52 protein-coding genes and 3 pseudogenes (1 of these 55 running past the window's edge) are annotated in these 56,272 nt (G+C 63.4%); 22 read left to right on the forward strand and 33 right to left on the reverse strand.

Annotated features, from left to right (window positions below; translation table 11 throughout):
- Window positions 1–145 precede the first annotated feature (145 nt).
- From SGRAN_RS16050 to SGRAN_RS22650, 3 genes are all read right to left on the reverse strand, one after another.
- Complete coding sequence (locus SGRAN_RS16050; RefSeq protein ID WP_067185346.1) at window positions 146–463, reverse strand: DUF736 domain-containing protein; 318 nt, start codon at window positions 461–463, stop codon at window positions 146–148.
- Window positions 464–780: 317 nt separating this feature from the next.
- Window positions 781–1,227: a hypothetical protein gene (locus SGRAN_RS16055; RefSeq protein ID WP_172709665.1), complete on the reverse strand. Its 447-nt coding sequence runs from the start codon at window positions 1,225–1,227 to the stop codon at window positions 781–783.
- 126 nt (window positions 1,228–1,353) lie between these two features.
- Window positions 1,354–1,518, reverse strand: a complete 165-nt coding sequence (locus SGRAN_RS22650) for a hypothetical protein (RefSeq protein ID WP_172709666.1) — start codon at window positions 1,516–1,518, stop codon at window positions 1,354–1,356.
- Between the two features lie 190 nt (window positions 1,519–1,708).
- On the opposite strand from SGRAN_RS22650, the gene SGRAN_RS16060 reads away from it, so the two are divergent.
- Window positions 1,709–2,401, forward strand: a complete 693-nt coding sequence (locus tag SGRAN_RS16060; RefSeq protein ID WP_148650903.1) for a hypothetical protein — start codon at window positions 1,709–1,711, stop codon at window positions 2,399–2,401.
- Between the two features lie 20 nt (window positions 2,402–2,421).
- On the opposite strand, the gene SGRAN_RS16065 is transcribed toward SGRAN_RS16060, so the two are convergent.
- From SGRAN_RS16065 to SGRAN_RS16075, 3 genes are all read right to left on the reverse strand, one after another.
- Window positions 2,422–2,739, reverse strand: coding sequence for a DUF736 domain-containing protein (locus tag SGRAN_RS16065; protein WP_067185354.1), 318 nt, complete (start codon window positions 2,737–2,739; stop codon window positions 2,422–2,424).
- Between the two features lie 295 nt (window positions 2,740–3,034).
- Complete coding sequence (locus tag SGRAN_RS16070) at window positions 3,035–5,473, reverse strand: hypothetical protein (RefSeq protein ID WP_067185356.1); 2,439 nt, start codon at window positions 5,471–5,473, stop codon at window positions 3,035–3,037.
- Entirely contained in the window at window positions 5,470–6,330 is an 861-nt protein-coding gene (locus SGRAN_RS16075; RefSeq protein WP_148650904.1) for a hypothetical protein, read from the reverse strand. The genes SGRAN_RS16070 and SGRAN_RS16075 overlap by 4 nt, the downstream gene beginning before the upstream one ends.
- Before the next feature lie 395 nt (window positions 6,331–6,725).
- On the opposite strand from SGRAN_RS16075, the gene SGRAN_RS22855 reads away from it, so the two are divergent.
- Window positions 6,726–7,499, forward strand: coding sequence for a hypothetical protein (locus SGRAN_RS22855; RefSeq protein ID WP_210434159.1), 774 nt, complete (start codon window positions 6,726–6,728; stop codon window positions 7,497–7,499).
- 76 nt (window positions 7,500–7,575) lie between these two features.
- Here SGRAN_RS22855 and SGRAN_RS16085 read toward each other — a convergent pair whose 3' ends face one another.
- The 5 genes from SGRAN_RS16085 to SGRAN_RS16105 all read right to left on the reverse strand — a co-directional run bounded on the left by SGRAN_RS16085 (window position 7,576) and on the right by SGRAN_RS16105 (window position 14,405).
- On the reverse strand, window positions 7,576–10,785 hold the full coding sequence (locus SGRAN_RS16085; protein WP_067185360.1) for an error-prone DNA polymerase: 3,210 nt from the start codon (window positions 10,783–10,785) through the stop codon (window positions 7,576–7,578).
- Window positions 10,782–12,575 carry a DUF6504 family protein gene (locus SGRAN_RS16090; RefSeq protein WP_082737305.1) on the reverse strand — a complete coding sequence of 598 codons (1,794 nt, stop codon included), beginning with the start codon at window positions 12,573–12,575 and terminating at the stop codon, window positions 10,782–10,784. Before SGRAN_RS16090 ends, SGRAN_RS16085 begins: the two co-directional genes overlap by 4 nt.
- Entirely contained in the window at window positions 12,493–13,269 is a 777-nt protein-coding gene (locus SGRAN_RS16095; protein ID WP_210434160.1) for an ImuA family protein, read from the reverse strand. The genes SGRAN_RS16090 and SGRAN_RS16095 overlap by 83 nt, the downstream gene beginning before the upstream one ends.
- 90 nt (window positions 13,270–13,359) lie before the next feature.
- Entirely contained in the window at window positions 13,360–13,791 is a 432-nt protein-coding gene (locus SGRAN_RS16100) for a DUF1810 domain-containing protein (protein ID WP_067185362.1), read from the reverse strand.
- On the reverse strand, window positions 13,788–14,405 hold the full coding sequence (locus SGRAN_RS16105; RefSeq protein ID WP_067185364.1) for an SOS response-associated peptidase family protein: 618 nt from the start codon (window positions 14,403–14,405) through the stop codon (window positions 13,788–13,790). The genes SGRAN_RS16100 and SGRAN_RS16105 overlap by 4 nt, the downstream gene beginning before the upstream one ends.
- A gap of 55 nt (window positions 14,406–14,460) precedes the next feature.
- Here SGRAN_RS16105 and SGRAN_RS16110 point away from each other — a divergent pair, with 55 nt between their 5' ends.
- The 5 genes from SGRAN_RS16110 (at window position 14,461) to SGRAN_RS16130 (ending at window position 18,773) form a co-directional block, all read left to right on the forward strand.
- Complete coding sequence (locus SGRAN_RS16110; protein WP_082737307.1) at window positions 14,461–14,973, forward strand: SOS response-associated peptidase family protein; 513 nt, start codon at window positions 14,461–14,463, stop codon at window positions 14,971–14,973.
- Window positions 14,970–15,560 (forward strand): alpha-ketoglutarate-dependent dioxygenase AlkB, encoded by a 591-nt coding sequence (locus SGRAN_RS16115; protein ID WP_237233543.1) that lies wholly within the window; start codon window positions 14,970–14,972, stop codon window positions 15,558–15,560. Before SGRAN_RS16110 ends, SGRAN_RS16115 begins: the two co-directional genes overlap by 4 nt.
- 63 nt (window positions 15,561–15,623) lie before the next feature.
- A complete protein-coding gene (locus SGRAN_RS16120) occupies window positions 15,624–16,532 on the forward strand; it encodes an exonuclease/endonuclease/phosphatase family protein (protein ID WP_067185367.1) in 909 nt (302 codons plus the stop codon).
- A gap of 487 nt (window positions 16,533–17,019) precedes the next feature.
- The gene (locus SGRAN_RS16125) at window positions 17,020–17,832 is read left to right on the forward strand and encodes a hypothetical protein (RefSeq protein ID WP_148650905.1); all 813 of its coding nucleotides are present in this window, start codon (window positions 17,020–17,022) and stop codon (window positions 17,830–17,832) included.
- Between the two features lie 257 nt (window positions 17,833–18,089).
- Window positions 18,090–18,773: a DUF5677 domain-containing protein gene (locus SGRAN_RS16130; RefSeq protein ID WP_237234032.1), complete on the forward strand. Its 684-nt coding sequence runs from the start codon at window positions 18,090–18,092 to the stop codon at window positions 18,771–18,773.
- A 44-nt stretch (window positions 18,774–18,817) separates the two neighbouring features.
- Here the strand turns inward: SGRAN_RS16130 and SGRAN_RS22655 are convergent, their stop codons facing one another.
- Both SGRAN_RS22655 and SGRAN_RS16135 read right to left on the reverse strand, forming a co-directional pair.
- Window positions 18,818–18,988, reverse strand: coding sequence for a hypothetical protein (locus SGRAN_RS22655; RefSeq protein WP_172709667.1), 171 nt, complete (start codon window positions 18,986–18,988; stop codon window positions 18,818–18,820).
- A gap of 1 nt (window position 18,989) precedes the next feature.
- Window positions 18,990–19,736: pseudogene (locus SGRAN_RS16135) on the reverse strand (HEPN domain-containing protein); the annotation flags it as partial.
- Window positions 19,737–19,796: 60 nt separating this feature from the next.
- Here SGRAN_RS16135 and SGRAN_RS22350 point away from each other — a divergent pair.
- Window positions 19,797–20,970, forward strand: a pseudogene (locus SGRAN_RS22350) (IS3 family transposase).
- Between the two features lie 60 nt (window positions 20,971–21,030).
- Here the strand turns inward: SGRAN_RS22350 and SGRAN_RS22355 are convergent.
- Window positions 21,031–21,222: pseudogene (locus SGRAN_RS22355) on the reverse strand (nucleotidyltransferase); the annotation flags it as partial.
- A 97-nt stretch (window positions 21,223–21,319) separates the two neighbouring features.
- A complete protein-coding gene (locus SGRAN_RS16155) occupies window positions 21,320–21,643 on the reverse strand; it encodes a DUF736 domain-containing protein (RefSeq protein ID WP_067185382.1) in 324 nt (107 codons plus the stop codon).
- A gap of 336 nt (window positions 21,644–21,979) precedes the next feature.
- On the opposite strand from SGRAN_RS16155, the gene SGRAN_RS16160 reads away from it, so the two are divergent.
- From SGRAN_RS16160 to SGRAN_RS16185, 6 genes are all read left to right on the forward strand, one after another.
- On the forward strand, window positions 21,980–23,665 hold the full coding sequence (locus SGRAN_RS16160) for a hypothetical protein (RefSeq protein WP_067185385.1): 1,686 nt from the start codon (window positions 21,980–21,982) through the stop codon (window positions 23,663–23,665).
- A complete protein-coding gene (locus tag SGRAN_RS16165) occupies window positions 23,662–25,467 on the forward strand; it encodes a hypothetical protein (RefSeq protein ID WP_067185386.1) in 1,806 nt (601 codons plus the stop codon). Before SGRAN_RS16160 ends, SGRAN_RS16165 begins: the two co-directional genes overlap by 4 nt.
- Window positions 25,468–25,615: 148 nt before the next feature.
- Window positions 25,616–25,972: an IS66-like element accessory protein TnpA gene (gene tnpA, locus SGRAN_RS16170; RefSeq protein ID WP_052182212.1), complete on the forward strand. Its 357-nt coding sequence runs from the start codon at window positions 25,616–25,618 to the stop codon at window positions 25,970–25,972.
- Window positions 25,969–26,316, forward strand: coding sequence for an IS66 family insertion sequence element accessory protein TnpB (tnpB, locus tag SGRAN_RS16175; RefSeq protein ID WP_067185389.1), 348 nt, complete (start codon window positions 25,969–25,971; stop codon window positions 26,314–26,316). Before tnpA ends, tnpB begins: the two co-directional genes overlap by 4 nt.
- A gap of 53 nt (window positions 26,317–26,369) precedes the next feature.
- Window positions 26,370–27,911 carry an IS66 family transposase gene (gene tnpC, locus SGRAN_RS16180; RefSeq protein ID WP_067185391.1) on the forward strand — a complete coding sequence of 514 codons (1,542 nt, stop codon included), beginning with the start codon at window positions 26,370–26,372 and terminating at the stop codon, window positions 27,909–27,911.
- On the forward strand, window positions 27,908–28,519 hold the full coding sequence (locus SGRAN_RS16185) for a plasmid pRiA4b ORF-3 family protein (protein ID WP_037555259.1): 612 nt from the start codon (window positions 27,908–27,910) through the stop codon (window positions 28,517–28,519). Before tnpC ends, SGRAN_RS16185 begins: the two co-directional genes overlap by 4 nt.
- A gap of 281 nt (window positions 28,520–28,800) precedes the next feature.
- On the opposite strand, the gene SGRAN_RS16190 is transcribed toward SGRAN_RS16185, so the two are convergent.
- Entirely contained in the window at window positions 28,801–29,517 is a 717-nt protein-coding gene (locus tag SGRAN_RS16190) for a phosphoribosyltransferase family protein (RefSeq protein WP_067185395.1), read from the reverse strand.
- Between the two features lie 350 nt (window positions 29,518–29,867).
- Here SGRAN_RS16190 and SGRAN_RS16195 point away from each other — a divergent pair, with 350 nt between their 5' ends.
- The 4 genes from SGRAN_RS16195 to SGRAN_RS16210 all read left to right on the forward strand — a co-directional run bounded on the left by SGRAN_RS16195 (window position 29,868) and on the right by SGRAN_RS16210 (window position 36,360).
- Window positions 29,868–30,449, forward strand: a complete 582-nt coding sequence (locus tag SGRAN_RS16195) for an RNA polymerase sigma factor (RefSeq protein WP_067185398.1) — start codon at window positions 29,868–29,870, stop codon at window positions 30,447–30,449.
- On the forward strand, window positions 30,446–31,351 hold the full coding sequence (locus SGRAN_RS16200; protein ID WP_067185400.1) for a FecR family protein: 906 nt from the start codon (window positions 30,446–30,448) through the stop codon (window positions 31,349–31,351). The genes SGRAN_RS16195 and SGRAN_RS16200 overlap by 4 nt, the downstream gene beginning before the upstream one ends.
- 81 nt (window positions 31,352–31,432) lie before the next feature.
- Window positions 31,433–34,378, forward strand: coding sequence for a TonB-dependent receptor (locus SGRAN_RS16205; RefSeq protein WP_067185403.1), 2,946 nt, complete (start codon window positions 31,433–31,435; stop codon window positions 34,376–34,378).
- Window positions 34,372–36,360, forward strand: coding sequence for an Atxe2 family lasso peptide isopeptidase (locus SGRAN_RS16210; protein ID WP_148650906.1), 1,989 nt, complete (start codon window positions 34,372–34,374; stop codon window positions 36,358–36,360). The genes SGRAN_RS16205 and SGRAN_RS16210 overlap by 7 nt, the downstream gene beginning before the upstream one ends.
- Here the strand turns inward: SGRAN_RS16210 and SGRAN_RS21915 are convergent.
- The 8 genes from SGRAN_RS21915 to SGRAN_RS16240 form a co-directional block, all read right to left on the reverse strand.
- Window positions 36,267–37,964: an asparagine synthase-related protein gene (locus SGRAN_RS21915; RefSeq protein WP_082737313.1), complete on the reverse strand. Its 1,698-nt coding sequence runs from the start codon at window positions 37,962–37,964 to the stop codon at window positions 36,267–36,269. The genes SGRAN_RS16210 and SGRAN_RS21915 overlap by 94 nt on opposite strands.
- Window positions 37,964–38,614 carry a lasso peptide biosynthesis B2 protein gene (locus SGRAN_RS16220; RefSeq protein ID WP_067185410.1) on the reverse strand — a complete coding sequence of 217 codons (651 nt, stop codon included), beginning with the start codon at window positions 38,612–38,614 and terminating at the stop codon, window positions 37,964–37,966. Before SGRAN_RS16220 ends, SGRAN_RS21915 begins: the two co-directional genes overlap by 1 nt.
- 56 nt (window positions 38,615–38,670) lie before the next feature.
- Window positions 38,671–38,796 (reverse strand): hypothetical protein, encoded by a 126-nt coding sequence (locus tag SGRAN_RS23190; protein ID WP_311879942.1) that lies wholly within the window; start codon window positions 38,794–38,796, stop codon window positions 38,671–38,673.
- Between the two features lie 68 nt (window positions 38,797–38,864).
- A complete protein-coding gene (locus tag SGRAN_RS23195) occupies window positions 38,865–38,987 on the reverse strand; it encodes a hypothetical protein (RefSeq protein WP_311879943.1) in 123 nt (40 codons plus the stop codon).
- A 97-nt stretch (window positions 38,988–39,084) separates the two neighbouring features.
- Window positions 39,085–39,708, reverse strand: a complete 624-nt coding sequence (locus tag SGRAN_RS16225) for a GntR family transcriptional regulator (RefSeq protein WP_082737314.1) — start codon at window positions 39,706–39,708, stop codon at window positions 39,085–39,087.
- On the reverse strand, window positions 39,705–40,628 hold the full coding sequence (locus tag SGRAN_RS16230; RefSeq protein WP_067185415.1) for a phytanoyl-CoA dioxygenase family protein: 924 nt from the start codon (window positions 40,626–40,628) through the stop codon (window positions 39,705–39,707). The genes SGRAN_RS16225 and SGRAN_RS16230 overlap by 4 nt, the downstream gene beginning before the upstream one ends.
- A 10-nt stretch (window positions 40,629–40,638) precedes the next feature.
- Window positions 40,639–41,253 carry an acyl-homoserine-lactone synthase gene (locus SGRAN_RS16235; protein WP_067185417.1) on the reverse strand — a complete coding sequence of 205 codons (615 nt, stop codon included), beginning with the start codon at window positions 41,251–41,253 and terminating at the stop codon, window positions 40,639–40,641.
- Between the two features lie 90 nt (window positions 41,254–41,343).
- Window positions 41,344–42,078, reverse strand: coding sequence for a LuxR family transcriptional regulator (locus tag SGRAN_RS16240; protein WP_067185419.1), 735 nt, complete (start codon window positions 42,076–42,078; stop codon window positions 41,344–41,346).
- Between the two features lie 574 nt (window positions 42,079–42,652).
- Between SGRAN_RS16240 and SGRAN_RS16245 the strand changes: the two genes are divergently transcribed.
- On the forward strand, window positions 42,653–42,886 hold the full coding sequence (locus tag SGRAN_RS16245) for a hypothetical protein (RefSeq protein ID WP_067185421.1): 234 nt from the start codon (window positions 42,653–42,655) through the stop codon (window positions 42,884–42,886).
- Window positions 42,883–45,345, forward strand: a complete 2,463-nt coding sequence (locus SGRAN_RS16250) for an ATP-binding protein (RefSeq protein ID WP_067185423.1) — start codon at window positions 42,883–42,885, stop codon at window positions 45,343–45,345. The genes SGRAN_RS16245 and SGRAN_RS16250 overlap by 4 nt, the downstream gene beginning before the upstream one ends.
- Window positions 45,346–45,352: 7 nt before the next feature.
- Here SGRAN_RS16250 and SGRAN_RS16255 read toward each other — a convergent pair whose 3' ends face one another.
- From SGRAN_RS16255 to SGRAN_RS16265, 3 genes are all read right to left on the reverse strand, one after another.
- Window positions 45,353–45,997: a hypothetical protein gene (locus tag SGRAN_RS16255; protein ID WP_148650908.1), complete on the reverse strand. Its 645-nt coding sequence runs from the start codon at window positions 45,995–45,997 to the stop codon at window positions 45,353–45,355.
- Between the two features lie 80 nt (window positions 45,998–46,077).
- Window positions 46,078–47,007, reverse strand: a complete 930-nt coding sequence (locus SGRAN_RS16260; RefSeq protein WP_067185428.1) for a DUF2493 domain-containing protein — start codon at window positions 47,005–47,007, stop codon at window positions 46,078–46,080.
- A 318-nt stretch (window positions 47,008–47,325) separates the two neighbouring features.
- On the reverse strand, window positions 47,326–48,360 hold the full coding sequence (locus SGRAN_RS16265) for a DUF7146 domain-containing protein (protein ID WP_067185429.1): 1,035 nt from the start codon (window positions 48,358–48,360) through the stop codon (window positions 47,326–47,328).
- Here SGRAN_RS16265 and SGRAN_RS22660 point away from each other — a divergent pair.
- Entirely contained in the window at window positions 48,295–48,456 is a 162-nt protein-coding gene (locus SGRAN_RS22660; protein ID WP_172709590.1) for a hypothetical protein, read from the forward strand. The two genes, SGRAN_RS16265 and SGRAN_RS22660, sit on opposite strands and share 66 nt — an antisense overlap.
- 98 nt (window positions 48,457–48,554) lie before the next feature.
- On the opposite strand, the gene SGRAN_RS16270 is transcribed toward SGRAN_RS22660, so the two are convergent.
- The 6 genes from SGRAN_RS16270 to SGRAN_RS16295 form a co-directional block, all read right to left on the reverse strand.
- Window positions 48,555–50,681 (reverse strand): ParB/RepB/Spo0J family partition protein, encoded by a 2,127-nt coding sequence (locus SGRAN_RS16270; RefSeq protein WP_067185432.1) that lies wholly within the window; start codon window positions 50,679–50,681, stop codon window positions 48,555–48,557.
- A 121-nt stretch (window positions 50,682–50,802) separates the two neighbouring features.
- Window positions 50,803–51,996 carry a hypothetical protein gene (locus SGRAN_RS16275; RefSeq protein ID WP_067185434.1) on the reverse strand — a complete coding sequence of 398 codons (1,194 nt, stop codon included), beginning with the start codon at window positions 51,994–51,996 and terminating at the stop codon, window positions 50,803–50,805.
- Between the two features lie 134 nt (window positions 51,997–52,130).
- A complete protein-coding gene (locus tag SGRAN_RS16280) occupies window positions 52,131–52,892 on the reverse strand; it encodes an SDR family NAD(P)-dependent oxidoreductase (RefSeq protein WP_067185437.1) in 762 nt (253 codons plus the stop codon).
- 104 nt (window positions 52,893–52,996) lie between these two features.
- Complete coding sequence (locus SGRAN_RS16285) at window positions 52,997–53,314, reverse strand: 2Fe-2S iron-sulfur cluster-binding family protein (protein WP_067185440.1); 318 nt, start codon at window positions 53,312–53,314, stop codon at window positions 52,997–52,999.
- Between the two features lie 18 nt (window positions 53,315–53,332).
- A complete protein-coding gene (locus SGRAN_RS16290) occupies window positions 53,333–54,565 on the reverse strand; it encodes an NAD(P)/FAD-dependent oxidoreductase (protein ID WP_067185442.1) in 1,233 nt (410 codons plus the stop codon).
- 31 nt (window positions 54,566–54,596) lie between these two features.
- On the reverse strand, window positions 54,597–55,718 hold the full coding sequence (locus tag SGRAN_RS16295) for an LLM class flavin-dependent oxidoreductase (RefSeq protein ID WP_067185444.1): 1,122 nt from the start codon (window positions 55,716–55,718) through the stop codon (window positions 54,597–54,599).
- A 140-nt stretch (window positions 55,719–55,858) separates the two neighbouring features.
- On the opposite strand from SGRAN_RS16295, the gene SGRAN_RS16300 reads away from it, so the two are divergent.
- On the forward strand, window positions 55,859–56,272 hold the 5' portion of the coding sequence (locus SGRAN_RS16300; RefSeq protein ID WP_067185445.1) for a TetR/AcrR family transcriptional regulator. 240 nt of this gene lie beyond the right edge of the window; only the first 414 of its 654 coding nucleotides appear in the window; the start codon lies at window positions 55,859–55,861; its stop codon lies beyond the right edge, outside the window.

The following is a 56,272-nucleotide window of genomic DNA, read 5'->3' on the forward strand; positions in this document are numbered from 1 at the left end:
TCAGCCGGTTTCTGTCGCTTGCCGCGACATGGTTACCGGCGCGCAAGGGATAAGCTTATCGCAAAAACCGTCTCAATCCCGCACGCTAATGCGCTCAATCTGGATGTAATATCGCCCGGCGTGAGCCGGGCGATATCGTGCGGGATCAATTGTCGCCGCGGCGCTGCTGCCGGGTCCAGACCAGATCATATGCGCCCTCTTCGCCCGCGAAGAGCTGCGCGAAGATCGGTGCGACGAAGCTCGGGTCGTCGAGCTTGACCGAAAGATAGGACCGCTTGTCCTGGCTCGTCTTCTGCCAGGCCGCGCCGACTTCGGCGTCGCCGACGAAGACGCGGTGGCTCGGCGCATTGCCGCTGGCGTTCTTCTCGGGAACGATGCGAACCGACTTGGCCTGCACCGACAGGGTGACGATCTCGCCGCGATATTCTCCCGAGACCAGTTTGAAGCTGCCAATCTTGCTCATGATGTTGTCCTTCTTGCATCTCGAGCCGCACCAGCGCGGCCTCGATGCGCATCGGCAGCCGGCAAGGGACCGCGCCGCAGCCCTTGGGCCCGGAGCGAATGCGGAGGATGGCGGTGACAAGAGTTTCTTGTTTCGCGAGGAACGGAGGCACGCCGGGGGAAGAAAGTCTTGGTAAGCCGCCGTTGCGGCTAGCGGGCCAGCGTCAGCGGCTTGCCGGCAGATCGCGCAAATCGAAGAGGCCGTGCTGGTGCGGCGCCCTGCGAAGGGCATGCACGGGCAGATGGCAGAGCGGCAGCGACGGATATCGCGTCATGGCGTCATGCTTCGGACGCTGCTCCGAGCGGCGCGTCCGATACGGGATCTTGCGCCTGCGGCGTTCCGAGGCTTCGCCATGCTGCGACCGCCGCCGTCAGCGCGCCCGCGAAGCCGAGGATTTCGAGCCAGGCACCCTCGGACAAGGCAAGGCCCGCAAGGCCCTTTGCCGCCTGATATCCGGCGAAGCCTGCCGGGACGGCAAAAATGATCGTGAGGATAGCGCGGTAGAGCGGCGGCAATGTCGCGCATAGCAAGCGCCCGGCCAAAAGGATGAATGCGCCGAACAGCAGGCCGGCGGTGATCGCGGTGACAGGACCATGGCCGCGATCGAGCAGCCAGAAGGCAGCGCCGATGCCAGCGTAGAGCGGCAGTGCGATTGCCGCGAGCCGGAACAGCAGCATGATGAGATAGAGACCGGCGACGGTCCCGAGGATGATCATAAAGGTCACAAGCGTCCTCCCGTCGGACGCGCTCTCCACCACCACCACAGCGCATTCTGCTCGGCGGACATAGCAAAAAAGCCCCGAAGGCGGAACCGGAAGTGGAACCACCTTGGGGCGAAATGTCCGGGCATATCAGCGATTGAACGGGTCATATTCGCAGACGATGCAAGCCGGGTCGCCGTCGAATTCGTCGAGCGGCATGACCGAGAATCCTTGGCCGGTTTCAATAAGGACGATGATCGTCATCATCGTGCGGGCCATGCTCCAGGCGAAGGATTGGGCGGTGGAAAGCGGCATATCGAGGCTCCTGTCCGGGAGCGGGACCATTCCCGCTCGACAGTCGCCCCGCCGGACGGGGACAGGCCGCAGTCACCGCGGCGCAGCCGCGGCCCAAGCTTGCGCAGGGACCCCGCAGGGGTTGACTGTAGGAGGCCGGGCCTCGGCCAAGGGATTAGCGGCAATCGAGAGCGGGGATGGTCCCGCGGAGATGGAAGCCACGCATCTTGCAGCCACCGCCTACCGGTGCGACATCCCGCGCAAGCGACGATCAGGGAGCGGAGGAAGAATGGGCGAGGCAAAACTGCGAAGGGAGGCCATGCGGAAACGCCTTTTCGAACAGGTCGAAGGCTGGACCTTCCCGCCCTCGCCTTGGGAAAAAGCGCTCTTCGAGGAAGTTGTCGCGCTTCCAGCCTTCCGGGCACGCCGGATGCCCGCGGAGGATCTCGCGTGGATGAGAATGCCGGCCAATCACTGTCACGCGAATGCTCGGTGGTATGAGGCGAACGACTGGACAGGCCAGTCGCGGGCCGTGGTAGGTTGGTGGGTCCAAGGGTCCGACCTCGTTCTTCACAGCCTTCTCACCAACGGGCACGAATATATGTGCATCACCCCGTCGTCGCTTGAAGAGACCGAGATCATCTTCATCCCCGATCCCCAGATCGAATGGATCGAGGGCGATGGACAGCTTTCAGCCAAGCGGAACGGGCAATTGATCGGCCTTGGAATTCGTCGCTACCCCGCGCTGACGATCGCGATGCACGAGATCATGCGATCGAGGCTCGAACGCGGGATGGATCCGCACAGCGCGTCCGAGTTCAGTCCGGACGAACTGGAGCATCTGATGCGTGAACATCTGTCGTCCGAAGAATTCGCTGCGATCGGAAGGTCTGGCTCCGCCTGACGGCGGAGCCAGAAGCTCGCTCAGCTCGGGGGGTTCCAGATCAGAACCTTCTTCGACGGATCGTCGCCAGGCGCATTCGCGACGTTGCAGAAGATCTGCCCGAGTTCGGGGGCCGAAAGCGACACGGAGATATATTCGGCACCGGCCTGCGAGGTCTTCACCCAGCCGGCGCCGAGTTCGAAGCCATTCTTGCGGCTGATGACGCGATAGTCGGGTTCGCTGTCCTTCGCCTTGCGGCCGTTCGGGACGATCGCGATCGGCGCGGTGACCATCAGGGTTGCGAGATTGCCTTCGAGGCTGCCGTCGTCCTTGACGGTGAGGTTTGCGATGCTTGCCATTTGAAGTCTCCTTGGTTGCTCGGGACCTTCTCCCGATGGCGCCAGAAGGAGGGGCCGTGAGCCGCCGTCACCGAGCGGCACGCGAGGGCGAACCCCCGCTGGGGGTTGACGGCACTAGGCGAGCCGAGGCCCGTAATCAGGCGGCAAATGAGGGACAGGCTCCCGTGCAGGGAAAGGAGAGGCAGCGAGCGCGGCTGACCAAAAGCTGAGGGCTAAGGCTCTCCCTCCTCGGCCAGAGTTGCCGCGAACAGCCTATTCCCAGCCGAATGGCCGTGGTCCGGCTCCTTTGCTCTTATCAATCCTGGGTGAGTTTTTTTCCCTTGGATCGGCGGGCCCACTTTCGCCTCTCCGTGTCGTGATATGGTTCGAGCCCGAGGCAAAGCTGCTGCGTCAAATCAGCCAGAACTCGCAGGTTTGCTAGTCTGACATAAGCGGGCTTCACAAGTTCCGCGTGGCGGCCGCCAAGCTCCTCCCAGCTCTTGCTGACCGCATAATCCGCAAAGAGTTCGGTCCCAGTCAGGATGATGACCGGAGCGCGCGATTGACGTTTTTGACGTTCATAGTGGCGCCCCCAAAGCGCAAGCGATGACAGACGTTTGATTTCGTCGCGCGACAATTCACTCGCGGGCTTCATAGTTGCAAAAACGAGGATGGCTCCCGGAAACGCGAGCGCGAGGGCTTTCATGCGTGCAACATCATCGTCCCCGAAGCATTCCTTTCCGAAACTCTTAGCTTCGCCGAACACGAGCTGCGTCCTCGGAGTGCTTCCGAAGGTCTCGCGGCGCCGATACCAAAGAATGAAATCCGCCTCGATCTTCAGACCATCTGGAAATCTCATCTCTTGCCCCGCACACCATGTCAGGTTCTGTTCCGGACCGCTCTCAAGGAGTTCGGCGAAGAGACGAATGGAAAGCGCCGCCGCATATCCGCCCTGCGCGTAGTTCGGCTGTGCAAATGGACCGATGAGCCGATATGCCCAGCGTGCCCGATCACTCCCGGCCGGATTGATCGCGGGAAATGCGAAAGACTTGAGGCAGAGACTGCATTTCAGTGCAGCGTCCAGTCCCGAAAGTTGATACCAGCTCCAGCTACCGCATTTGTCGCAGCGGACTTCCAGTCCGAGTTCGACCGCGTTCTGCTCGATCAGCGTCCGAACGGCATCGCGGTTCCAGAGGCTTCCCTTTATCGCCTGTGCAATGCGGTTACGGAACTGGTTATGTTCCATGCTCTTGGAGATCGGACTTCGACTGATCTTTTCGAGGAACTGCACGATCGCCGGATTTGCGATCGACGAGACGCGACGAAGCCCGCCAAGCGTGTGAATGATCTGCTGAGTTGCACGGCCTGAATCGGAAAGGAACGTCTCGATTTTGCGGTCGGAGAGCCAAGTCGTGATCGCGGATACATTAGACTCGAGCTGCCAGTAATGCGTGTTGAGAACATAATCGGCGAGTTCGACGAAGCCTTCGCTCGTCGAACGTATCTTGCCGAGCCCGCCGCCGAAATTGGGGCGCCGGGAGTTGCGATATTCTTCGGGATAGGTTGTTGCGATACTGCCGTCGCGGGACCAGTCGGACAGCTTCACGACATGCGCCCAGCGCGCTTGACCGCCGAACCTATCCGCAAAAGGATGCTTCAACATATCGAACTGAAGTGATGGCGATTCATCGTCAAGCGGAATGCTGTGGCTCCCCTCGGCAGCCGTAACCTTTGGCCGGGTCGGACTTACCATTATGTCGGACGTCGGCCTCCAGAAAGCTGGGTACCAAGCCTGAACGCAATTCGCGCCTTCAATGTCGACCCTGAAATGTTTCTCGAACATTGGCTCGATCGCATCGGTCGCAATAGAGCGCCCAAACATCACCGTTGGATGGATCATCACGCCGTGGGAATTTCCGGGAAGCGGTCGATAGTTGCGTTCGACAAACTTACGAACGAACGGACCCAGCTCGGCAGCGTACTGCGTGGGTATCGGGACGACGGGCTGGACGCCAGCCCGAAGATTCCAATAGTCGATGAGATCGCCTGGATGCGTACCGTCAAAGACAAACGCCTTGGGATCCATGCGATGGGAATATTGAATATCAAGCCCGTCGTGCGTGACGTGCAGCGGATTCATCCAGTTGTTGGCGATGATATCGGCCACGGTCTCGCTTGAAAGCGTTATGTGTTCGGGTGTGAAGACTTCATCGAACGCTCGCTCAAGGTCGTTCAAGGCGCTCTTCTGCGGAAAACTGCCGAATACGCAGCCAACGAGATTCGCCAGAGAGGGCCTTTCCGGCACGATCCTCACCACTTTTCCGGGCCGGCGCCGCGTGAACTGAAATTCGCGTTCGTAGAGGTGACCATATAGCGCGCCGACATCGAGACCGGTTGTTTCCGTCCAAGCGTTTCGCGCCTGACTCGACGGAGGCGCCAGGTTCTGCAGCGTGATGACGCGTTCGCTCGCGTACCCGAGCCCCTGCGCTTGCCCTGGACGAGTTTCGACAAGGATGTCTGGTTCGAAATAGTCGAGGTAGCCGTTAATGATCTGCTCGGCGCTTTCGATCCTCGCGCCCTGTCGGTCCCACCATGCCGGGCGGTTAGCGAACGTCGGGATGATCGGATTAAATTTGCCGCCCCATAAGCAGGTAGAGATTGCAAAAACTTCTCTCAGCGCGGCCCTATCGTTCGGCGCGACCAAAAAGCCGAAGCGGGTTGGCCGTAGCCGGGTATCGACACGTATATTTGTCATGCCGTCCCGGTCTCTCCAATCCTCGGGGCGCCGCGCGCCTTGACGGAAACCTCGGCCCTGCCCCGTTGCATTCCGCTAACAGGGCGCTCGCCCGCCTCTGCGACAATCTCGAGCTCGATCTGCTGCGGCGGAATATTCTTGCCATCTACCTGTATAAGAAGGCGATATGTGCCGGGCGTTCCGAGGAGTTGTTGATGTTCGAGAGGCAAGCTCTTCGCAGAGCGGAAGAGCCAGATATGACCTGTTCCACGAACGCCGCCAACCCAGATGCGCCGCGTTTCGTTGGGAGCGATGTCTGTAACGAGGTGCGTTTCGGGGTCTTCTTTTTCCCACGGGAGCAGGACCGGCGTGATCACTCGAAGATGCTCCTCACCTGCCGCATCGATCTTCGTTACCGACATCAGTCGCGCGTGGCATTCGGTGGCAATCTGTTCGCCAGCGTTGAAGCAGGTCAGCGAGGCTACATCTAGTTCCCAGCCCGTGACGATGGTCTGGCGCGTGCCGGCAAGGGTTTCGGACGTAGTCCCCTGGGTATCGATCGATTGAATCAGTGGTGGGTCCGGCAAGGCCAGTTCACGTCGCGGCATTCTTGCCTGTTCGATCGCTTCGCGAGCGGCCCGCTCTTCGCTGAATAGCTGGTATGGCGCAAGGATGAGACGGAAGAGCACAAAGCTGACAAATACAGCGAGGAAGAACCATGTCGGTGCGTCTTGCAGCGAAGCCTTGATCGAAGGCGGCGGCGTGACAAAGAGCAGGATGATGGCAACCAGCAGGGCTAAAGTACTGGCCCAGCCCTCAACCCGCTTGAACCAGCCGGCGAAAGCTCGCTTCACGCAATTCCTGTAGAAGTTGATCACGCCCCCAGCCATAAGTCTGATCTAGTCCGGCAGACGGGCTGCGACAACTGGCAGCTATCGCGCGCCGATCCCGGGTTCCGTGAGCTGGCCGTCGGTCTTCCTCCATATCCACAGAAATCGATTCGCGTGCCGGTCGAGCTTGACATCATTCTGGATGGGCGAGTTCAACAACATATCGCAGGGTTTAATGCTATCGAACCACGGCTTAATGTTTGAGAGGTATTACAATGGGGGAAGCCAAGCGGAAGCGCGAAATCGTGCTAGGCCTGCCTTGTCCCTGCGGATCGGCTAGGGTCGCGCGCGATTGTTGCTTTGACGGTCGCCGATGGCATCGTCCCGCCAGCGCCTTGGGGCTTCAGGCGCTACCGGCTGCCTCTTCAGTCGAGCGCTGCTACATGAAGGAACTGGGGTCGTGCGTTGGCCCGATATCGGGCGAGCACCTCATTTCGGAATCCGTAATCGAAGTGCTGAAGGGAGACGGCGGCTTCTCGATCTCGGGAGTGCCTTGGCTCGACAAGGGTGAAGAAAAAATACTGGGTGCGCAGAGTCTCAGGGCCAACTGCCTGTGCACGAAGCACAATAGCGCACTCAGTCCGATCGACAGCGCGGTACGTCATTTCTTTGCTTCCCTGAAAAGCTATCTCGAGGTGGATGCCGGAGAACCGCGCATGGCCTTAATTTCGGGTCACGACCTGGAGGTCTGGCTTTTGAAGACGGCGAAAGCGCTCGCGGTGTCCGGCAATCTCGCCCGCGGTGATGAGAAATTGTCAGGCGCTTTCGCTCAGGATCACATGGTTGTTGCCATGCTCGACGATCCGACGGCGTGGCCCGACAGGGCCGGCCTTTATTGCCTGATGAGCGAAGGCGACATGATAGTGAACCATTCACGGTTTCAGCTCGTGCCCTGGCTCAATGAAGCAGAGGAAATCGTCGCCCTACAGGTCAGCATCTTAGGCTTCATTTTCCTGCTCCTGCTCGAAAAGCTCGATATCGAGAAATATCCGCTCCTCGCGGCCGCCAAATATCGGCCCAGCCGAATTGAGATCAGGCATCCGGCTTCAGAAAGTTGGATTTCGATCAGCTGGCAAGACGGGCGTGAGCATGATGCCTTAAAGGTTGAATTTGTACAGAATGTGCCGCTGGATCAGATATTGCCGGAGGCGCGTTAAGTCCACCGATCAGCCATAGGTTTTCCGAATCCTACCTCATGCCAATCGTGCTGGCCAACCTGGCAATTCGGCTCACTCAATGAAAATCATGGCTCCGGATACGCAAGGCGGGCTCGCGGCTATCCGGCCCGCCCCCGTTCCGCGCCCCATCGCCGCGTCCCGGCGCGATGGAAAGATCGCTGCGCCCGACGTTCCGCAGCATCGCGTCATGATCGACGATCCGGTCGCAGATGATGTGAATGACCTCGCCCTCCTTCTGGAGCCGTCCGCGCATCGCGATCATCGACGCCGACATGACCGGCCTGCGGTAGATATCGAAGCGATCGGGCCAGAGGATGCCGTTCGCGATGCCGGTCTCGTCCTCGATCGTGACGAAGAGCACGCCTTTCGCCGAGCCGGGCCGTTGCCGCACGAGGATCACGCCCGCGACCTCGATATTCCGCCCGTCGCGAATATGCGGGAGATCCGCGCAGCGGACGATCCCCATCGCGTCTAGCTCCTCGCGCAAAAAGCTCAGCGGATGCGCGCGCAGCGATAGCTGCAACGTGCGATAATCCTCCACCACCTCGCGGCCCTCGGTCATCGGGCGTAGCGCGGTCGCGGGTTCGAGCCCTTCGGGCGAGAAGCTCGACTCGCGCGCGTCCGCTGCCGCGAACAGCGGCAGCGGCGCCTCGCCTAGCCCCCGCACTTTCCAGAGCCCCTGCCGCCGGTCCTCGGCCAGACAGGCGAAGCCGTCGGCCTCGGCGATCCGCTCGATCGCGGCGCGCGGCACGCCGGCGCGCCGCCAGACATCTTCCACGCAATCATAGGGAAGATCGCCGCGTGCACCGACAATCGCGGCGCCATGAATATTGGCGAGCGAGCGCACCTGGCGAAAGCCGAGGCGCACCGCGAGATAGCGCCCGCCGGTCTCCTCCAGCGTGCAATCCCAGTGGCTGTCGTTGATCGAGACCGGGCGCACTTCGACGCCATGCTTCTGCGCATCGCGCACGATCTGCGCGGGCGCATAGAATCCCATCGGCTGCGCGTTGAGCAGCGCGGCGCAGAAGACATCGGGATGATGATGCTTCATCCAGCAGGAGGCATAAGCGATCTTGGCGAAGCTCGCCGCGTGGCTCTCGGGAAAACCATAGCTCCCGAAGCCTTCGATCTGCTTGAAAGTGCGCTCGGCGAAATCCTCGGGATAGCCACGCTCGACCATGCCTCCCACGAGCTTGTCGTAGAAATGCGAGACCCCGCCGGTGAGCTTGAAGGTCGCCATCGCGCGGCGCAGCTGGTCGGCCTCGACCGGCGTGAAGCCGGCGCCGACGATCGCGACCTTCATCGCCTGCTCCTGGAACAGCGGGACGCCGAGCGTCTTTTCGAGCACGGCGCGCAGCTCGGGCTTGGGATATTCCGGCTTCTCCTTGCCTTCGCGGCGGCGAAGATAGGGATGCACCATGTCGCCCTGGATCGGCCCGGGCCGCACGATCGCGACCTCGATCACGAGGTCGTAGAAGCATTTGGGCTTGATCCGCGGCAGCATCGACATTTGCGCGCGGCTTTCGATCTGGAAGACGCCGAGGGTGTCGGCCTTCTGGATCATGCCATAGACCGCGGGATCGTCATCCTGCAGATCGGCCATGCCGACAGAAATTCCCTTGTGCTCGCGAAGCAGGTTGAAGGCGCGGTTCATGCAGCCGAGCATGCCGAGGCCGAGGACATCGACCTTCATGAACTTCAGGACGTCGATATCGTCCTTATCCCATTCGATGATCTGCCGGTCCTCCATGCGCGCTGGCTCGATCGGCACGAGATCGTCCAATCTTTCCTCGGTCAGCACGAAGCCGCCCGGATGCTGCGAGAGGTGCCGCGGGGTGCCGATCAGCTGGCGCGCGAGATCGAGCGTCAGGCGCAGGCGATGATCGTCGGCGTTCAGATTGAGCTCGGCGATCCGTTCCTCGGGAATGCCGTCCATCGACCAGCCCCAGACGAGGCCGGTCAGCATCTTGGTGAGGTCGCGTGGAAGTCCGAGCGCCTTCCCCACCTCGGCCACCGCGCCGCGCGTCCGGTAGCGCGTGACTACGGCGGTCAGCGCGGAGCGGTGACGGCCGTAGGTCTCGTAGATCCACTGGATGATTTCCTCGCGCCGTTCATGCTCGAAGTCGACATCGATATCGGGCGGCTCCTTGCGCTCGCCCGATACGAAGCGCTCGAAGAGCAGCTCGTGCTTGATCGGGTCGATCGAGGTGACGCCGAGCAGAAAGCAGACGCAGCTGTTCGCCGCCGATCCGCGGCCCTGGCACAATATGCCGCGGCGCCGGCTTTCGGCGACGATCGAATTCACGGTCAGGAAATAGGGCGCGTAACCGAGCTCGCCGATCAGTCGCAGCTCATGGTCGATCTGTTTCCGGTAGGCAGGCGGAACCCCGCCCGGAAACATGCGTGCCGCGCCCTCTTCGGCCAGCGCGGCGAGCGCCTCTTGGGCGGTTCGGCCCGCCATCACTTCCTCATAGGGATATTGATATTTGATCTCGGCGAGGTCGAAGCGGCACGCCGCCGCGATATCGGCACTCGCCGCGATCGCGTCGGGGAAGAGCGCGAAGCGCCTTTCCATCTCGGCGGGCGATTTGAGCGCGCGGTCCATGAAGCGCTCGCGCTTGAAGCCGAGCGCATCGATCGTCGTCTTCTCGCGGATTGCGGTCAGCACATCCTGCAGCGGTCGGCGATCGGACGCATGGTAGAGAATGTCTCCGGTCGCCACGGGCCGCACGCCGACATCGCGCGCCAAGGCGTCGAGCGCGCGCAGCCGCGCGAAATCGCCGGGACGCCGGCGGAGCGAGAGCGCGAGATAGGCGTCGAGACCGAAGGTCTCGCGCAGCTCGCCGAGATCGAGGCGCGTCCGCTCGTCGGCTTCCCCCGGAACCAATATGGCCACCAATCCCTTGGCCCAGGCCGCGATATCGGGCCAGTCGAGCCAGCAATTGCCCTTGCCGCCGCGCGCCTTGCCGAGGGAGAGCAGGCGCGTCAGCCGCGACCAGGCCGCGCGATCCTTCGGATAGAGCAGGAGCGAGCGGCCGTCGCGCAGGTCGACGCGCGATCCGGCGATCATCCGCACGCCGGTCGCCTCCTGTCCCGAGAGGCCGCGCACCATGCCGGCGACGCTGCCGCGGTCGCAGAGCCCGAGGGCCGAATGGCCGAGGAGCGACGCGGCCGCGAACAATTCCTCGGGCGAAGACGCGCCCCGCAAAAAGGAAAAATGGCTCGTCGCCTGGAGCTCGACATAGGTCGTGGCAGGCGCCGTCATCCGAACACGCCATGCATATACCAGCTCAAATCGCCGCTATTGTCGGTAACGGCGTCGCCGCGGCGGAACAGCCAGAAGCGCTCGCCGCTTTCCGCCTCGACCCGGAAATAGTCTCGCACCGCCCACATCTCGCCGACACGCCGCCACCATTCGCCATGAATGCGCTCGGGTCCGTCGCCCGCGACGACGCTGTAGCTCCGCCCGCGCCAGGCGAAGCGGCGCGGCGGATGATCGGGAAGCAGGGCCACGACGCCCGACAGGGCTTCGGGCCGCGTCAGCATGCGGACGGGCCGCGTCCAGACCGGCCAGCCGACAGGCTTGGCCATTGGGTCGGCGCGGCCGATCGCGCGTTCGGGAACATCGCTTTCGATCGCCGACAGGCGGAACAGGGCCGCCTCGCCCGCACGGCCGGCCAGCGCATCGACGAGCGGAGCGAGGTCGGGCGCCTCGCGTGCCGTGTCGAACCCCGCGCCGATCGCCTCGGGCGCGAGCGGTTCGACCTGCGGCGCGGCGAGCAGCATGGTCTCGATCCCGAGACCCGGTTCGATCCGGTCGATCCGGAGCCTGAAGAGGCGGAGCAGATGCTTCGCATCGCGCGTCGCCCGCGCCGTCCCGATCGTGATGAGCTGCTGTCCCATGTCGACGCGATCGCAGCGCAGGACGAGGCTGCGGATGCCAAGGCTCCGCTCGCGCAGCTGCGGCACGAGATCGCCGAGGAGGTCCGAAATCACCTGTTCGATCGCCTCGGCCGTGCCGATCGGCTCGAGGAGCGCGCGCCGCGCCTCGGGCATTTCGAAGGGGATGACCGGCACGATCGGTTCGGGCACATGGCCGCGCGCCTGGTCGAGCCGCTCGACCGCGGCGCGTCCGAGCCGCCGCGCGAGCGGCCCGCGCGGCATCGGATAGAGATCGGCGATCCGCTCGATCCCGAACCGCGCTGCCGCGGCAAGTGCGTCCGGCGTCAGCCGGAGCGCCGCCAGCGGCATCGGCGCCAGCGCCTCCCCCTCGCCGCCTTCCGGCAAGATCCGCACGCTCGCGCCGCCATAGCGCGCGAGCGCGTGAGCGGCGCCCGGCGTGCCGGCGATCGCGACACGCGCGCTGAAGCCGAGGCGCTTCAAAAAGCCGAGCAGCCGCGCCGCGAAGCGTTCTTCGCCGCCGAAAAGATGCGTCGTCCCCGACAGGTCGAGCCAGAGGCCGTCGCTTCCCGAGACCGCTGCGCTCGGTGTCCAATAGCGGGCGGCGTGGAGCGCAAGCCGGTCGAGCCATGCCCGATCGGCATCGGGGTCGGCATCGCATATGTCGAGATCGGACACGAGCGCGCGGGCGTGCGCCGCCGCCATGCCGGGAACCAGGCCAAGGTCGAGCGCCGCGGGGCAGACGGCGGTCACAAGATCGCGCTGGCCGGTTCGCGCGACGAGGATCGTCGGGCGGACGCCCCAGAGCGGCATGATCGGCGCGGCCGCGCCCGGCGGCGGCCCGTCATCGCTTCGCAGGGTTCGAAATATGGGCGAAGCCGCTTCGCTGCGCCGCCCGAGCTCGCGCATGGTCGGTCGCTGGTGCGCGGGAAGCGCGTCGATCGCCGATGCGTCGGGACGTGCGTCATGCGCCCAGCGCGCGCCGGGACGCCAGCCACCACCGCGCGGCACCGAGCAGGCACCGGGATTGTCGTCGACAGGCTCGGGAAAGCGCGGGCCAGGCCGCGCGGGTTCAGGCGGCGAACTTGGCCGCTCCGCCCGCCGCAACCGCTCGATCGGCAGCTGCGGCAGGAAGAGCGAGGCGACCCTGGTCATCGCACGCCTCCAGTTCGAGGGAAAAGGGCGGGCCGCCGCGCTGCCGGACAAGTTCGACATTCCATCGCCCGCGCCCGACGCCCGGCGCCGTCAGCCGGCCCGACGACAATGTGCCGATACGCCAGCGGGTCATTGCGAGCGACGGATCGGCGAGCGGACATTGGCCGTATCGGCGGTAGCGCCGGTAGAGCAGCATCGGCGTATTGCCCTCCGAGGCCGCGAGCTGCAGCCGGCGCGTCGCGGTCTGGTCGGCCGCCTTGACCTCGGCGATGACGCAGGCGAGCGACCCGTCGCGCAGCGCATCCTCGCACATGGCCAGCAGGTCGCGGTCGGATCTGCCCTGCGCGTAGAGAATATGCTCGGGGCTTAGCCCCGCCTGCTCAAGACCCGGCGCATAAAGATCGAAGCGCGTCAGCGCCCACAGCGCCGACACCCCCGGTGCCGCCGCAAAGCGCGCGGCAATGCCGGCGGCAAAGAGCGTCGCCGCCGCGTCGTCGCTCCAGCTTGCCGAGGCCGCGGCGATCTCATGCAGGCCCGCGCCGTCGAGGCCGCCGCCGGCGAGCAAATGATCGAGCGGGCCGACGCCGAAGGGCAGCACCGGACCGCGCGCCGCGGCGACGCGCGCGACCGCCTCGCGAAGCGTCGCAAGCTGTTCGGCGGACGGCCGGGAAGAGGGAATCGGTACAGCGGTCATGGGGCAACATCACTTCAAATGTTCCCCTTATGTTCTAGTGAGTCGGGCCGTTCGTCAAGCAAGCTGCCGAAAGCCGCGGGAAAGCGCCGGTTATGCTGCCTCCGCCGCCAGTCTGTCCAAGGTTCGCTGATCGCGCTCGCCGCCGAACCAGCGATCGAGGGCCGCCGAAAATAGCCGATCTCCGCTCGCCGACTCGAAGAGGGTGAGCGACGATCGCAATTTCACCGCATCAATCTCGCCGAAAACCGCCACGGGATCGCTCGCGCTGAGGTCCTGCAAGGCTACCACACATTCGACATAGCGCGCGCCGAGCAACGGATGATCGAGAAAGGCGCGGGCCTCGCTGAGCCCTGCGATCGCATAGCGCTGCGCCATGGCGCTCCGACCGAGGCCGGCGAGCTGCGGGAATATGTACCACATCCAGTGCGAGCGCTTGGCCCCGCGCCGGATTTCCGCAAGCGCGCGTGGATAGATTTGGTCCTGCGCCGATAGGAAGCGATCGAGGTGGTGATCGTCGCTCACAGCGCCAGCGCGCCCTGCGCGGGCGGCTTGCCGTAGACCTGCGTCACCTCGAGACTGCCCTCGGGCAGCCATTTGAGGATGTCTTCGGCCGGAACGCGCGGATCGAGCCAGGCCGCCCATTGGTCGCGCGCGAGCGGAATGATCTGGCGATGATGATAGGGGGCGATATCGGGACCGGCATCCATCGTCAGGAGACTGAAGGCCTCCCCGACATGGCTGTCGCGCCACACGCCCGCCATGCAGAACCAGCGATGGTCCTTCATCGTGAACAGCCATTTATCGAGCCGCTTCTGCGCCTTGTCGGTCGGATCGGTGAATTCGTAGAAGCCGTCGCACAGGACAAGGCAGCGCTGCATGCCGAGATCGCGGCGCTCCGAGCGCACATTATAGACCGGCTTGCCGCCCTGCCCCGGCCAACTCCAGCGCCGGTTTACGAGCGAGCCGATCGCCGCGCCGTCACTGCTCTTTACGATCGGCGCGGTGTCGGTGATCCGCACATCTTCGCGCGCCGGCACGTTCGGCGCGCCTTCGGGCATATCGATCTTGATCTGGAGGTTGTCGAAATCCTCGGCAATCGACGCGATGTCGATCTCGAGCCGGTAGTCATTGCACATGCGCGGCGGTCCCCTGGCCCTTGCGACTCATCGTCGTTCCCATTATGTTCCACATATGGGTATCGCGCCAACCCCTTTCGATCCCGACGCCCCGAGCGGAGGCGTGCAGGCGCTCGTGCGGCGCAATCCCGACAATATGACCGAGATCGAAATGGTCAAAGCGGTTTGGGGTTCCGATCCGCGGTTCAACGACGGGATCAACTATCGTTTCGTGCGTGCCGAGGGCCGCGCCTTTCCGGCGCGGCGCTGCCTAATCCCGGCCTCGGAGTTCCGGATGGGAACGGGCGATCACCGCTACCGGGTGACGCTCGACAGCGGCAATTTCTTCTATCTCGCGGCGGTCTGGGATCCGCCGCTTGCCGACTGGCCGCTGTCCTACCGTATCCTGACCATCCCGGCGGGCGCCGACGTCATCCCCTTTCAGTCGCGCCACGGCGTCATCATCCAGCGCCGCGACGTCCAGCACTGGCTCGACGGCACCCTGCCCAATGAGGAGCTGTTCGCCGAACCGCCTCGGCACACGCTCTTCGTCGAGCCGCTGCGCAAGCAAGCCGAACTCCCGCTGTGACCCAGCGTGCCGCGCGGGCACTGCGGCCCGCGCCCCAACCCGACCTCTTCGGTCCCGCTCTCCTTCCCGGCCTCGCCTATCGCGACGCGATCGCCACAGCCGCCGAAGAGACGGAGCTGATTGCGCATATCAAGGACGCGCGGCTTACCCCGTTTCAGTTCCAGCAATGGGAAGGCAAAAGACTGACACGGTCGTTCGGCTGGACCTATGATTTCCAGACCGGCCGCTTCGCGCCCGGTGAGCCGATGCCGGACTGGCTGGACACGGTTCGCGGTCGCGCCGCCGCCTTCGCCGGCATTGAACCGGACGCACTCGAGCAGGCGCTTCTTATCGAATATGGCATGGGTGCCGGGATCGGTTGGCACAAGGACCGGCCGGTCTTCGAGCATGTCATCGGGATTTCGCTCGGCGCGCATGCCACCATGCGGTTTCGGCGCCGAAGCGAACAGGGCTTCGCGCGCGCGCGTGCCGAGCTCGCGCCGCGATCGATCTATCATATGAGCGGCGAGGCACGCGACGACTGGGAGCATAGCATCGCCGCAATCGACACGCCGCGCTGGTCAATCACTTTCCGCAGCCTTCGCTGAGTGAGCATGCGGCACAGGACGCACAGGATTGAAGTCGGCGCGCGATGCGCGCACAGGCTTCTCATGTCGCACCGCTTCGCCCTCTTCGCCGCGCTAGCCTTCACTGCCGCCGCCTGCGCTCCGCAGCCGGCGCCGACCACGGCCGCCGCGCCGACCGTCGATCGCCCCTTGAAGCTCGCGAGCTGGAATCTCGAGTTTATGGCGGAAAAGGACGGAGTGGGCTGCCAACCCCGCACCGTCGCAGACTATGCAGCTATGCGGCGCATTGCCGAGACGCTCGATGCTGACGTCATCGCCTTTCAGGAAGCCGAAACGGTTGCGGCGGCGCAGCGCGTCTTCGATCCCTCGCGCTTCACCGTGGTGATGGAAGAGCGGCCCGGCGCGCCGAGCGGTACGTGCGGCGGCAAATATCCCGAGCAGCGCGTCATTCGCCAGGCGGTCGGCTTCGCGATCCGCAAGGGGCTTGCGTTCGATCGCAGCCCCGACGTGACCTCGCTCATGCTCGGCAATCCGCAGCTCCGCTCGGGCGTCGACATCCTGCTCCGCCCGGCGGGCAAGAAGCCGATCCGCCTGCTCGGCGTCCATCTCAAATCGGGCTGCTTCTCGGGTGAGGACGCGAAGGCCTGCCCCGTTCTCCTCGAACAGATCCCGATGCTCGAAGCGTGGATCGATGCCGCCGCCATAGGTCCGGATCGGTTCGCGGTGCTGGGCGACTGGAACCGCCGCCTTGGACTCCCCGGCGATGGGGTGTGGCGCGAGATCGACGACGGCGAGCCGGCGAACGCCGACCTGCGCCTTGCCGATGAAGGCAAAGCGCCCGGCTGCGATCCGCGCTACGACAGCTTCATCGACCATATCGCGCTCGACCGGCGCGCCGGCGCCGACATGCAAAGCTTCGCGGAGACGCCATATGCCACCGGCGAGAAGCATTATTCGGACCATTGCCCGATCGCGGTCACGCTCTCGAATTGAGAATGCCGGCCGAAAAAAGAAGCGACATGCCACAAAAGGCGGGAACCAATTCGCACCCCGCCGCGTTTCACTCACCTGTCCAGACGAAAGAATGGCAGAATTTGATCGCGTCTTCGGATGCAATCTAGGGAAGCCCCGCTGCAGCGATGTAGCGGGGCTTACCTTATCCCCTCCCCCACATCGATGTCGCCGGCCCGCAGGGCCCGAACAAACGCACTCTTGGCGAGCCCGCAGCGGGGCGGCGTGCGATGCGCGTCAGTGCCTAGCCGCCGCCCGGCAAGGAAAGCGAGCCTAGTGTGCCGCGCGGCCCCGCATCAGTGCGACCCCTGACCGAGCCTGCGAGGTCAGTGCGCGCTCATCAGATGCCGCGCTCCTTCTTGACCAACAATCCAACAGGTTGGGACAAAAATGGGTAGGCAGACTTCATTCCTCCACCTGGCAGCATAGTATAGGTGGAAAGCCAGTTTTGACCGACGGAGTGACGAGCATGATCTTGGATGAAGCGGAACTTTGCTTCGGTGAGCTTTCTTATGAAACCCGCTTGGTCGCATTCTTCGACATATTGGGCTGGAAGAATGAAATCATTGCAGCGGGTGACGACCCCCGGCACATCGCCCGGCTTGCCTCGGCGGTACGGATGTTCAATGCGAATGCCGGAACCGTCGGTGACGCGGGAGCCCGTCTCACGACTTTCTCCGACAATGTGGTGTTTAGTAAACCCTTTGCTGAGGGCGATGTTCAGTGGTTGCTGCAGGGCCTGGCGACAACGCAACTGGGCCTTGCCTTGCACGGCTTCTGGATGCGCGGCGCCGTCACGGTCGGAGCGCTCTATCACGATGAACATATCGTCTTTGGCCCGGCGCTTAATCGAGCCTATCACCTAGAAAGCAAGGTGGCTCGCTTCCCGCGCATACTGATCGACCAATCGGCCCTCGAGGTGCCGGCGGATACGGACTTCATCAGCATCGGCGATGCGTCTTTCCTTGATCCGTTCACACCGCACTTCTGGGACCGCGTTCAGAACGGAACCCCGATCCAGCAGAAAACTCTCGACCGTTTCAACGAGCTTGCCGGAACAACCATCCCCGTCGAGCCGGTACAGGTGCCTGGTGTAGTGGCACTCGCGAACATCGCACAGCGGCTTAACAATGAACTGATGACGACCGACGACCCCAAGGTGTGGGATAAGCTGGCCTGGCTGTTCGACCGCGTCGTAAAATCCCTCGGAGGCCAGGCCACGGCCGACATGCTACCGAAGTCGGCGGGGTTGGTCGCGGCGCTTGCGCAGCCGCCGGCTTAGAATTGAGGGACCCCAGCGACCGACCTCGTGTTCGCTTGGGCAACTTGACGGAACGGGAACGATCGATGGCAGGGCCAAATCGAAAGCAACGCCGCGCAAACGAGAAACGCGGCCGAAAGTCAGGCGACAATCTACGAATCTTGCCTGCCCGGTCGAGCGGCCAGATAGACGAACTTTCGGTGCTTGGAGGCTTCGCAAACCACGTATCCGCCAACCAGACGGGGCTTCCAACCACGATAGCAGGGTCGCTCTCGTCGATGGTATTCGCAAAATGCTGCGCGCATGCACGTTCGATCGCCGCCGTTTCGAAGCAGTCTTCGATGTTCGACCATCACGCAATCATGGCGCTGGCGCGCATGATCATGGAGGCGTCAACAATGATAGCCTACCTGCACGACCCGGTCGATCCGGATGAGTGGGAGTTTCGGTATATCCTCTTGCGGCTTCACGATACGGTAGCGCGGATCAAGCTGATGCGTGGATTCGAGCTGCCTGCGGATGATCTCAAGGCCGGGCGGGAGAAATTGCAAGCCGAGCTGGAAGCGCACCCAATGTTTCTGAAGCTCGCCGAGGATCGGCAAAAACGGCTGGCAAGCGGAGAGGACATGTTCTCCATCGGCATGCGCTCGGTTGCGACCAAGATCATGGGTTGGAACGATCGGCAATTTAATGGGGTCTATGCATATTTTTCCGCACATGCTCATTCCGCACCGATGAGCTTCATGCGGATGGAGCATCACAAGATCGACTATTATTTTCCGAGCGAGACGCAGACGGACATATTGGCACTGTCGATGGAGGTCGCGATCGCGTGTCTACGGCGATCGATGCTGCGAACAATCGACCGATATCCCGAGCGAATTTCGGACTACCACCCTGAACTGTTGGCAGAAGCTCGCGAAGCAGACGCAGGATGTCCGTTTTTTAGCGTCGCGGCATGAACTCTGCCCGCGGCGACCCTGCCCAATTCGGTAGAGTGGATGATCTAATCGCTTACACCAAGCGCAGATCGAATGACGATCAGCGCGCGTTCCAACTCTTCCGAGCGGTACCCGCCTTCTTCGGCACCGCGATCAAATAGGCCATTCTCGTCGTCGATTGCGATCAGGACATTGAGAGCAGCAAAAAGTTCCGATGCGCTAGGCTTTGCTGTCATCTCAGCCTGCCTTCCGCGCAGTGTCGCTGAGCTGCGCGATGCGCTCGCGGCAGATCGTCTCGACAATGCCAGCTAGGACCGTCACACGTTCGCCCAGCCAAGCCAACTCCTCGTCGGAAATCCGATAATGTTTCGAATAGCGAGCCTTGATGTATGCCTCCTTGAGCTTCTCGAACCTTGAACGATCGGCCTTCGTGTCGCGCGGCCAAGCTTCGCTCAGGCGAAGATCGATCCGCTCGGCCTGGGTCCGAAGAAAGGCCAGATTGTGAACGTGCGGCGTGTAGAATGCACAGGTCAGCAGGGCGCAGTGATAATAACTCTCGACGGATTGGTGCAGCAGGAAGGCTGCTTTCTTCGACCAGCCGCGCTTCTGGGCAAACTGCGCTGTCTCAAGAAATTCTGATCCGCTTGCGAACCATTCGTCAAAATACTCCTGGGCCATTTCGAGCGCTGCATGGGGCGTCTTCGGCTGGGGCTCGGGTAGCTCGTCGTCGACGGCCTGATAAATAGCGATCCCGTCACGGGCGACGTCCATGAAGAAATATCGCCCTTGCGATAGTCCGGCATTCACCTCGCCAACACTGTGAACGATGAAGTTCACCGGCGTACGTAGTGTCTTCGTCACCGAAAGCTCCCGGATCAGCCGGTCATCGAGCTTCGACCAATATTCAACCCGATCGGTCAGTCGGTCGTCGTTGACGATGATCAACAGATCATAATCCGACTGATAGCCCTTGGCTGTATGAGGTGGTGCCGGTTTTCTGGACAGGGTGTTAAGCTAGTCCCGACCTGAAGGAATGGTACGGGAATGAAGACGACGAGGAAGCGGTACAGCGCGGATTTCAAGGCGAAGGTTGCGCTTGAAGCGATCCGGGGCGATCTGACGCTGGCGGAGCTGGCAGCCAAGCATGGCGTTCACCACACGATGATTGCGTCGTGGAAGCGGCAGGCGATTGCGGGGATGGCAGGCACATTTTCCGGCGCAGGTGAAGCGGCCAGGGCGGCCAGCGAGGCCGAAGTGGACAAGCTGCATGCGAAGATCGGGCAGTTGCTGGTCGAGCGGGATTTTTTAGCGAAAGCCTCCGGTCGATGAGCGTGGCACGGAGGCGATCGATGATCGAGGCTGCTCACCGTCGCCTGTCGATCGCGGCGCAATGCCGACTGCTGTCGATCAGCCGGTCGAGCTACTATTACGCGCCAGTGCCGGAGACCGAGGAGACGTTGGCGCTGATGCGGGTGATCGACGCGGCGTTCCTCGACATGCCGTGGTACGGCAGTCGGCAGATGGTCCGGCATCTGCGCCGTAATGGTCATGACGTTGGGCGACGACGGGTGCGGCGGCTGATGGCGAAGATGGGGCTATCGCCCATTTATCAGCGGCCGCGCACGAGCGATCCGCACCCGCAGCACCGGGTTTATCCGTATCTGCTGCGCAAGCTGACGATCGAGCGGCCCAACCATGTGTGGTGCGCTGACGTGACCTATATCCCGATGCGCCGGGGCTTCCTTTACCTGGTCGCGATCATGGACTGGGCCACCCGAAAGGTACTGGCGTGGCGACTGTCGAACACCATGGACGCGGGCTTCTGCGTCACGGCGATTGGAGGAAGCGCTGACGCGGCTTCGGCAGCCCCGAGATCTTCAATACCGATCAGGGTAGCCAGTTCACCAGCTTTGCCTTCACCAGCGTGCTGCGCGACGCAGAGGTCCGCATCAGCATGGATGGCCGGGGGCGGTGGATGGACAATGTCTTCATCGAGCGCCTCTGGCGTTCCCTGAAATACGAATGCGTGTATCTGCACGCCTTCGAGACCGGCTCCGAGTTGCGGGCTGGTCTTGGCCGGTGGATCACCTATTACAACACCCAGCGTCCACACTCGGGCCTTGCCGGGAGGACCCCGGCAGAGGCCTATCGGCGGATCGGGCAATCAGATCATGGGGGGCATGCCCCCCATGATCTGATGATCAAACAGGCGGCATGAACGACAACCGGGATTAGCTTAACTTAGCCGCCAAACTGTCCAAATAGGCGGGACCACCTCAGTATGCGGCTCGTCGACCCACCCGCCGCGAGCATAACTGCCGTAGAGAATGATCTTTGCAATGCGGCCCTTGCGCTTCCAGTCCTGTGTTGCGAGCGCCAAGGCATCTTCGAACTCCTCGAAGATGATTTGCACGACGCGTTCGAGTTCGCGCTGCTTTTGAGGCGGGAGATGATCAAGACTATTTCGCATGGAGCGTCACCCTAACAAGATGGCGAGTCCCTTGCACCCCGATATTGATCCGAGGTGCGAGGTGACCGCCATGGATGGAATCCCTTAGGAGCCGCACCTAATCCACGGGATTCCATATGAGGGCATAAGTACTCTCGTCATCCTGGCCTGCCGCCCGGCCGAGCGTCGCGTACAAGCGTCGCGGGCCGAACTCGGGCGCTTCAAGAGTGATAGAGACATAGGGTTTGCCCGAGCCGACTCCAATGCGGATCCAACCGGCACCGATTTCAACGCCATCCGACCAAACGCGAAAGTCGGGCTGAATTTCATTGGCCTTGGAGCGGTTGCTTCGAATTTCAACGGGTGCCCGAATAGATAGGGTGGCCAGCTGGCCGACGAAGCCCTTTTCGATGCTGCCTTTGACGATACCGATCGCTGCCATCGCATTTCTCCTGCCACGGTCGGAATATCCCGCCGTGCGGCTGCGGTTGGGCCGCGGCATGAGCATCGGATGCACCCAGCGGGCCGCAGCGTAGCGGAGGACAGGAGCCAAGCTCCTGTTGCATCCGATGCGCCGCGGTCCAGAAAGCAATCGCGGCGGGATCGACTAACGCGAAGCGAGCGCGCGGTGCTGCCAAGGATAATGCAGGGTTGAAAATGCCTCGCATCGCCATGCGCACGCAACAAGGATCGAATAGTGATTGCGATAACTTGATGTTGGTGATTTGGTCCGGCTGTGCCGAGAACAAAGACATCTTTTTTCTATCACCGTGACCTGATGATCGAGGCTGCGGCGAACGGGAATCTGCCCGAATACGTGTCGGACGCGTTTCCAAACAGCGACAGTTATTGGGCCGATATCGTCGCGGACGCCGCCGCGGCTCACCGTGCCGGTATCATCGACGTGGTGGCTGCCTTTGCACATGCCAGCGAAGAACGGCTTGCCTTTGGCTGCCAGCAGTTCCTCCAAGACGTGTTGCCTATGCTGGTGTTCGACCAGTCACAGGTTCTGGAACTGGTCGTCGGGTTGAGCGAGCAATCGAGGGGGCAAGGAATCCCCTACTATCTTTCCGCATGGTTCAGCAGTTGGTGCGAGGCAAAAGCATCGCGGCCGTGGGCGCTTCTCGAAGCGATCAACACTGGCTCAGCGCCGGACTATATTAGACATTCCGTCTGTCACTCAGGCCTGAAGGTAAGTCGCCGACGCTTCCTTCCGGCTCTGATCAGGATGGCTAAGAACGGGTCCGACGACGAACGATGGAGCGCAACAAATCTGCTCGGTCGCTTCGATGGATTTCACGCTCACGAGCTAGATCGGGCTATTCAGGCGTTGCGCGCGGCCATTCGACGCGAAAAAGGCGCCGCCGTGGTGGCGCCGCTGCGCTCACTACTCCACGTCGCCGCCAACATCGCTGGAAAGGAAAGTGAAGGGGTCGCCGCGATAGCCGACCGCTCCAATAGCAACGACGAGCATGTTCGCAATGCGATCGCATCGGAAATGATGTTCTCGATCTCGAAGGCGCCCGAGCCGCTTGCAAATGCGGCTTTCCAAGCACTGATGGCAATAGGTCCGGGCGAGGACGACACGATCGATGTCGTCGACCAGATTCTGTCCAAGACTATGGCCGGACAGCTTGCTCCAGCTGCGCATGCGCTACTCGACCATTTGCTCATGAGCCGGTCGGCACGCATGAAAAAACTCGATGCGACGGCGACGGCGATCCTGAACAGTGCCCCTGTTTCCCGCTCGGCACTTATAGGCACCTGGCTGCGGTCACCGAGCTTTCGACACTTCGATGCCATTCTCGAAATTTCCAGCGGAGTCGGAGAAAACACGCCGACATTTGAAATCGATATGAGCGCATGGTCGCCCGAGGAGGCTCTACGTGCCATCCGCCGTTCCTCGGCGATACTCCTGGCCTTTCCAGGCACACTCGCATCGATATTAGTGAGTGCGCTGCGTACCGCTCCCATAAGCGTCCGTAATCAGGCCGAACATCTTATCTTCGACCCGCTCCTGATGACCTTCTGGGTCGTGTCCCGGGCCTATCTGGAAAGGGCTGTCAACTCCGGGCCGCGGCATGCTCGCGATGCGATCCATCGGGTTCTCGCCGCTCATGATGCCTATCAGGCGGCAATCGAGGCCGCATATGAGATAAAGGAACTGGCGCCATCCGAACACCATCGAACCCTCGTCGAGCAAAAGCATCGCGAGGAGCGCCGGGCCATTTCGAAGAACGCGATGAAGGGATCAATTTTCGGTGAGATATTTCCCACGTCTGTGATGCTTTACGGCGATGCTGCGGTCTATGACGTTTACCAATCGGAGGACGAAAGCGTTCGTCAGGAGACGCAAATGGTCTCGCAGGGGTTCTCGACCGAAGTGCTGCGCTTCGACATGGTCGAGCCCTTCTGGGCCCGCTACCGGCGCGACATGCTGCTGCGTGACGAGACCGACGAATGAGGTCGATCGTTCGGGAGTTTTTTCGCGGCCTTAGAGAGCGGGACGAGCTCGACGCAATCGTGCCGGAGCTGCTCACTGCGACTGGATATGAGGTCATCTCAAGGCCGCAAGTAGGTCCGCGACAATTCGGCGTCGACGTAGCCGCTGTCGGGCCGGACACGGACGGAAAGCGCAAACTATTTCTTTTCGTTATCAAGCAGGGCGACCTCACGCGAAGCGACTGGGACGTTGGCCCGCAAGCGGTGAGACCGTCACTCGGTGAATTGCGCGATGCTTATCTCGACACGCTTGCGCCGGAGCATCAAAAGCTTCCGGTTGTCGTCTGCATCACGGTCGGCGGTGTCGTACTTCAGAATGTAAAGCCGGTCGTCGACGGATTCATGCGACGAGAACGGACGCCGCAAATCGAGTATCGGGTCTGGACCGGAGATACGCTCACCGGAATGATTGTCGATGGCGCGCTTCGAGAAGAAGTCTTCCCTCCCGAGCGAAGGAAATATCTCCGCCGTGCTGCGGCACTTGTCGAGGAGCCGGAATCTTCTTTCCAGCAGTTCGCGCGGCTAGTGCACGACGTCGAGGCCGACACGGGGCTCACGCCCGTGGAGCGCGTCAGGAGCATCTATCTCGCTCTCTGGATCCTCCTTGTCTGGGGACGCGAGGCCGGCAATCTCGAGGCTCCATATCGAGCGAGCGAATATGTGATGTTGCGAGGTTGGGCGCAGCTTTGGCCGCTGGTTAACGAGGATAGAAGCCGCAAGCAGTTAGCAAGTCACAGTCTCTTCGAGGTAGCGGATCTGTACCTGCGGATCTGGGACGAACTCTACGGTGCGAAGATTCTAAAGCATGCCAGCTCTCGGCACGCCCTTAGTTATTCGGTGGGATCGCGGGACTCGCTCGATATCAACCTTGCGCTGTTCGAAACGCTGGGACGCCTTGCAATAGGCGGTCTGTTTCGAGCGTGGCTAGAGACCAGCGCGGGCAAACCGCTGGGATTCGTGACCGAGCCGAGCGCCAAGCTCGTGGAAGTCGCGAAGGGCGTCGCTGAAATGATCGAGGCCAATCGCGCCCTGTACACACCCGTCCATGAGGATCAGTCCATCGACATCATCCTCGCGTTGATGTTGCTTGCGATCGTTCCAGAGACGCAGGAAGTGGCAGCGCATTACGTCGCGCAGGTCGCTCGCTCAGCTATGATATCTTTCCGTTGGGGTGAGTTCTATCCCGTCATCGAGCATGATTATGCATCGCTGATCCGCCCCGCCGACCGGGATGACGAAGATGTTCGGAAGGAACTCACTGCGGCCAGCATTTTGTATCCTCATCTCGCACTGTTCGCTTTGGCATTCGGAGAAAGCGACCTAGTGACCGAACTCGGGGAGTTTCAAACCGAATACCTTCCCCACTGCAATTTCCAGATTTGGGTTCCCAACGCTCGGAGTGAAGAAAAGCTTTGGGCGGGCCGGGCGAACGGAGGCGCGCTGGGTAACCTGAAGATCGGCAACGATGGGAAAGAGCTGTTGAGCGCTGTCGAGAAAGAGGTCGGCGCGACAAGCCACTATGACGAGCTGTCGGCCATCAAGCTTGATCAGCTTCCCTTATTTCTTATGGCGTGCCGATTTTACAGATATCCGCCTCCACCTCACGCCTGGCTACCGATCATCAAAGAGAGGATCACACCTGCACAAGGGTGGAAATGGACTCGACGGCGCGCTGGAAGCGTGCGGAAGGTGCGGCTGGTTAACCTGCTATCGACTGCCCGGGATGCGCTGTTGGTTCGCCAGAATGCGGAAATGCAGCCTTAGCAGCCTTCCTGTAACCGTGGTGTGAAGGCCGCCTTGCGGGACGGCGTTCCGGGGTGCTGATAGCCGCTCTTTGCGAGGAGCGGTGATGAGCGAGGATATCGGAGCGGCGGGAGCGAGTGCTCTTGTGACTGGTCATATGAGTGATCGTATGAGCAGTCGGATCGCGGTCGTTGGCGGCCGTCGCCGTTGGTCGGTGGATCAGAAGCTGTCGATCCTGCGCGAGGCATTTGGCCCCGACGGCTCGGTCTCGGCGACATGCCAGCGGCACGCGGTCGGCAGCGGGCTGCTCTATACGTGGCGCCGACAGGCCCTGGCTGGCGATCTGACGGGAGCGAAGCGCACGCCGGCACCCTCGTTCGCCGAGGTGGAGGTGTCCGTTCCGGCCCCGGCGACGGCAGGCAGCGGCCAGATCGGGATCGAGCTGCCGTCAGGCGTGCGGCTCACCGTCGACGCGGCGGTCGATGCCGATGCGCTGGCACGGGTGATGTCCGTCCTTGCCCGATGATCCCGTTACCGCCGACGACACGGATATATCTGGCCTGCGGCGCCACCGATATGCGCAAGGGGTTCGACCGCCTCGCGGTGCTAGTGCAGCAGGTGCTGGAGAAGAGTCCGCACTCGGGCGCGCTGTTCGCGTTCCGCGGCAAGCGCGGCGATCTGGTCAAGCTGCTCTGGTATGATGGCCAGGGCCTGTGCCTCTTCTCGAAGCGCATGGACCGTGGCCGGTTCGTCTGGCCGATCACCAAGGCGGGCAAGGTCAGCCTCACCGCGGCGCAGCTTTCGATGCTGCTCGAAGGCATTGACTGGCGGCGTCCCGAACGCACCGCGGCGCCCTTGCTCGCAGGGTAAAAAGTGGCGGATTAGTGAGGGTTTTACTGGCATCGCGGAGCCACTTTTGCTAGATGTTCCGCGTGTCGGAACCAGCCTCTTCCAGCATCGACAAGGACGCCCGGATCGCCGAGCTCGAAGCCGCTTTGGCGGCGCGCGATACGCTGATCGACACCCTCCGCCACCAGCTCGCGCAGCTTCGCCGCATGACCTTCGGCCAGTCCTCGGAGAAGCTCGCGCTCCAGATCGAGCAGCTCGAGCTGGCCCTCGAAGAACTCGAAGGCGAGGCTGAGGTCGCCGACAGCCGAACGAGTGAGCGGGCACCCGCCGAACGGGTATCGCCGGTGCGCGCATTGCCCGATCATCTGCCGCGCGCGGAACGGCGGATCGAGCCCGAGGCCGGCAGCTGCACCTGTCCCGATTGCGGCGGCGCGCTGCGCCCGCTTGGCGACGACAGTGATGAGCAGCTCGATATTGCCCCGATCCAGTGGCGCGTCATCCGCACCGTGCGGCCCAAGTATAGCTGCCGCGCCTGTGAGAAGATCGTCCAGGCACCGGCGCCAGCGAAGGCGATAGCACGCGGTAAGGCGAGCTTTGCCACGCTCGCCCATGTCGTCGTGAACAAGTTCGATCATCATCTCCCGCTTTACCGCCAGGCAGAGATGATGGCAGCGCAGGGTATCGACATCGATCGCTCCACCCTCGCCGGATGGGCAGGCCAGGTCGCGCATCTGCTCGACCCCATCGTCAGCCGCATCCGCGAAGAAGGGCTGAAGGCCGCCAAGCTGCACACTGACGACACGCCGGTGCCGATGCTCGTGCCCGGCAAGGGCCGCACCGCGCAGGCACGGCTCTGGGCCTATGTCGTCGATGATCGCGCATCGGGCGCCGCAACCCCGGCACTCGCCTGGTATCGGTTCACCCCTGATCGCAGCGGCATCCATCCGCAGAGCGAGCTCAGATCGTTCACCGGCCTTCTCCAGGCCGACGGCTATGCCGGATATGAGAAGCTCTATGAAGGCAACCGCATCCGCGAGGTCGCCTGCTGGGCACACTTTCGCCGCAAGATCTTCGAGTGCCACCAGACGAGCCCGACGCCGCTTACCACCGACCTGCTGACACGTATCGCCGGGCTCTACCGGATCGAAGAGGATGTGCGCGGCCAGCCGCCCGATATCCGGCGCCGACAACGACAGGAGCAAGCCAGGCCGCAGATCGATGCGCTTCGCGGCGCGATCGACGACGCCCTGCGTCGTCTGTCGCCCAAGTCGGCGATGACGAAGGCGCTTGCCTATGGCCGCAAGCGCTGGGACGCGCTGACCCGCTACATCGATGACGGCATCGCGGAGATCGACAACAATATCGCCGAGCGCGCGATCCGCGCCATCGCGATCGGCCGCAAGAACTGGCTGTTCGCCGGATCGAAGGCTGGCGGCGAACGCGCCGCTGCCACCTACTCGGTCATCGAGACAGCCAAGCTCAACGGCGTCGAGCCGCAGGCCTATATCGCCGATGTCATCGAGAAGATCGCATCGGGCTGGCCCGCCTCCCGCTGGGACGAGCTCATGCCGTGGAACTGGACAGCGCAAAGCGCACCCGTCAGCATGGCGGCATGACCGACCAGATCGCACGGATTCGCATCACGCTCGAAGACATGAAGCCCGCCATCTGGCGCCGTGTCGAACTTCCCGTCACCAACAGCCTCAAGACCCTGCACCTCGCGATCCAGGCCTGCATGCTCTTCGAGAACTACCATCTGTTCCGTTTCGACGTCGGCGATGCCGCCTATGGCATCCGCTTCGATGATGATGACGCTTTCATGGTCCGCACCCGCGATGCCGCCAATATGCGCATCGGCAAGCTCGTCGAGCGCGGCATCACCAGCTTCACCTACACCTATGATTTCGGGGACAACTGGCGACATCGTATCGAGATCGAAGAGATCACACCCGCCATCCCCGGCATCGATTACCCGCGCTTCGTCGATGGCGAACGACGAGCCCCGCCCGAAGATGTCGGCGGAACCCCGGGGTTTGAAGAGTTCCTCAATGCCATGGCCAAGCCGCGCCATCCCGAGCGCGCATCCATGGTGCAATGGTATGGCGGCGTCTTCGATCCCACCGATATCGGCGCCGACGAGATCAACGCACGCATGGCGAAGCTCGCCAAGCGACGAGCACAGGGAAGAGCCGCCTACGCCGACGCTAAATCCCGCGACAGCTAATCGATGGCGGTTTCCTGACCACGCTTACGCCTTCCTCGGGATATCGAATTGAAGTAGTTTCCGCCTCGCAGGCAAATAAAAAGGGCACCGGTTGCCCGGCGCCCTTTAGATTTCATCGGTCGGTACCCGATCTCCAGCTTATGACCCTTACGGTCCGGCCGCTGGCGGCGCTGCCCGATCCTGCACCTCGTTTGACGGAAGTGCCTCATATTTAGAGACCGCAAGGTGTAGATGCGGTCTGTGAGCTCAATTTAGGCACCAAAGCCTAAAGAGTCAATGAATCACCGCAATCGGCTGAGCAGGGTCAGTGCACGGACCCCCGCAGCTCCTGCGGCAAGGAGTGCGTTTCGCGCGGCGAGAAGACTTGCTCCTGAGCCGACGATATCATCGACGAGAAGGATATGGCGGCCCGCGCACTGGTCCGCAAGGGTGCCCGCAGCAATGGGCGTAAAATACTGTCGGATGCGGATTGGCACAGTCTTCATCTCGATTATCTGATCAGGTGCGAGTTGCTGCAACCGGGCAAGCTGCGTCGTAAACCATTGCCTGTCGCGGGCCTTCACCGCATCAAGTGCCGGAGCCGCGGCCAGCACATCGGCGATCGTCGCCTTATGAAGGCATGGGATGATCGGAAGAACGCCTCGGTTGCGTGCAGCCCGTAACCCAAGCCTGTGCGTGACGGTTGCGCTCGAAGGGAGAGGCACGACGAGGTCGAACTCCGTGCCCGCGAGGGCTTGCGGCAGCAACTGCTGACCGAGGGCAATGAATTTCCGGAGATCAGCAGGTGGGATCGTGAAGCCCATGCGCCCCTTCAGGGCATAGATGAGCGGATTGCCGTCGTCCTCGTTGTGGCCCGCTTTGCGGCGGCGGAACATGCTCACCACCTCCATACCGTGAAGCTTCATTTCCGATAACGCGCGCGCCGGGTCGGTCACCACGCGCTGCTCATGCGCGAGGTTCAAGGTCACGACTTTCGCAGCGTCGACATCGATCCCCATGTTTCGTCCATCTCCTGCACCGCGCCCTCTCCGCGAGGCGCGCCCGTCTGCATCGCCGTGCGCGAAATTACCAGCCGCCATGCCAATTCCCCCACCAGGATGGAGCAATCGGACCCCGACCATCTTGCCCTATCAGACCTTCCGGCTATGATCAGGAAGCATCGGGCAGAAGAGGCGCGCGGTGCCGAGACGTAAGAATCTCGTTCGGAAGCCTTATGACATCCCATCCGTTGCCGGGTGGCCGACGCGTATGTCCAGGCCTTCGGGCTAAAGGCGGCGGCGCATATTTCCGAATATGTTCTTACCTCCCGGCTTCGATGCCTTTCGGTCCGACCGGTAGGCGATGGGAAATGGATTTCGACGACGACCCCTTGGACAGGCGCGGCATCGCCTCCGGCGATCCCGTGCCTCCGGGTGACTGGGCGGGTTACGGTCATGCCGAGCGCGCCAGGGCGCTTTACGCGTCGCACCATGCGCGCGTCGCCGGGATCATGCGTCGCAGCGTCCCCCCGCAAGAGGTCGGCGACCTCGTACAGGAGACCTTCCGCCGACTGTTCTCCGCCAAGGGCGTGAGCGCGGGATTCCTCGAAGCGCCGGGCGCCTATCTCGCCGCCGCCGCACGATCGATCCTTAAGAATCGCGCCCGTTCGGGCGTCCGGAGCCACGCCCATGCCCACCATAGTTTCGAAGATCATGAAGTTGCCGGACCGGACCCGCATACGACGCTCGAGCATCGTGACATGCTGCGCAGGATAGAACAGGCCATAGCCGAGCTAAATCCAACCACACGGGATGTATTCCTGATGCACAGGTTCGACGATCTCAGCTATCCGGAGATCGCACGAATCAAAGGCATGAGTCCAAAGCGCGTGGAAAAACATATCGCAAAAGCCCTGATCGCAATTCGCAAGGCGCGAGACAACCAGCCGTGAGGCGCGAACAGCGCAAGGCGGCCGAATGGGCCGCGCGGATGCGGGGCACCCCTAGCGACGCCGATCGCGAAGCCTTCAAGCTTTGGCACGCGAAACCCGGCCATGCCGAAGCCTTTGCCGCCGCCGAGGATGATTTTGCGCTCGCAGGATCGCTGTCGCGCCAGCGCATCGAGGCGAAGGCGCGCACTGAGCGCAGCGCCCCAGGCCGGCTTCGCTGGGCCGTCGCGACAATCGCGGCCGTCGGCCTTGCGCTCGGCATCGCGTGGCACCTGAACCGCCGGGCCGATGTCCCGCAGATCGCTGCAGGACCGATGCTTCCCGGCCAGCTTCGGCTGGCCGACGGCTCCACCGTCACGTTGATGGACGGTGCCTGGGCCGAACCGCAATTCTCGGACACGGAGCGCAGGCTTCGCCTGCACGGGGGCCGGGCACGTTTCGACGTTGCCCATGACGCCGCGCGGCCATTCATCGTGGTTGCAGGAAAATCGGAGACGACAGCGCTCGGCACGGTATTCGAGGTAGATGCCCGCGATGCCGTCCCGCAAATCATGCTGATCAAAGGCTCGGTCGAAGTCCGCCTCGCTGGTACGCCCAGGGCGCTGCGGCTTTCTCCCGGCGAGCGCGCCGAGGTCACCGACAGCGGCCCGCGCCTCCTCCCCGAGATGGCCAGCCCGGTTGCCACGGCGATGCTCGCCGCCGACAATCTGCCACTCGGCGCGGTTCTGGATGCAGCGAACAAGGGGAATGGCACACCGGTCCGCCTGGCCGATCCGGCGCTCGCCTCGCTCACGTTGACGGGCCGGTTCGACATTTCCGACACCGCAAGCCTGGCCCGCAAGCTGGCAGCCGCTCTCGACCTCAAGGTCGAGGAAACCGGTGAGGCGATCATCCTGAAAAAATAATTCCCATCGCGAAGGGGGGATATCCTCTTCCCGGTGTTTTGCACCCCCAGACGGCCATCGGTGGCCGCATGGGGAGGTAAGATGAAGTATAAGATTCTGGCCGCGATGCTCGCATCGAGCACCGCCACGATCGCGATTCAGGCGCCCACGGCTCAGGCGCAGACGCAGACGGAACGTCGTAGCTACGATATTGCAGCACAGGACCTCGGCGCCGCGCTCCGAAGCTACTCGCAAATTTCGGGCCGCGAAGTTGTCGCCTCGTCCACCATCGTCGCCGGCAAGCGCAGCACTCGCGTTCAAGGCCGCCTCAATGCAGACGCTGCGCTTTCCCGCCTCCTATCCGGAACCGGCCTCGTCGCCGAACTCGTCGATGGCGCGCTTGTGGTGCGCGAGGGAAACGAGGGTGCCGCGGAAGCTGGATCGACTGACGCGTCCGGCGAAGCGATCATCGTTACTGGCTCGCGCATCCGCGGCGTAGGCCCTACCGGGTCGCCAATCGTAACGATCGATCGCGAAGCAATCGAGAAGAGCGGCTACGGCACTGTCCAGCAGATGCTTCAGTCGCTGCCGCAAGCCTTCGGAGGTGGCTCGAACGAGACCACGACCGGCGCAACGACGCGAAACGGCACCGGAAACGACGCTACGCTAGGGTCAAGCATCAACCTCCGCGGCCTCGGCACGAATTCTACGCTTGTCTTGATCGACGGCGCGCGACCGGCGCTCGGCGGCGTCGGCGGCCTCTTCGCGGACATCTCACTGATCCCGATGACCGCGGTCGAACGGATCGAAGTCCTGACCGACGGCGCCTCGGCGATCTATGGAGCCGATGCGGTTGCCGGGGTCGTCAACCTCCGCCTCCGCAATCGTTTCGAGGGGGGCGAGACGATCCTCCGCGCAGGCACCGCAGACGGTGACATGACCGAGGTGCAATTCAGCCAACTGCTCGGCAAAAAGTGGAGCGGGGGCCATCTCGTCCTCGCTTACCAATATTCGGATCGCGGCGCGCTCGCGGCGGCGGAGCGCGATTTTGCGCGCGAGGACCTTCGTCCCTTCGGCGGCCCCGATTATCGCTCGATCTACGCGAGCCCCGGGACGATCCGTGCCGCAAACGGCCAGCTCTTCGGCATCCCAGCGGGCCAAAATGGCCGCAGCCTCACCGCCGCGCAGCTCCTTCCCGGGGTCCAGAACCGCCGCGACAACCGTGCCGAGACCGACATTCTGCCCCGCCAGCGTGTCCATAGCCTCTACGCGGCAGGCGAATTCGAAATCACCGGCGGTCTGACATTCCGCGCGTCGATCCTCGGCGCACAGCGGAAGTATCGCAAGGAAACCAACGTTACCGCGCTTCGCACTGCGCGGGTTCCGGTGACGAACCCCTTCTACGTCGATCCGATCGGCACCCGCCAGCCCGTGCAGGTGACTTATAATTTTGTGAATGACGTCGGGCCGCAGATCAACGAGGGCCGCGTCCGCGCGCTCTCGGCCTCGGCGGGTCTCGAACAGACGATTGGCGAATGGCGCATTCACGTCGGCGGCGCTTATGGGGTCCAGAAGGGCAAGGCCCGGACACTGAACCAGGTCAACAGCGCGCGCCTCGCAGTGGCGCTTGCGGACACCAACCCCGCAACCTCCTTCAACGTCTTCGGCGACGGGAGCGCGAACAATCCCGCGACGATCGACTATATTCGCGGCGGTATCGAAACGATCGACGACTTCAAGACCTGGTCGGCCGCGCTGCGTGCCGATGGCCCGCTGTTCCGCCTTCCTGCCGGCGACGTGCGCCTCGCGGCAGGCGCCGAGTATCGGCGGGAGGCCTATGACTATTACCGGATCCTCGACACCAGCACGCTGACGCCTTCGGCCGGCTTCTATCCCGGCTTTCCGGGGCCGCGCCACGTTAAGTCGATCTATGCCGAATTGCTCGTGCCGATCTTCGGTCCCGACAATGCGATGCCGGGCTTCCACAAACTCGACCTGACTCTCGCGGGCCGAATCGAAGACTATAATCAGTTCGGTCGTACCGAAAACCCGAAGATCAGCGCCCGGTGGGAGCCAATCGAAGGCATCGCCGTGCGCGCGTCCTACGGAACCTCGTTCCGCGCCCCACAATTCGATGAGTTGATCGGCCCCGCGCTGTCGCTCTACACGACGGCGACTGTCCCCGATCCGCGTTCGCCGACCGGCACCTCCAATGTCCTCGCCCTGTTCGGATATGCCCCCAACATCCAGCCCGAGAAGGCGACGACCTGGACCGCCGGCTTCGACATCGCGCCGCGATCCATGCCGGGCTTGCGGGCGTCGCTCACCTATTTCGATGTCGATTATCGCGACCGCATCGGAACGCTCACCGAAGATTATCTGCGGTTCCTGACCAATCTCGACGTGTTCGGCGGTGTAGTGACGGACAATCCGTCGCTGGATCTGGTGCAATTCTACTACAATCAGCCGACCTTCACGAACCCGATCAACATCGCGCCGGGTCAGGTCGTTGCGATCCTCGACGGGCAGACGCGAAACCTCGCGCGCGAGCATCAGGAGGGTATCGACTTCGAGATCGGCTATGCCCCCGAACTCGCGGGCGGAACGCTCGACCTCGGGGTCAGCGGCACCCACATCTTCTCGATCAGGAAGCAGCTTTCGCCCGGCTCTGTGAGCAGCGATTTCGTCGGCCTCTATGCGAGCCCGGTCAAATGGCGGATGCGCGGGCGGCTTGGCTGGTCGAAGGGCGGCTTCGCGGCCAGCGCGTTCGTGAATTACACCGATGGTTACAAGAACCAGGTCGTCATTCCCAACGAGCGGGTCTCGGCGTGGACTACGGTGGACCTCACCCTGTCGCAGCGCATCGGCGGCAACGCAGCCGACGCAAGCGGGCGCGGTTTGCAGCTCGGCCTCGCGATTCAGAACCTCTTCGATCGCGATCCGCCTTATGTGAACAACAAGAGCCAAACCTCGGCGCTCGGTTACGATCCCGAGAAGGCAAGCCCGCTGGGCCGCATGATATCGGTCCAGGCGGTCGTCCGGTGGTAAGCCGAGCCACCTTGATGTTCGTCCTGCTGGCCGCGGCATCGCCCGCGGCCAGTCAGGTTACATCGCGCGAGATCGCCGAGACCGCCGACATCAGCGGCGTCACGGCCTCGCCCGACGGGAAATGGATTGCCTATCGCATCGAGCGGCCGTCGACGCTGACCAACCGGATCGATGTCGATTGGTATCTCGTAGCGGCCGACGGAAGAACCTCGCCACGCAGGCTGGGCCGCACGGGCACCGCCCTGTGGAACGACGCCGGCGTCGTCGAACCCGGCGAGGCCAAATGGACCCCCGACAGCAAGCAGATCGTCGTTCGGGCCCTCGTCGATGGCCGGATCGCGCTTTGGTCCTCTCCCGTCGATGGATCCGGGTTCCGGCAGCTTGCCGCCGGAGACGGCGACATCGAGGCCTATGCGTTCGACAGCAGCGGCTTGCTCGTCATGCGTATGGGCCCTTCGCGCGACCTGATTGCGCGGACCGAGGAAGCCGAGAGAGAGGCCGGTATTCTCGTCGATGGACAGAGTGATCTGGCGCAACCGCTCTTCCGCGGCGCGCTGATCAACGGGCGCGCGGCCAGCCAGCGATTTTCGAACGACTGGTTCGACCGCGCTCCGCTGCTCGCGTCAGCGCCAAGGGCGTTTACAGCCCGGTCGCCACAGGGAATGGAGCGGCCCGCGACAGCGAGCGAAGAGGCACTCTTGGCGCCGCCGCCAAATCCCGTGGCGCTTCTGACGAGCGATCTCCCCGCGATCTTGCGCGCAGCGCTCGAGGATCGCGGCGTCTGCAAGACGAAAGTCGGATGCGCCGCCGAGCTTCCTCGCCTGTCCTGGGTGCTGCCAATGGATAACGGCAACAGTGTCGTCGCGTTGCACGACGCCGATTATCGGCAAACCCTCCTGCGCTGGACGGCCAAGCCGGGGCGCCTCACAAAGCTGATTGCGAGCGACGGTCTGCTCGCCGGAAGCCAAAAATATTTCATTCCCTGCACGGCTGCAGGCACTGCGCTTTTCTGCGTCGAGGCCGCGTCTGCGCTGCCGCCCCGCCTTGTCCGCATCGGTGCCGACGGCAGCAGGCAGGTCATCGATTCCCCCAATCCCAATCCTGACCACGACGGGCTCCTTGCCGAAACGATCGTGTGGCAGGTGAGCGGCAGCCGTGCGTCGGGCGTATTGATCCGCCCGAAGATCCCCGGGCGGCTGCCGCTCTTCGTCACATACTACACCTGCGCCGGCTATCTGCGCGGCGGCGTCGGCAATGAATGGCCGCTTCGCGCACTCGCCGCGCACGGTATCGCCGCGCTCTGCATCAATGCGGTTCCGGGCGACACCGAAAAAGATGCGCGTTACCGGAGAGGCCTCGAGGCGATCGAAGCGGCGACAAAGCTGCTGTCAGACCGCGGAATCGTCGATGCGAGCCGCGTCGGCATGGGCGGTCTGAGCTTCGGCAGCGAGGTGACGATGTGGGCAACGACCCACAGCGACGCGCTCAAAGCCGTCTCGATCGCCTCGGTCCAGATGGAGCCGGCTTACTACTGGTTCAACGCCCGCCCCGGTCGCGAAACCTTCGCGGACAATATCCGGAAGGTCTGGGGGGCCGGGTCCCCCGACGATACCCCCGATGCGTGGAAGGAGCTTTCTCCCGCACTCAACATCGACCGCATTCGCGCGCCGATCTTGATGCAATTTCCCGAACAGGAAGCACGGCTTTCGATCGAGCTGATCAGCCGGCTTGCGACATCGCGAAAAGGCGAAGCGCATATCTTTCCCTATGCGCCGCACATCAAGGTTGAGCCTCGTCAGAAGCTCGCAGCCTATGAGCGCAATCTCGACTGGTTCCGCTACTGGCTGAAGGGCGAGATCGACCCCGCTCCCGACAAGGCTGGTCAGTATCAGCGCTGGGCCAAGCTGCTACCGGCCGCCACACCGGGCTCCACGACACGCAACCAGCGCTCGACGTCGCCGATCTCGATCAACCGGAAATAGTCGAAGTCCCCTTCGGTGAGGTCACGCTCGAGATAGGCCTCAATGGCCTGTGCATCGAGCAGCCCACGCTGAGCCAATATACCGCCGAGCAGAAGCTCGCGAAGCTGCGCCCGCTGCCTCATGTAGGCCGCGGCGCAGAGCGCCTCCATCCGGCCCTTTCCCTTGCGCCATACAACTTGGGGAGGCAGGCGATCGGCAAATGCCGCGCGCGCAACCGCCCGATTGCGCCCGCCACTGAACCAGCTCCCGCTGGGGATCGACAGGCAGAGTTCGACGACGGGCTGCGAGAGCAAGGGCGAAACGACATCGCGCCCCTCCCAGCGTCGCGGACGATCGAGGAAATCGAGAATGCGGCGAATGGACTCTGCTTGGTTGCGCTTCGCTTGGGACACCGTTCCCTCGCCTTCGTCCCACGGATGCGCGAACGGCGTTTCGGGCAGTGCTGCCGGGTTCAAATAGGCGGTATCGCGGCGCCAACCCATCCGTGGACCAGCACGATGGGCTCGCCAGCTTAGGCGCGCCGCCTCCCAGATCGTGGCATCGCTCGCCCGTGCAACATCGCGGAGAGCCGCAAAGGTCCTGCGCGACCAACCCCAAGAGCTCCAGACATCGAGAATGGGCGCGACCGTTGTGCTCAGATGGAAGACGCTGTCGCCTCCGATTCCGCCAAAGATCGGCCGCGATCGGTCGGAGACATGTTCCACAAAGGCGCGATCGAGGCCGCCAAGAACACTGTAGGCGGCCGGCCGGACCGTCAAGGCGTCCGGGAGCGACACGAGATCGATCGCGGCATCGTCATGGACTACCTCTGTGAGGCCGATCCCGCATCGCGATGCGACTGCGCGCGCGAAATGGCGCTCGTCGCCCTCGGCTTCGGGAGTCGCAAAGGTGATGGCCGAGAAGTCGCTATCCGCGGCCCGGAGCGCGGCCGCGACGATCGAAGAGTCGAGGCCTCCGGACAGTTCGAGAATGATATCGTGACGCGACGCACTCCAGGCGGCCGTGCAGTCGATGATCCGTTTGGCCAGCTCCGGGGCAATATCAACGAGCCTCGGAGAGGTCGGGCGGGCCACATAATGCCAAGGTGACCAAGTCGAGGCGACACAGATACTCCGCCCGTCGAACTTTATGCCTGTCCCAGCAACGAGCTCATGCACGCCAACCAAGCCTGTCCTTTCGGTCCGGAGATTGATGTAGGCGAGCGTGCTGCCGACGAACTCCCAGTCGATTGCGACGGGAGCGTGCGGAGCCAATAGGAGGGCGGGATCGGATGCGCATGCGAGACCCGCAGGATGCCGGCACCAATACACCGGCATCCCCGTTAGGGCGGCTCTTTCGACGCCGAGCGCGCCGCTCTCGGCCGTGAAAGCTACATAGCTTCCCCAGCAATTCTTTGGCGCCCGACCCGTCGCCGGATAGCGAGTAAAACAGTCGCCAAGAATGACGGCTCCGCCCGAGGCTCGCTGCAAGGGCATTGCTTCGGACGCGAAGATCACCCTGCCCGGTTGAAGATCGACTGAAACGAGACCGCGACGCTCCGCCGCATCGACAAGGTCCCTGGCGCCTTCGACATCACCGAGAAAGGCCGCGAACGCGCCCTTCATCAAACGACCAATATCGGTGTGAAGTTGCGAGCCTCGGCCGCGGTTCCAGTCAGGATCGCGGATGGCGTCTGCAACCAGCAATGCGCCCTGAACGGAGCCATGCGGACGCCGAACACCAGCGTCGGGACAAGGCCTTTGGCCACCAGGATGTGGTCAAGCGCCAGCGCATCGATAAGGCAACGCTGGGGCTCGGGATTGATCCACCTATTGGCGGCATAGCGTGCCGCAAGTGCTTCGATTGCAGGACCCGCAGGCTCCCGGGCGATTGCAGCTGCGTGTCGCCGTCGGTCCGCCAACGTTCGTCCGATCCGCTCTGACCTCATCGCGGAGCGGGCCCAGCGAACCGCCAGCATCGACGAAATGACCATGCCGAGGCTGAACCCCTCCTCCGGAACCGCCGCGAGATCACGCGATGGAACGTCGATGACCGTCGACGCGATCGAAGTCGGCTTATCGGTTCGTTGCAGCAAGCCGGTCGCGACAAGCCGCGCCATCGTATCGCTATCGTTGGCCTGGCCCGCGCGCAGCCGGGCGAATGCCGCTCGGTCCCGACCACGCAGCGCAAAATATTTGTCGCGGGAGAGATCGAGAAAAATGAGCTCTTCCGCCGTTTCGCAGAAGCCCGTACCCGGGGCTAACGTCCATCCCATGGTGCGTTCCAAGCAGTTCGGGAGACCGGCCAACGGGCCGGCTCCCGAAGAGGCGATCAGTCCTGGGTCAGTCCGGCCCAGTCTTCGCGGCCGCCCATTTCCAGGGGAAGGCCATGCTCGCCGGCGGTGTCGCCCGAGGCGGTGCCGAGTTCGACGAGATCATTGGTTTCGATGTCCATCATCTTGACCTTTTCGAAGCAGATTGAAGAGGGTGCCGGAGGCCGGAAGGCCGGCCCCCGACCGGCTGGGTTCAGTCCTGGGTCAGGCCCTGAACCAGTTCCTTGCCGCCCGGCTCGATGCCGAAGCGTTCTTCGCCGGCGGTGTCGGCGCTGACGGAGCCGAGGTCGACGAGGTCGTTGGTGTCGCGATCCATGATCGTTTCCTTCCAATATGCCGCGGAATTGCGGCACATTCGAAGCTAGGGCGGCCCGGCCGTATAGGAATTTTATACGACGCATATTGTCCGAATATTATCGGAGCGGGTCCGAGCGCTTGCGGATTTCGGCCGCAACCCGGCCGGCAAAGCTTGCTCGCCGGCGATGGAAGCGCGTGATTTTGCTGCGTAATGCGCTCCACCGACCGAACCGATAATCCTCCGCCATCGCCGCCAGCGCGTCGCCGGCCGTTGCGTCGACGCGAGCCTCCAACGCGCGAATTGTCATGCTTCTCTCGATACAATTGACGATCGAAGCGCGAAGTTCGCCATTCTGGCTCCCAATGGCGATCGTCCGGAATAACGCTTCGATAGCCTCGGGGTAGTTGTCGTGATTCGCTAGTTCGACGAGGCCGCTCGGCAGATCGGGCCGAGGGCTCCGTCCCTTCAAGGCCATCGAAAGCAGCGCGCCCGCCCATCCATAGAGATCGACAAGATCGGCCTCGCTCAGCAGAGGCTGGCGAAACCCCTCCTGATGCCAGCTCTCGATGATACGTTCCCCGGACAGGCGGTAGAGGGCGTCGCGTACCGGGGTGGCGCTCGAGGCGAGCTGTTTCGAGAGCTGCGCGGCCTCGAGCCGCGTGCCGGGAGGATAGGCGCCCGACAGGATGCGCGCCTTCAGATCCAGATAGACCCGCTCCATCGTGGCGCCCGGGCTCATGCCGCGAGCGCCCCATCCCCGCGCTCGCCCTCGCCTACCGGCCGCTGCGCAGCCACATAGTCGGCGAGGAGCGCCGATTGGTCAGGTCGCAGCGCGTCGATCGCAGCCAGAGGCTCCTCGGGATAGCCGCCGAACAGCACGGAAGGGCATTGGCCCTCGAAATTGCCAAGATTGGGCCGATGCTGGGCGTAGCCCGCAAGCGCAGCCAGTTCGGGCGCGAAGTCGCGGGCTATCTCGGGCGGATAAGCGAGCCACTGATTTTCATAGGGCTTGAGCCAGCCGAGGCAGTAGCTGATGATGATCCCGCGGCGAACGCCATCGCTCCGGTTCTCACCCGCCCCATGAAGCGTCGAGCCGAGAAAGACGATCGCATCGCCGGGCTCGGCCTCGGCAATGATCGGCGCCTCTTTCGGCTCCTCGACGAGCGCTTCGGCACCATGGCTGCGCGGCCATAGGATTGTCGCGCCATTCTCCTCGGTGAAACGTGTCAGCGGCCACATGACGTTCACCAGATACTCGACCTCGCCGAGCGACCCCTGCCACATATCTTGATCGCGGTGCGGGAACTGGGCGAGCGCGCCGGGGTGGAGCTCGATTGCCTGGGCGAGATTGAGCTGGATCCGGTCGCACCAGTTGCCGAGCGCAAGTTCCGCCAGATCGAGGATTGCCGAATTCATGACGAGATCGGCCATGTGCGGCGAGCGAATGAGAAGCCGTCCGAAGCGCTTGGTCCGCTCGCCGTAGAAGCCGCCTTCGCAAAAAGGGGTCGCGGCAGAACGCGGCGCGAGATCCTCGATCACACGTGCGACGAGAGAGGTGGGCGCTGCGCCCCTGAGTATCGTGAAGCCTTGATCCATGAGCTCGTGGCCTGCGGTGGAGCGGGGAGCGGCCGCGTCAAGTGCGGCGGGATTGATCACCATCGCCCCCTCCTCAGGCTGCGCAGGCGGCCGAGGCCGCGGCTGCGTTGCTGACGATGCCCGCGCCGGCGAGCTTGGCGACGGTCGTGGCGTCGATGTCTATACGAAGACCGACGAGCGCCTGCCCGCGGTGCAAGACCGGCTCGCCGAGCGAGCGGCAATCCCAGCCGAAGGTCTGGATTTGCCGGAACCAGGGAAGTTCGGCGACTCCCGTATAGGTGCGGATGCCGTTCGCCAAGGCAAAGTCGGCAAGCCCGACGAGCAGTGCGTCGCGCGCGACGCGGCGCTGCCGCGCACCGATACCGGGCGACAGGCAGAAACGGGTGATTTCGAGAACATCGGGCCCCTGCGGCACATCACCCGCCACCAATCCCGGGAAGAGGCTGTCGAGGAGCGCCGGACGTGTGGTGAGGAGCAGCCGCGACGACGCAAGATGCTCCCCCTCTCCGTCGGTCACGATCAGATAAGTGGCGTCGACGTCGTCGAACTGGTCGAGCTCGAAGCGATCCGCGAGCGCCGGGATGTCCCATTTCAGAAGATCGATGAAGACGCGTTTGCGCGCCTCGAACATCGAGCGGAGCGCCTTATGCTCGAGCGCCCGGTTGGTGGAATCGACAAGTAGCAGCATGGAATTGCCTCCGTTTGAAAAGAGGCGTTCCAATTGAAGGGCTTTTTGCCCTTGCACCATAGCATGATAGGGGGGTGTCGCCGATTTTTCTCAGCGCTTGGCGATGTCCTCGAAGCTGATGTCGCCATCGTATAGCGCGCGCACCGTAAGCGTGATTCCGCCGTTTGCCTCGTAGCGCTGCCGGGCATTCCGCAGATGCTCACGCACCGTATCGGGGCTGAGACCTAGCCGCAGACCAATTCTGCGAACGGATTCTCCCTTGGCGGCCCAGATCAGCACCTCGCGTTGGCGACGGGTAAGCCGAGGTCCGATGTGCGCGAGATCGGGATATGTGATCAGACGCGCCGCATCGAAGGCAAGTCCGCCGATCATCCGTGCAAATTGCAGCGCATCGGCGCTCGCCAGCGCACCTGGCTTCCATGCGAAAGAGACGGAACCATGCGCATGGCCGGGAAGATGGGCGGGCACCGTGAGCCCGTCGCCAATGCCATGCCGGCGTGCCTCGGCAAGTATCACTTCGTCCTCGGGTCGCTCGGCCTTCATATTGTGCCACAGGAAACCCGCCATGCTGCGCTGGCTTTCGCGGTGAACGGGGTCGGTCACGCCGAGGCGTTGCTCGTCGAACCAGTGCGCCCATTCCTCCGGGTAATTATGAACACGAACGCCGCGCTCTGGCGCGGCGAGAAAGTCGATATGATGGCTGAGCGCGAACCAGGAGCAACCCATGTCGGCGCAGGCTTCGCGCAGCAGGTCTGCAAGACCGGCCTTGTCCTTCACGCGTGAGACGTCGAGCGCAAAAGCGTGCGCTGCGTCGATCGTTGGCATTGCGACCTATGGCGCGCCGACCGTCGTTTCCGATCCGTCCGGTCCGCTCGCCCCTCGTCAGTGCCGGCAACCCTGCCCTCTTACAAGGCTGGCCAACGGCGACGGCCGATCGCCGCTGGTCAAGGCGATCTTGGGAGAATGTGAAAATGCGGGCCAAGCCAATATATTTCAAATATATTCGGGAGATAGAACCAGATTGAGGCAATATCCTGCTGGCAGCAGATGACTAGCTAGCCGGCACCGAACTTTGTTCCACCTCGCCGGCAAGAAAGATCAACCGCTGAATATAGGGGTGCGACAGACCAAAGCACCAGCGATCGGGCAAATCGTCCTGTGATCTACCAGTCATAACCATGACAGGCGCGCGTGCGCCACTCATCGGGGGATGCTCGTCTCCACCTTTCAATGCGCTCATAGCCACGCTCCTCCAGCGAGAGGCAGGATCTAGAACAAAACAAGAACACTGTCAAGGTTTGGGGGAGGGTTGACCGCTCTTTCCGAATGTCGGTCGAACCGGTCCTAATTGATGCTTCTGCATCGGTCGGAATGCGGTATTGCTTGCTCGGAGGGGATCATGGCCAAAAAGACATATGACTTCGTGATCGACGATGCGCTCGGCACGTCGGACAATCTTGCCGCTTTCGCGGGAGGACTGACGGGTGACGCAGCTCTTGCTGCGGCACTGACGCCTCACCTCGCGCCGCTCGCCTCAGGTCAGAATCTCGATGCAGGAGCCATTTGGAACATTCTGTTCCAGGCGACCGCCGCTGCGCCGCCGCCCCCAGACGGCGCGGACGCCGCCTCATGACATGGCTTCTTCGCCAGATCGGAATCGAGGGCTTTCGCGGCATAAACAACGCCGGGTCACCGCTTGAGTTGGCGTTCCACACCGAGAAGGTGAATTCTGTCTTTGCGCCAAACGGCGTTGGCAAAAGCTCCATCTTCGAGGCTGTCACCTATGCTTTGACCGGGCAGATTCCGAAACTTGATGGCCTCCCCGCCGCGGAACAAGGCGGCACTTACTATCTCAATCGATTCCACCCGGGCGATACCGGAACGATTACCTTGTCGCTTCAGCCCGCCGCTGCCGGTCCAGCGATTGATGTGATCGTGACGCGCGACAGAACCGGGGCCAGGACGGTCGCCGTCAGTGACGGCCGCGACGGCGACGCCTTGCTCGCGGAACTCAATCGTGAATTCGTCCTTCTCGATGCCAAGACGTTTCAACGCTTTATCGATGATACGCCGCTCAACCGCGGACGCTCGTTCTCGGGACTTTTAGGCCTCGGACAATATTCGGCGCTCCGGCAATCCTTGCAGGCTTTGGCCAATACGCGAGCGTTCAATAATCATTTTGATGTCAGCAGCAAATCTGGCCGCAAGCAGCTAATCGAAGGGCAAATTACGCAGGAGCGGACCGCGATCCGTGAATCCTACCTCCACCTCGTAGGAGAGGACGCAGGCCAGCTCACGCAGGCCGATATGCAAACGAGGGCCCATGCGATCCTGCACAACATTCCGCTCATTCAACCGCGGTGCGCAGGCAAGACCTTCGATCAGATTTCCGCCGACGAATGCATAGCCTCGGTGCGCGAAGCCGAGGGCGGTCCCGACCGGGATCGCCTCGCCCAATTGCTGCGTGAAGAAGACTGGTGGAACCATGCGATAGCGGCTCTGCCGACGACGGCGCAGATCGTGTCGATTGTCGATATCGCAGCCGAGCGCGACACCGCCCTCGCGCAGACGCAGGGAGAGAAGTTTCTTCGCCTCTACCGCACGGCGCAGGAAATCACCGAGAGCGATGACTGGGTCGACAAGTCCTTATGTCCGGCGTGCGAGCGAACCGGCGAAAACTCCGTTCTCGACCACAGCAGGCACAAGGTCGCGCTCTACGACGCGGTGACCGCCGCATCCGCCAAGCTCGCCACAAGCTGGGCCACTGCAGATTGGGACAAGGTTGTCGAGCTAGAAAAGGCAACGCGGCAGGACGGCGAAGCTCCATTGATCCCGGGCGCGAAGGCGGCAATTGCGAAACAGGCGTTCACGCAGCCAGCTGCAGCCGAGCTACAGACCCGCATCGATCTCGTTCGCGCACGCGCAGAAGCTGCTCTCGCTGCGACCATTGCGGAAAAGGACGCAATCGAGAAGAGGCTTCCGGCCTCGCTCGTCGCGGTGACCGAAAAAGTCGAGGCGGCTCGCCGACTGCAGGCAGCCTTCAAGAAGCTTGAGCAACTCCTCGTGTCTCTGTCGGCGCTCGATACCGAGCTTGACCGCATCGAGCGGGTGCGGAGCTTTCTGTCCGACGCGTCTGGCGCCTTCTCGCAGGCAGAATCCGAGGCTGCGGCCCGGCGGCTCGCTGCGGTCGAGCCGCTATGTCGCGACCTTTTTCAGAGCATAATCTTCGATCCTGTGGTTCCGGCCATTTCTAAGCGCGCGGGTGGCGAGGATCTTCAACTTTCACTCGCGGCATTTCATGATCACGCCAATATCTCGGCCCAATCGGTCCTCTCCGAGAGCTATAGGAATGCCTTCGCGATATCCGTCTATCTGGCAGCCGCGTCGCTCTATTCGGGGGCCGCAAAGTTCCTGCTTCTCGACGACGTGACGTCGAGCCTCGATGCCGGCCACCAGTTCCACTTGATGGAGGTGATCCGGACGCGCTTCAGTCGGCCAGTCGTGCCGGATGGCCCACAGGTCATCCTTCTCAGCCACGACACGCTGCTGGAGAAATATTTCAATACAAACGGGTCGACGGCGGGCTGGGCGCATCAGCGGATCGAAGGCACCCCGCGGACCGCCGTGCTGCCGCAGTCGAACGCCGTCAATCGAGTCCGCGATGCCACGCTGGACCTGTTAAACGCCGGAAATGCGCAAGACGCCGCGCCCAGGATAAGGCAATATATCGAGTATGTTCTCGAAGAGATCATCATAAGGTGCCGTGTGCCCGTACCGATGGATATCGCACTCGGCGACGATCGGAGAATGGCGGGCCATCTCATTGGGGCAATCGATGCTCAAGTCAAACTGCACGCCGCCGCGAACACTCTCGTTCTGACGGCGGCGCAGGTCCAAGGGCTCAACCTCGCCGTGGCCACGATCAGTGCAAATTTCCTGGCGCATTGGAGCAGCGGACAGACGCAGGCCTTCGCTCCGGGGGCCCTATTGGGCGTGATGCAGGCAATCGACAATTATGCGGGCTGCTTCAAGTTCGAGCCAACGCCCGGTCAGGGCTTTCGATACTATCGGTCGCTCAGCCAGCAAGCATGACGCCAACTCATTCGCCGATCAGGTAGGACACGAATGGCTCAGTGAAATTGTAGCGATCGACCGAGTTAAATTTAATGTCGTAGATTGCTCCCGCATGGATCATGATCGTCATCATCGCTTTGACCTGCGGATGGTCGTCGAAAAAATACTGAAAATAGGGCGTCGAGCCTGGATTATATGCCCAACCCTTTTTCAGCAGGATGAACTGCCGCACCAGTTTGTTTCCCATAAGATCGGCGCGCATCTCCGCGATCAGTTCAGGCATCTTGCGTTCGAGGGCCGGGAATGGCGATGCCTTGGAGACCGAGTAACCTCGTGCCTCCAGAGCCGCCATCTTCTCGGCCGTATCCTTCCATTCGCGCAGCAGCGTTGGCGGAAATGACAATTCATCGTCATCGATGAGCTTGGCGTCGCGCTGGCACAGCCAAATGCCGTTGGCGATATCGCTGCGCTGTTCGGGCGTCAGCGCCTCATCGTAGCGGGCACCGCCAGGAGATGCCGCGCTGATATGAGCAGCCACTCCGACATTGGTGGTTCCACCCGCGGCGTCGGGTCCCGATGTCGGCTGGCGGCAGTCGGGATTGGAACAGCGCATTCCAACGCGCTTCGCGAGCCTGTCGACAACCGCGCGGCTAAAATCGTCTCGAGCCAATCAATCCTCCCCGCTTCTGATATGTCGCTAGCAGGCCATAAGCCGGAAGCGAACGGCAAATGGGTCCAATCGCGACGACTTCAGCGCGACCGAAAATCCCAGAGAGGAATGCCGATCTTCCTGGCCTTGTCGGCGAGATTGTCCTGAATGCCATTCCCCTGAAAGATGATGAGACCGACTGGAAGAGCCTCGAGCATCCGGTCATTGCGCTTGAACGGCGCCGCCTTGCCGTGGCGCTTCCAGTCGGGACGAAAGGCGACCTGTGCCACGCCGCGATTGTCCGCCCAGCAAGCCGCTGCCCGCTCGGCACCCGTCGGCGTAGCGCCATGGAGCAGGATCATGTCGGGGTGCCGCGCTTTCGCTTTGTCGAGCGCCTCCCAGATGGCCCGATGATCTTCGCAATCGCTGCCGCCGGTGAAGGCAATACGGGTTCCTTCCGGAAGGAGCGTCGCCGCTTTTTCGCGAAGCCGGGCGTCGAGGAAGTCGCGGCTATCGATCAGCGAGGCCGTCATCGTCCGATGATTGGTGCGTGAGCCGTTGCGCGGCGCCCAGGCCTTGCGGAGAAGCAGGCGAAATTGCTCGGCCGCCGCCTCGCGGAAGAATTCCATCGCGTCGCGGCGTTCGATCAGGGAAATGCCCTCCCGCGTCGCCCGCTCGAGTTCGACCGAGCGGATCTCGCTGCCGTCCTGTTCGCGTTGCAGCCGGCGCTGAAGCTGCTCATTGTCGTCGAGCGCGCGCTCGACCCGTTCGCCGGCGCGGTGGAAGATGTTGACGAGGTTCCAGAGGAGGTCGTCGAGATCGGGCTCGATCCGGGTTTCGGCGAGACACCCTGCGAGCGCATCGAACATGTCGGCGACCGCGCCGCCCGCTAGCCGGGCGTCGGGGAGCGGCCGCGGATCGGGTTCGTCCTCATAGGGCCGGTGACCGAAGAGCTGCATTTCCTGGAGCAGATGGGCCGTGGTTCCGAGTTCGAGGGAGAGTTCCAGGTCAGGATCGGCAGCGTCGCGCATCGTAGGTCTCCGTGTTGCCCAGCCGCGCCTCGCGCGGCCTTCGTGGCGACGGCCCGCGACGGGCGGGACGGGTTCGCATCGCGGCGCGAGCGCCGCGACCGGAGCGTGAGCGGAGGATGGCGGGCGAAGGCTATTTTGCTTCGCGATGCAAAGGGGCCACGAGGCCCCGGCGGAAAATAGCCGCCCGGCCGCCATTGCGCTCCCGGCGTGCCCGGCGCAGTCGCCCTCTCACGAAGGCCGGGGCGCGCGCCCCAAGAGAAGACGTGCTGCGTACGCCGGAGGCAGGCCATCTTCCCCGTTCCGGCCAGTTCAAGGTCTTCAAACAAGAAGAAGACGATCGGGTCCGACGAGCTGGTTGCGAAGCGATGCGCCGAGCCGCTGCGGGCCGAGCGTCATAAGGTCGCCGTTGAAGTCGCCGCGCGCAGGCTCGAGCGGCAGGACGTCGATGCCGGCCGCTGCCGCCCGCTCGCCAATCGCCGCGAGCGCACCGTCCCCGGCAGGGTCGTCATCGCGCGCGACATAGAGACGCTCGAGGTCGGCTGGAAAGGCCAAGGCCCCGAGATGCGCGGCGGAAAGGCCAGCGATCATCGGCATCGATGGCAGCAGCTGACGCAGCGACAGGATTGTCTCGAGGCCTTCTCCCGCCGCCATCACGCGGGCGGCCCGGCCGAAGCGGACGCCATTGCCGAGGAGGTGACCCATGGCGCGGCGCGGGAAGGCCACCGGCGCCTTGTCCGCTGTTTCGGGGTCGAGCCATGTTCGGTGAACGCCGGTGATCGCGCCATCGAGGTCGGTCACCGCCGCGATCATCGCCGGCCAGGCCGGCCTCGTGTCGGGCGCATCGTCCACCGTTCGCCGGTAGAAACAATGGGGATGGAAGCGCAGCGGATCGCTCGGCGCGAGCGCATCGATGGCCCGTCCGGCAAGATAGCGGCTTGCGAGGCTTGCGATGATCGGCCTGGTTGACCCCCATAGTCTTCGCGCTGCCTCGGGGGTCCCCGTGGGCGCCTTGGGCGGTGCCCGGTTTCGATCCGCGGCTGGCGGCGGCGGCAGGCTCAGAAAGCGGCGCGCTTCCTCCAGCGTTTCCCGAAATGCAACGTGGCCGCAGGCGTTCGCAATGATGTCGAGCAGGTCGCCATGCTCGCCGCTCGCCGCATCGGTCCATTTGCCTGCGGAGCCACGTCCATCGGGGGCAGCGAAAAGGCGAACATAAAGACTTCGGCCGGGACCATTATGGATATCTCCGACCATCCAATAGCAACCTTCGCGGCGGCCATTCGAGAGATAGTGGCGACACACGGCCTCGGCGTTTTCGCCAAGGCGGCGGGCAATTTCAGCGGCAACACCGGACATATGGGGCTCCATTTCCTGGCGGCCCGCTTCCGCATGACGCTCTCATCGAGCGACGCGCAGCGAACCGCACCGACAGCCCCTGCCGGCGACGAATGATTGATGTTCGTCACGCCACCCTCGATTTCAAGGTCGGGGCACAAAAAAGGGAAGCCCGGCATGGCGCCGGGCTTCCCAGATGTTTCGAGACACGCGATCTATTCGGCGGCCACCGCATCGATCGCGTCACCTTCGTCGCCCTCCCCGCCCGCATCGAGGTCATGACCCCCGACCTCGGGCGCCTCGTCGTCGTTCGCGGCCTGCAGGTCGGCCTCGACGATCGGCTCGGGCGTGCGGAGGGGCTTGGCGAGCCACCCCTTGCCCTGGAGCAGGTCCTCGGCGGCGCTTGCCATCTCCGGCTTCTTCAAACCGCCGAGCCGGCCCGCGGCATCCGCGCCGCAGGCCTCCTCGACCGCCGCGAGGATCTGCGGCTTGGTGACGCGGCCGAGATAATTGGCGACCGTTGCGGTCCAGCCGGCAGCCACCATGTCGAGACCCGACGCCCGCGCGAGGACATGCGAATGCTCGATCCGGGCCGCGACCGCGCGCGCCGAGACCCGGCCCTGATTATATTGGGTCGCCGGCTCCCAGGTCGCGTCAATGCCAAAGGACACGCAATGGGCAAAGAGCGCGGCCTGTTCGTCGTCGTCGAACGTCGCGAGCACGTCCCACACCGTATCGGTCGTATCGGGGAGCCGAGCCGACCAGCCTTCGTGCCGTTCGTTGATCGCCTTCGCCGACGCGCAGTCGTTGAGGGCGGACCCGTAACCGATCAGCCGGTTGCTGCGCATCGAGATGCCGACACAGCTCGCCGACGACGAGTAAGTGTAGAAGGCCTCGAGTACGAGCGCATGGAGCATCGCGGCGAAGGCGACCAAGGGGCTCGACGCCACCGCGTCGCGCAGTGCAAGCGTGCGATGCGCGGTCAGGTCGGTGACGAGCTTGTCGGGCAGCGGGCGAAGAAGATCGTCGGGATCCTCCTCGTCGGTCCCATCGGCCGGCGCACCGGCGCCCTCGTCATCGCCGTCGCCGCCCTCGCCGGCCTGTTCGGCATCGCCAGTGCCCGCCTCACCGTCGGCTGCAGTCTCTTCGACCTCGCCCGCCGGCTCATCCTCGGGCCGGACATAGCCACGTTCGATGTGCAGCGAGCCATCGACGTCGATGCTGACGAAGGCACCGGCGATCGCCATCTCGGCAGGATCATAGACGAGCGGTTTCGAGACCAGGGGCGCAATTTCCTCGTCGATCGCCTGGATGCGGGCGGCGACCTCGTCGGGGATGTCCTCCTCGCCGGCCCACTGGTCTTCGAGCCGGTCGGCCTCCTCGCGAAGCGCTTCGAGCCGCGTTTCGTCCTCCTCGCTCGCCGCGGGTTCCTCGCCGTCGATCGGACGCAGACCGTAGGTATGGCCATAGGGGAAGTCGACCGCCTGCTCGACCCACTTCCACCCTTCGGCTGCGACCGCTGCGACTTCGGCTTCGAGCTTCTCGGTCTGGAGGCGATCGAGCAGCGCGACGTCTTCGAGCCAGCCGCCGTCATCGGATTCGAACAGGTCGCGAAGGACATGACCGCCGGCTGCGAGATAGGCGGCCAGCGTCACGAAGCGCACGCGCTTGTCGGACGCGCGCACCTTGTCTTCGGTGAGGCGGGCCCGAATGAACCAGGGCTGCTGCGTGTTGCTCGTCTGGAGCATTTCCCAGACTTGCTCCTGCCGCGCATGATCGCTGGCGACCGCGAAGGCGATCAGCTGTTCGAGCGTCATGCCGTCTTCGGCATAGATGTCGTGCAGCTTCGGCGAGACACCGGCGAGCTTGAGGCGCTGCTTCACGACGGCAGGCGTCACCATGAAGGTGGCGGCGATGCTCTCGATGTCGCTGCCCTGTTCGACGAGCTTCTGCATGGCGCGGAACTGGTCGAGCGGATGCAGCGGCTCGCGGTGGACATTCTCGGCGAGCGAATCCTCCTCGGCCGACACGATGTCGTCGTCGCGCACGATGCACGGGACCGGTTCGGTCTTGGCCATGCGGCGGGTCTTGACCAGCTGCTGCAGCGCGCGGAAGCGGCGCCCACCCGCGGGCACCTCGAACTTGCCCGTTTCCTGGCCTTCCTCGTCGCGCTGGGCGCGAACGGTCAGGCTCTGGAGCAGGCCGCGCCGCTCGATATCGGCCGCCAGACTGTCGATCGACACCCCGGCCTTCACGCGGCGGACATTTGCCTGGCTCAGGACGAGCGCGCTGAACGGGATGTCGCGCGCGCCGCTGAGGGTGATTTTCACATGCTTCGTCATGACTTGTCTCCATGACGAGCCGCCGAAAGACTCTCTCTCGACCCCTGGCCCGTCATGGCTCCGGCGCAGCCCTCTTCCTCTTGGGAACAGGACCACGCCAGACCGACGCGCCGAGCTGGCGTCAGCGAACCGAAGCCAGCAGTTTCGCGCCCTTTCCTTCCAGATCGAGACGCGCATCCTGATGCGGCCGGTCGCGCGCGAGCGCGTTGATGCCCTGCACAAAGTCGAAGATCGACGTCGGCGGATGGCCCTCTTCCTGGAGGACCGTCGCGATGATCTTGTCGGTCTCGCCTTTCGAGAAGCCGCGCTTGCGCAAGAAGGTCTGTCGCTCCTCGACGGTCTTGGCGACGATCGCGGTGCGCGCGGCACTGATCCCGTTCAGGAAGGACCCCGGCGACGAGGATGCGAAGCGCTCGAGCGCGGGCGAGGCTTCCTGCGCGAAGCGGCCGGCCGCGAATTTGCTGTGCCGGATGCTGATCTCCTCGAAACCTTCGGCGCCCCAGATGTTCCGGTTCATGCACACGGCGCGAAGATAGAAGGTCGCCATGCCGAGCGTCTTCGACCCGACCTCGCTGTTCCAGCAGTAGAAGCCGCGGAAGAAAAGGTCGGGGTCGCCGTTCGGGAGGCGCCCGGCTTCGATCGGGTTGGCGTCATCGACGAGGAAGAGGAACACGTCGCGGTCGCTGGCGTACAGCGTGGTCGTGTCCTTCGTCACCTCGACGAAGGGATTGTGATGCATCGTCGACCAGTCGAGCATGCCGGGGATCTTCCAGCGCGTGTCGCCGGTGCCGTTGCCCGCAATCTTCATCACGGCGGACACGAGTTCATGGTCCCAGATGCGGCCATAGTCGGGGCCGGTCACGGCGCGCAGCTCGGTGCGGCCGTCGCCGGTCTCGAGGGTCTTCACCAATTCTCCGCGATGCGACAGCAAGCCATGCTGCATGTTGATGCCGGCAAGCGCTGCAGGCAGTTGGCGCAAATAGCCAGCCGGCGCGCCCACGAGGCTGCAGAGCTGGCCGAAGGACCAATGGGTCGGCGCCACGGGCTCGCTGCGGTCGGGGAGCCTGAGCACCAGCCGCTCGGGATTGTCGGATGCGGCCTCGACATGGATCGCGCGCGTTTCGACGGTGCGAGTCGTGGCAGCGTCGGCCCGCGCGCGCACCGCTTCATAAAGGTCGGGCAGCGAGAGATAGCGCTCATCGTCGGGTCGCGAGAACCATTCGGACGAGACGCGGCCGAGCCGCTGGCCGCGCGAAATATCGACCTTGTAGCCAAGCGGCTGGCCCGGCGCCGGATTTTGGGTAAGTGGGGTCATGACCTTGCTCCATGACGGACGCCGGGAGCCTCTCTCCCAACCTCTTTCCGTCACGGCTTCCGGCCGGACTTCCTCTTCGGACACCGAAGGTGGCCGCCGGAGCCTGCCCTCGGCAGGTCCGGTGTCTTCGGGCCCTAGCGCGGCGCCATGCGGATCGCGCCGTCGAGGCGGATCGTCTCCCCGTTGAGCATCGGATTCTCGACGATTGCGCGGACCATCTGCGCATATTCCTCGGGCTTGCCGAGGCGGCTCGGGTGCGGAACCTGCGTCCCGAGGCTGTCTTGCGCGGCCTGCGGCAAGCCCATCAGCATGGGCGTCAGGAAGATGCCGGGCGCGATGGTGACGACGCGAATGCGGTGCTGCGCAAGATCGCGCGCGACAGGAAGCGTCATGCCCGCGACGCCGGCCTTCGAGGCAGCATAGGCCGCCTGCCCTATCTGCCCGTCGAACGCCGCAACCGAAGCCGTGTTGACGATGACGCCGCGTTCTTCGCCGATTGGCTCGGCTGCCGCGAGACGCGCGGCGAACTGGGCGATGACGTTGAAGCTGCCGACGAGATTGATCTCGACCGCGCGTCGGAAGGCGGCGAGCGGATGCGGCGCATTCTCCTTGCCGACGGTCTTGATCGCCGGCGCGACGCCGGCGCAATTGACGAGGAGGCGCGTGACGCCAAGGGCCGCCTCGGCAGCATCGAGACCGGCGGCAACGCTCGCCTCGTCGGCGACATCGACCCGCGCGAACAGCCCGCCGATCGCCGCGGCATGCGCCTCGCCGACTTCTTCGTTGAGATCGAAGATCGTCACCTTCGCGCCGAGCCCCGCGAGCATCGCCGCGGTCGCGCCGCCAAGGCCCGAGGCACCGCCGGTCACCACCGCGGTCAGATTGTTCACTTCCATATCCGTCTCCGTTCAGCTGTGCGCCTGCGGCGCAAGGTCATCGCCCGCTCATGCCAAAGGGCCCGGCGGACCGACCGCAGGGCCTCATCGCCAGGCCGGGCCGCTCAATCTTCGCGTGCGATCGTAACCTTGATGCCGTCGAGCGCGTCGTCGAACGGAATCTGGCACGAGAGGCGCGACGTTTCGTTGCGGTCCTCCGAGCTGTCGAGAAGATCATTCTCATCGTCGCTCATCGCCGGCAGCTTGGCGGCAAAGGCGGGATCGACATGGATATGGCAGGTCGCGCACGAGCAGCAGCCGCCGCACAGCGCGAGCAACTCGTCGAAGCCATTATCGCGGATCACCTCCATCAAGGTCAGCCCGGCATCGGCCTCCAGCGTGTGGGCGGTCCCCTCGCGATCGACCACGGTCAAACTTGGCATGCACTAAACTCCATCTGGTTATGCGGCTGCCGCGGGCAGCAAGGATTTGAGCGGCGTTTCGGGATCGGCGAGCTGCTCGGCGGTCGCGACGAGGCCGGCGGTCACGATCATGCGGCCCTGGACATAGTCCTTGGTCGCGTTGACGCAGTCGATCGCGATCACCTTTCCGGCTTTCAGATAGACGATCGAGAAGCTGCGGCTCGCGACATCGCCGCGCAGCACAGCGCGGTCGTGCCCGGTCGACAGTCCGGCGGTCTGGAGCTTGAGGTCATATTGGTTCGACCAGAACCAGGGAATGGCATGATAGGGTGCTTCGTCGCCGACGATGCCCTTGGCCACGACATTGGCCTGGTCGTTGGCATTCTGGACCGATTCCAGCCGGATCACGACGCCCTCGGCATAGTCATTCTCGTGCGCGGCGCAGTCGCCGATCGCGTAGATGTCGGGGAGGCTGGTCTTGCAGAGGCGGTCGACGAGAACGCCGTTCCCGCCCTCGGCGCCGGCCGCGATCAGCGGCTCGACGGCGGGAATGATGCCGATACCCACGATGACCAGATCGGCGGGAATGAGCTCGCCATCGGCAAGCCGGACGCCGGTGACGCGCGCATCGCCCTCAAGCGCTTCGACCGACACGCCGAGGCGCAGGTCGACGCCATGTTCGCGGTGCTCGCGCTCGTAGAAGCGCGACAGGTCGGTGCCGGCGACGCGGGCGAGCACGCGGTCGAGCGCTTCCAATAGCACCACCTTCTTGCCCGCCTTGCGCAGGACCGCCGCGGCCTCGAGCCCGATATAACCGCCGCCGATGACGACAATCTGGCGCGCCGTCTCCGACGCCGCCTTCATCGCATCGGCGTCGGCGCGCGTGCGCACGCCCTGGACGCCGGGCAGATCGCCGCCGGGGATCGGCAACATGCGCGGGGAACCGCCGGTCGCCCAGACGAGCTTGCCATAGCCGATCGTCTCGCCGCGGTCGGTCGTGACCTTGTGCGCGGCGGGATCGACCGAGACGACACGCTGGCCGAGGAGCATCGCCACGCCGCGCTCGTCCCAATATTTGGCGGGGCGAAGCTGGATGCGCTCGAACTCCTTCTCGCCCGCGAAATATTCCTTCGAGAGCGGCGGGCGCTCATAGGGGAGCTCGGGCTCGTCGCCGATGATCGCGATCGTCCCCTCGAACTTCTGGGTGCGGAGCATGACGGCGACCTGCGCGCCGCCATGCCCTGCCCCCACGATCACCACATCAAAGTCCATCGCGTCCCCTGCCATCGCGCCCCTTATCCTCTCAGTTGGCCGCGCCAGGCAGCTTCACCCGGGGCGCCACTTCCTTTGCGGCGAGCTCGAGCGAATGGAACCAGGGTGCGGGATCGTCATAATAATCGTGCGATTCGATCTGGAGCGTTCCCCAGCCGCCGCATTTTTCGAAAAGATGGTTGAGCTTGTCGACGACGGTGTCGGGCGAGCCGACGACGAAGACATTGTCGACGAGGAATTCGAGATCGGCGGCCAGCGGGTCGATGCCGGCATCCTTCGCAAAGCCGTCCATCATGCCGAAGCGGCGCCAGATGGGGATGAGATAGCGATTGAAGCAGAAGCCGATCGGCCCCTCCATGACGAGGCGCTTGGCCTCGGCGTCGGTGTCGGCGACGAACACCGTCTGCGACACGGCGTGGCGCGAGCGGTCGGGGGTGAAGCCCGCCTTGATGTTCGCCTCGGAGTAAATTTCCCAGTGGCGCTTCAGCGCGTCGAGACCCGAATAGATCGAGACCGGCTTGAAGTTGCGCTCGCCGGCGAGCCGCATCGAGGGCGAATTGGCGCTGAAGCCGGTGACCGCGAACTCGGGGAAGCCGCCGCCATAAGGCGAATAATTGGCGAGCTTGTGCTGCTCGTCCTCCTCGGTCAGCGCTTCCTCCTCTTGGGGGAAGCCCGCGTCCCAATATTTGCCTTCGTAGAAGAAGGGTTCGCGCGCCCAGATCTTCTCCATGATGAAGAGGGATTCGCGCACCATGTCGTTGAGATGCTCGGTGTTCTGATCCTCTTCCTTGATGCCGTGCATATAGGAAGCGAGCGGATAGGCCCCTGCCCCGATGCCCATGAAATAGCGGCCTTCGAGGATCTGCGAGAGCCAGCCGACGGTCATCGCGAGCTTGGTCGGATTATGGTGCGGCAGGATGTGCGCCATCGGCGCGAACTTGATCTTCTCGGTCTGGAGCGCGGCGGCCGCCATGATCAGCTCGGGCGCCGGGATATTCTCCCAGATCTGCGAGGCGTGTTCGGAAATCATCATCGTCGAAAAGCCCGCCTTGTCGGCGGCGATAGAGCTTTGCACCCCCCATTCGAACGTCTGACGCGCAGTGCGCCCCGGACGCATATAGGGGTGAAAGATCAGACCCGTGTCCATGCTCATAATGTCTCTCCCAGCCGGCATTAAGCCAGTCGGCTTAAATTGACCTTTTGGGGCATCGGGGTCAAGAAGAATCAACATAGGCGTTGATAAAATCTGCGCGGGTCGGTTGACCTGCCTGCGCGAGCGAGCCACACCGGGCCATGATCAATGCCGCCATTGCCCAGACGATCCCGACGCCGCCCGGCGAGGCGAAGCGCGCGCTCATCCATGCGGCCGAGACGATTTTCGCGCGCGACGGCATCGAGGGCGCCTCGCTGCGCGAGATCGCGGCCGCTGCGGGGCAGCGCAATCACCACGCCGTCCAATATCATTTCGGTACCCGCGAGGCGCTGGTGCAAGCGGTTTTCAGTTACCGGATGTGGCAGATGGAAGCCGGGCGCGTCGTCATGCTCGGCGACCGGCCCGACGAGGCGATCGATCTCAGGACGCTGATCGGCACGGTCTTCCTGCCGCAGATCGAGCTCATCGATGCGCATGGCGACTATGCCTATGCGGCCTTCCTCAGCCAGTATCTGATGCGCCATGAAGGGCGCGGCTATGGCAATTTCGGCGAG

The sequence above is a fragment of the Sphingopyxis granuli genome, from assembly GCF_001559015.1.
Lineage (GTDB): Bacteria > Pseudomonadota > Alphaproteobacteria > Sphingomonadales > Sphingomonadaceae > Sphingopyxis > Sphingopyxis granuli.

Bases quoted from the DNA above. Each gene is read 5' to 3' on its own strand.
- SGRAN_RS16050 (WP_067185346.1), bottom strand. From the start codon at position 463: ATGAGCAAGATTGGCAGCTTCAAACTGGTCTCGGGAGAATATCGCGGC.
- SGRAN_RS22650 (WP_172709666.1), bottom strand. From the start codon at position 1,518: ATGCCGCTTTCCACCGCCCAATCCTTCGCCTGGAGCATGGCCCGCACG.
- SGRAN_RS16060 (WP_148650903.1), top strand. From the start codon at position 1,709: ATGGAAGCCACGCATCTTGCAGCCACCGCCTACCGGTGCGACATCCCG.
- SGRAN_RS16065 (WP_067185354.1), bottom strand. From the start codon at position 2,739: ATGGCAAGCATCGCAAACCTCACCGTCAAGGACGACGGCAGCCTCGAA.
- SGRAN_RS16070 (WP_067185356.1), bottom strand. From the start codon at position 5,473: ATGACAAATATACGTGTCGATACCCGGCTACGGCCAACCCGCTTCGGC.
- SGRAN_RS22855 (WP_210434159.1), top strand. From the start codon at position 6,726: ATGAAGGAACTGGGGTCGTGCGTTGGCCCGATATCGGGCGAGCACCTC.
- SGRAN_RS16085 (WP_067185360.1), bottom strand. From the start codon at position 10,785: ATGACGGCGCCTGCCACGACCTATGTCGAGCTCCAGGCGACGAGCCAT.
- SGRAN_RS16090 (WP_082737305.1), bottom strand. From the start codon at position 12,575: ATGACCAGGGTCGCCTCGCTCTTCCTGCCGCAGCTGCCGATCGAGCGG.
- SGRAN_RS16095 (WP_210434160.1), bottom strand. From the start codon at position 13,269: ATGACCGCTGTACCGATTCCCTCTTCCCGGCCGTCCGCCGAACAGCTT.
- SGRAN_RS16105 (WP_067185364.1), bottom strand. From the start codon at position 14,405: ATGTGCAATGACTACCGGCTCGAGATCGACATCGCGTCGATTGCCGAG.
- SGRAN_RS16110 (WP_082737307.1), top strand. From the start codon at position 14,461: ATGGGTATCGCGCCAACCCCTTTCGATCCCGACGCCCCGAGCGGAGGC.
- SGRAN_RS16120 (WP_067185367.1), top strand. From the start codon at position 15,624: ATGTCGCACCGCTTCGCCCTCTTCGCCGCGCTAGCCTTCACTGCCGCC.
- SGRAN_RS16125 (WP_148650905.1), top strand. From the start codon at position 17,020: ATGATCTTGGATGAAGCGGAACTTTGCTTCGGTGAGCTTTCTTATGAA.
- SGRAN_RS16130 (WP_237234032.1), top strand. From the start codon at position 18,090: ATGGTATTCGCAAAATGCTGCGCGCATGCACGTTCGATCGCCGCCGTT.
- SGRAN_RS22655 (WP_172709667.1), bottom strand. From the start codon at position 18,988: ATGACAGCAAAGCCTAGCGCATCGGAACTTTTTGCTGCTCTCAATGTC.
- SGRAN_RS16155 (WP_067185382.1), bottom strand. From the start codon at position 21,643: ATGGCAGCGATCGGTATCGTCAAAGGCAGCATCGAAAAGGGCTTCGTC.
- SGRAN_RS16160 (WP_067185385.1), top strand. From the start codon at position 21,980: ATGATCGAGGCTGCGGCGAACGGGAATCTGCCCGAATACGTGTCGGAC.
- SGRAN_RS16165 (WP_067185386.1), top strand. From the start codon at position 23,662: ATGAGGTCGATCGTTCGGGAGTTTTTTCGCGGCCTTAGAGAGCGGGAC.
- tnpA (WP_052182212.1), top strand. From the start codon at position 25,616: ATGAGCAGTCGGATCGCGGTCGTTGGCGGCCGTCGCCGTTGGTCGGTG.
- tnpB (WP_067185389.1), top strand. From the start codon at position 25,969: ATGATCCCGTTACCGCCGACGACACGGATATATCTGGCCTGCGGCGCC.
- tnpC (WP_067185391.1), top strand. From the start codon at position 26,370: ATGTTCCGCGTGTCGGAACCAGCCTCTTCCAGCATCGACAAGGACGCC.
- SGRAN_RS16185 (WP_037555259.1), top strand. From the start codon at position 27,908: ATGACCGACCAGATCGCACGGATTCGCATCACGCTCGAAGACATGAAG.
- SGRAN_RS16190 (WP_067185395.1), bottom strand. From the start codon at position 29,517: ATGGGGATCGATGTCGACGCTGCGAAAGTCGTGACCTTGAACCTCGCG.
- SGRAN_RS16195 (WP_067185398.1), top strand. From the start codon at position 29,868: ATGGATTTCGACGACGACCCCTTGGACAGGCGCGGCATCGCCTCCGGC.
- SGRAN_RS16205 (WP_067185403.1), top strand. From the start codon at position 31,433: ATGAAGTATAAGATTCTGGCCGCGATGCTCGCATCGAGCACCGCCACG.
- SGRAN_RS21915 (WP_082737313.1), bottom strand. From the start codon at position 37,964: ATGAAGGGCGCGTTCGCGGCCTTTCTCGGTGATGTCGAAGGCGCCAGG.
- SGRAN_RS16220 (WP_067185410.1), bottom strand. From the start codon at position 38,614: ATGGGATGGACGTTAGCCCCGGGTACGGGCTTCTGCGAAACGGCGGAA.
- SGRAN_RS23190 (WP_311879942.1), bottom strand. From the start codon at position 38,796: ATGATGGACATCGAAACCAATGATCTCGTCGAACTCGGCACCGCCTCG.
- SGRAN_RS23195 (WP_311879943.1), bottom strand. From the start codon at position 38,987: ATGGATCGCGACACCAACGACCTCGTCGACCTCGGCTCCGTCAGCGCC.
- SGRAN_RS16225 (WP_082737314.1), bottom strand. From the start codon at position 39,708: ATGAGCCCGGGCGCCACGATGGAGCGGGTCTATCTGGATCTGAAGGCG.
- SGRAN_RS16230 (WP_067185415.1), bottom strand. From the start codon at position 40,628: ATGGTGATCAATCCCGCCGCACTTGACGCGGCCGCTCCCCGCTCCACC.
- SGRAN_RS16235 (WP_067185417.1), bottom strand. From the start codon at position 41,253: ATGCTGCTACTTGTCGATTCCACCAACCGGGCGCTCGAGCATAAGGCG.
- SGRAN_RS16240 (WP_067185419.1), bottom strand. From the start codon at position 42,078: ATGCCAACGATCGACGCAGCGCACGCTTTTGCGCTCGACGTCTCACGC.
- SGRAN_RS16245 (WP_067185421.1), top strand. From the start codon at position 42,653: ATGGCCAAAAAGACATATGACTTCGTGATCGACGATGCGCTCGGCACG.
- SGRAN_RS16250 (WP_067185423.1), top strand. From the start codon at position 42,883: ATGACATGGCTTCTTCGCCAGATCGGAATCGAGGGCTTTCGCGGCATA.
- SGRAN_RS16260 (WP_067185428.1), bottom strand. From the start codon at position 47,007: ATGCGCGACGCTGCCGATCCTGACCTGGAACTCTCCCTCGAACTCGGA.
- SGRAN_RS16265 (WP_067185429.1), bottom strand. From the start codon at position 48,360: ATGTCCGGTGTTGCCGCTGAAATTGCCCGCCGCCTTGGCGAAAACGCC.
- SGRAN_RS16270 (WP_067185432.1), bottom strand. From the start codon at position 50,681: ATGACGAAGCATGTGAAAATCACCCTCAGCGGCGCGCGCGACATCCCG.
- SGRAN_RS16275 (WP_067185434.1), bottom strand. From the start codon at position 51,996: ATGACCCCACTTACCCAAAATCCGGCGCCGGGCCAGCCGCTTGGCTAC.
- SGRAN_RS16280 (WP_067185437.1), bottom strand. From the start codon at position 52,892: ATGGAAGTGAACAATCTGACCGCGGTGGTGACCGGCGGTGCCTCGGGC.
- SGRAN_RS16285 (WP_067185440.1), bottom strand. From the start codon at position 53,314: ATGCCAAGTTTGACCGTGGTCGATCGCGAGGGGACCGCCCACACGCTG.
- SGRAN_RS16290 (WP_067185442.1), bottom strand. From the start codon at position 54,565: ATGGACTTTGATGTGGTGATCGTGGGGGCAGGGCATGGCGGCGCGCAG.
- SGRAN_RS16295 (WP_067185444.1), bottom strand. From the start codon at position 55,718: ATGAGCATGGACACGGGTCTGATCTTTCACCCCTATATGCGTCCGGGG.